Here is a 48,275-nt window from a genome sequence, read left to right as displayed (position 1 = left end):
GGTTAATGCTAAATTTCGGCATTGACTTTCGGCACGCTGTTGAGTTCTCAAGAATCGGACGCACACCGCGCTTCAGACTTTCGTTTGAAGCTCCGGGGCAACTCGCCCAACTTTACTGTTTCGTCCGGGGCCGGTCAAATCGGCCTCTTTCGTCCCAGTCCCCCTGCGCGACTCAGTGACCGAAACCCACCGGGGCGTGTTTCGGTTGCCAAGACCTTCAGGGAGTTTGTTGAAGCTGCCGGCCGCTTTCGCGTCCCGCGCCTCGCTCCAACAAGAAGAACATTACTGACATTCGCGGTGCAGATGCAAATCGGGGTCCCGGACCCTGTCCGGAGTCCCTGACAGCTGCCCTCAGAGCCGATCATCCGGCCCTGACGCAACGCAGTGCTCGTCCCTCTGGTCACATCACTCACTCACGTCTCCGCGAGCGACATCTCCATAGTCCCGCACCGCACAAACGGTTTTGGCGGGCCTACGACGTACTAGAGCTGACGAGGTGGGAGCCGGTCAGCCGACTCCCACCTGTCACGTACCGCGCCGCTCAGCAGACGCCTCTCGGCGAGTGGCCGCTCGTAGCGGCTGAGGTTGAGGCCCGGGGTCATGAAACCGAGCGGCATGTAGTTGTAACCGGGCCGCCCCCACACCTATTCCCGGGTGCAGCCGAACTCGGCGTCGCCCTGGCCGAAGATCAGCCGGCCCTCGCGTACCTCGAACGTGGACACCGTGTTCATCGAGCTGAAGCCGGTGGCCGAGTGCGCCGTGAAGTTCATCGGAGCCTGGCCTTCGAACGTCACCTCGAGCCCACTCCCCCGCCGTTCGACCGAGAACGCGACCCTGTCGTCCAGCCGGTACGCACCGACCAGTCCGTCGAGTACGTCGTCGGCCGGCAACTCCGGGAACGCGACGTCGTCCGGGTACCCATCCCAGCCGTACGTTGACGTGGCCCGGGCGAATGCTCTCGGCAAAACCCAACTGCCGTGCTCGCCGTTCGTCATCATCGCCGCGCCCTGGCCTGTGTCCCGGAACGCCAGGAGATGGCACCGGTAGCCCGTGTTACTCCCGCCGTGGCCGAACCGCAGCCCGGAGTCGCCGAGGAAGACGCCAAGCCCCAGCGCCGTCAGCCCGCCGATGCGGTCTGTGGCGGCTGTCTGGGGAGTCAACATCTCGCGAGCAAGCCCATGGGACAGGATGTCTTCGGCTCCGGCGTACGCACGCTGAACTCCGATGGCGAACCTGGCGAGGTCAGTAGGCGTGGTCCACAATCCCGCCGTGGCCAGCTGCGGGTAGGTGTGCCACCGGCCTTCGAGTGGGTTGCCGAGTTCGTCATGGCCAGTCGCAGTTCGCGCATGTAGGTCTTTCGGCAGCGGCTGGGCGTAGTCACTGTCCGACATCCCGAGCGGTTGCAGCACCAGCTCTTGCGCCAACTCTCGGAACGGCTTGTGTGTCACGTCCTCAAGCAACTGCTGCATGACGAGGGTGCCGCCTCCGGAGTACCTGAACTGCGTCCCTGGAACGAGGTCGACACGAACGCCCGTGTACGCCGGTCGCACGCCGTTGAGGACCTGCACAGTCGTCGGCACGTCCTCGTCGTACGGGTATCCCGGGACGCCGGACACCGTCATACCCGCGGTGTGACTAGCGAGCTGTCGCAGTGTGACCCTCGGCTGCCAGCCGTCCAGCGATGGGACCTGCCAGGACGTGAGCTTCTGATTCACATCCTCGTCGAGGTCGAGCAGACCACGATCGACCAGCCTGAGCATCGCCAGTACGGCAACCGGCTTGCTGATCGAGGCCGCCTGGAACAACGTGTTCGGCGCGACGGCCGTAGTGCCGCCTGCCTCGATCACCCCAGCCGTGCCGGTCTGCGTGATCTCGCCATCCTCGATCACTGCCCAGCTCGCGCCGGGCACGCTGAACCTCTCGAGGTCCTGCTCGATCTCCTCACGCACCACGTCAGCGTTCCTCCCTCGGCTCCGTCGTTCGGAGCCTCGGGAGGAACGGTACGGCGGACCAGGTTCGCCGCTAGGTGCGATTACCTCGACGGCTGCGGTGCTTCGCAGTCGATCTTCGGGTTGGCTCCGAGGTAGTTGAGTGGGCCGGCGATGATCGTGACCAGCGTCGTGCTCACCTTCGCGCAGGTCGCACTGGAACCTGAGAAATAGTTTCGTTGTGCCGCGGCGGCCAAGCCGATGACCAGCCAGATCACAACGATGATCGCTAGGGTGCGGGTTCCGGTCGTAGATGCTCTACGAGTGGGCATATCTATCTCCTGGGTCGGGCGCTTCCCCGTGCGGATCGACGCCTACCGGTGCCCGCCGCGCGCCGGCCGGAAACTCACACCTCACGGAACTCGTAGTACGGCTTGATGTGCTTGTTGATGTACGCGCCGATACTCGGGGCGGCCAGCAGCGCGGCGTACGTCGGCTGCGGGACCTCGAAGTATTGGTACACGGAACCGTTGACGTACTCGAGCTCCAATGTGCCGTCGGACCAGCCGATCGATCGCACACTCGACGAATTCACCGGGCGTCGCCTCATCCGCAGCTCCCTTCGGTACGTCGTGCTGCGCAGCCGCCAGTGTGCACCCGGGCATCAGTGCGCCGCTGATCGCTCCGGCCCTTCGGTTTCCAGCCGTGCGAGCGCGCGGGCCAGATCGCCGAGCGCCGTGTGGAGCTGGACCACCACCGAATCGTCGAGCGGTATGCGGCGCTGGTCCAGGCCGAGGGTGGCCGTGAATCTGACCCGGGCGTCCGGCGACGCCTCGTTGAGTGAGGTGTCGAGGAGGCCCTGAAGATGTTCGCTGGGCACCATCTCCGGTCTCTCGCTCCATTTGGTGACCGTGCGTGGCGAGACGCCGAGGCGCTCCGCGAACGCCTCGTTGGTCAGCCGCAGTGCCGTACGCAAGGCATGCGCGTGCCGGCCGGTCCATTTCTCGATGACTGTCATCGGTTCACTCCTTGCGTGTCGACTACTCCCTGCAATGAGAATATGGCGATTCGGTCACGATCGGCGGGCAGAATTTTTGCCCTGTGGATACCGGTTCAGTTCCTGGTGAGGCCGCCGTGGCGCCGGTTGACTTCTGCCATGGACGAGATCAGTGGTAGAACCGCGACGCTGCTGCGGACCCCGCGACGGCGTCATCTGAAAGTCGCGAACAAGTCCGGGCCACGCTGCTTCCAGCTGGTCCGCCACGTCGACGTCTCCGGCATCAGCGGAACGGGCGTCGTCGCAGAAGGAGTTGAGTGGTCGGACGGGACGATCGCCCTGCACTGGGGCGGGCGATACCCGACCACCACGGTCTGGCCGGACGGTGTCGAGGCGCTCCTCAGCATCCACGGTCATAACGGCGCGAGCACGATCCGATGGCTGGACGAGTGAGCATGCGCACCCGATCACGGTGGGGCGGGCCCACCCTGCAGCCGGCCCGCCTCACCGGCCTACCCGCACTCCTACTCCGAATAGAACTGTTCGCGGTATTCGCCATTCGCGTCTTTCGCCGCGGATCCGTTCAGTTCGGACTTGGCCGCGCCGGCCCTGGCCCGGTCTTTCTGGGCGCCGGCGTGCCGAGGGACGGGCCGCTGCTGCGACTCGTCCGTCGGATCTCCGGCGTCGTCGTCCTCATCGAGCTCGTCGATCGCGGCACTGAAGGCGATCTCGGCGCGCGTCGGTTGAGGTCGCTCGATCGCTTCGGCCGAGGTACGTCGGACCGGGAGATCGTTGGCGGCCGCGGACAGCTCGGTGAGCGTGTCGAGGAGGCCGACGGCGTTCTCGACCTCGCCAGGATGGTTGACCATCCACCAGACCGCGGCCGATCCAGGCGTGGCGAAGACGTCGTCCTTCAGATACGCGCGCTTGTCCTGCTCCATCCGGCGTTCGAGCAGAGTCGCCTGCTCCCGGCGGTGCAGGGCAGCCAGATGCTGAAGGTGCTTCTGATCCGCGTCAGGCAACCGCAACCGCACTTCGGTGGCCCAGCTACGGACCTGTCCCTTCTCATCGAGCGCGGGTTCGCCGAGAAGGGCGGCCAAGCGGTGCTGGTTCAGCGACTCCTCGGTGACCTGCTGCCTCGCGGTCAAGGACCGGGCGCGGTCCAGCAGCGCATCGACCGCAACCGCGCCAAGGTCGGCGTGCCGAGATCCCGACAACACCGTGGACCACTGCACGACCGCCGAGAAGCTGAACTGGAAGTCCGGCGACGCGGACGGCAGCCGTACGTCGGCCACTGTCCGCGACGGTGGCCCGGAGAACACGGGCTCCCGATCCGGCAGTACGACGGACGGGGCCGGCGCTGGCTTGGTCACGACGGGACGGGGTTCGTCGGGCTGCCTCCAGACCACGGCGAGCAGCACGAGCAAGACCACAGTCAGTACGACCGCGGCCCATCCCGGCAGGCCGACGATCAGCGCTACGACGTACAGAACCAGCACAATCGCGGCAGCCGTCAGGAGGGAGTTCCGGTGCAGCTTCATGGTGGCGTTCCTTCACCGCGTCGGGCGGAGGTCAGCAGGTCGGCCAATGCGCACCGGACGGCTTCCCCGTCCTCACACCATCCAGGTCACCGGCAACCCAGACCACGGACTGCGCCCCACGACGAGCCCACAAAAAGTTTCACACAGCTCACCCAAAGTAGTCACCGCACGCGTGTCGGTCAGCCGGTGAGGGAGCGGAGGGCCCGTCGGGAGGGGGTGAGGAGGACGGGTTTGTAGGGGCAGCGGGCGTCGGTGAGGGTTTCGTAGGCGCGGATGGCTCGGTTGGCGGCGTCCCAGCCTTGCTCGGCCGGGCTGCGGCCGAGGCCGCGGTTGCGGACAAGCGCGCCGTAGAAGGCCGAGCAGAAGACGGTCGCCTCATACCAGCCGATGACATTGCTGGTGCCGATGTAGGTGATGTCGTCCTGGAGGCAGTCCCGGATCGCGCGCTGCCACTTGCCGATACCGGTTTTGCAGCCGTCGGCGATGACGACACCGCTGGCGATCCCCCACTGGCGGTCCAGGAACCAGTCGGCGAGCGAGCGCAGGGAGACCTGGGTCTTGCCGTCGGTCGACAGGAAGGAGGGCTCCTCACTGTGGTCACCGTGTGCCATCACATGCAGCACCGTCGAGGGAGTGGTCAGAGCGGAGAAGGCGGTCTCGTGGTCCCGGGTGCGGACGAAGTTCACGTCGATCACCGGCTGGTCCCAGCCCGCGTTGATGTTCCCCGTGATGCCCTGCACGAAGCTCATCGACGCGTCGAACGAGCTGTCCAGACCGAGGTCCACCAGAGTGATCAGCCGATTCTTCATTCGCCCACCCCTCCCACGTGTTTCATGGCCCCGTCGCACCATGATGACCCACGGATCCGACACTTCGCGCCCCTGTCCACCGGTGCTGAGGCCGGCGGTCCGGACCGTACGACGTACGACGGGATCGAGCCGTCCGAGTGGCGGGCGCGGACCGTGATCGACGTACGGTGTCGGGCAGCGGCCGTCGAAGGAGGAGACGCATGAGCCAGGTTCCGACGATCACGTTGAGTCACGGCGCGGAGATGCCACGGGTCGGGTTGGGAACGTCGCCGTTGAACGACGCGGATGCCGAGCGGTCGGTCAGTACGGCGCTCGAACTCGGGTATCGACTGGTGGACACGGCGGAGAACTACCGCAACGAGGTCGGCGTCGGACGTGCCCTGCGGGGTGTGCCTCGCGACGAGGTGTTCCTGACGTCGAAGTTCAACAAGCGGTGGCACAGCGTCGAGGGTGCCCGGACCGCGTTCGAGGCGAGCGCGGAGAAGCTGGGCGTGGAGTATCTCGATCTGCTGCTGATCCACTGGCCGAATCCGGAGCAGGATCGGTACGTCGATGCCTGGCGAGGGCTGCTCGAGCTGCGCGAGGCAGGGCTGGTCCGGGCGATCGGTACATCGAACTTCAAGCCGGCTCACCTGCAGCGGTTGATCGACGAGACCGGAGAGGCGCCGGAGGTGAACCAGGTGCAGCTGAGTCCGGTGTGGGCGAAGGCAGCCGAGCGCGAGTTCCACGCGGCACACGGGATCGTCACCGAGGCCTGGAGTCCGCTCGGGAAGGGCACCGACCTGCTGAGTCACCCGACAGTGCAGGACATCGCCAAGACGCACGGGAAGGCGCCGGGTCAGGTCGTCCTGCGGTGGGAGACGCAACAGGACGTCGTACCCATCCCGAAGTCTGCCGACCGCGGCCGGCTCGCGGAGAACCTGGCCGTCTTCGACTTCGAGCTCAGCCCGGAGGAGCTAGCAAGCCTCACCGCGCTGGACGGCACATCGACCAAGCCTGCCGCCGACTCCGACCGCTCCGGCCACTGAACCCGAGCCGCTGAGGTTAGAGGTTGAGGAGTTCGGCGAGGGTTTCGCCGAGGACCTGGGCTCGTACGGCGGCGGAGGTGGTGACGCGTTCGACGGTCAGGCGGGACAGGTAGGGGTCGCCGTACGGGGCGTCGGAGCCGAAGAGGGTGCGGTCGGGGATCTCCGTGATGGCCAGGCGGACGGCGAAGATGTTCGCGGTGGACAGCTCCAAGTACATGGATGGGGTGTCGCGAACGAGTCCGATCGCGGTGAGCCAATTGAGTCCACCTAGTTGGCTGATCACCAACGGGACGTTCAAAGCGCCTCGAGAGCTGGGCCAAGTCCGCGAGGTCGTCGACAGTTGGTCCGAATCCGTGCACGACGACAGGCAGTCCGCCGTGGTCGGCTGCGGCCTGGAGGACCGGCTCGATGCGGGCAGCCTGTCCAGGCCCCGGAGTCAGCTCACCGATGCCTCGGTAGCCGCGAGCAACAAACTCTTCCCCGACGACCGCGGCAATCTCGTCGGCCGGCAGATCGAGGTCGACCTTGCCGAAGCCCATGAAGCGGTCGGGGTACGCGGCGATCGCGGCATCGAGTTCCTGCCAGGCCGCGACGTACGCCGTACTGCTGCTGGGGCCGCCGCTGACAGTCTCGGACAGGATGCCGAATTCGCGTCGGAGGCCCGCAAGATCGGTGGCGCGCTCGGGATGTGGCCGTGTGCCGAACAGCACAGCCCGGTCCACGTCGGCCTCGTCGAGCAGGGCAATGTGAGTCTCAACTGGATCGTGGACATGGCTGTGGGCGTCGATGATCAACTAATTCTCCTGATCCGAAGGAATGTGACGGTCAGGATCAAGGGTTGAACGTTGACATGGTGGCAAGGTCAAGCTCAGGAGCGGGGATGTTGATCGGGCAGTTGGCGAAGCGGACCGAGACCAGCGAGCGGTTGCTCCGGTACTACGAACGGGTCGGACTGCTCGAGTCGCGACGGCAGGCGAACGGATACCGCGAGTACGACGAAGCCGCCGAGGCCACCGTCCGCCAGATCCGTCTCCTGCTCGCCGCCGGGCTGTCCACGAGCACCATCAAGCAGATCTTGCCGTGCGCACACACGGACGGCTCGCTCACTCCCTGCCCCGGTGTGCTGGACAGACTCCGCACACACCTCGGCCGGCTCGACGACCGCGCTGACGAACTCGCGCGCGCTCGCATCACCCTCCAGAACACCATCGCCACCACCGAAGGCCGCTCCACCACCATCACCATGGCGTAAGACGAGCAACGCCGAGGTGGGCACCCGACGGACGGCGTGAGGCGGGCAGGGCCGAAGGTGGAGGTCCTGAGGCCGCAGGTGGAGGCCGCCCGCACGGGAGGCCCTGGACCCGCACGTGGAGGCCCTGGACCGCCGGTGTCAGGTGAGGGTGCAGGTGGTGTTGTTCTTGCCGTGCATCCAGAGGAGGACGTCGAGGATGCGGAGGGCTGAGAGGTCGAACGGGACCTTGAGGTCGTCGCGCAGGGACAGCAGGTGTGGGTGTAGGCCGGGGTCTTGCTGGAGGTGGGCTCGCAAGGGTTCCCACCACCTGTTGGAGCCGATCACCTCTGCGATAACGGAGTCGTAGATCGGACGCAGGCGAGGTCGCTTGCGGGCGTAGAGCTTGCTGGCGGTGGTCGGGCCGACGGAAGGCAGCGCGTCGAGCATGCCCCACAGGCGCCACCCGACCCAGTCCTCGGCCCACGGCGTCCGTTCCTCAACGAGGTCGCGGTCGGGGCCCAGTTCCTCGAGGAGTTCCGCGAAATCGTCGGCGAGGGTGTCCAACAGCGCCTCCGCGGCCAGCGGCGGAACGCTGACCGAGAGGAAGGACACGGCCACCAGATCGTCCGCGGTGAAGCGGTTATGCGAGCTGCCCCGGGTGCCCGCGCTGTCCCACGTGTCGAAGCGAGCCCCGGCGTACCGATGCGCTTCGTGCCCGTTCAGTCCGTAGTAACAGGACAGGACTCTGACCGCGTCGGCCCGCCGCCCGACATCCACCAACGACGGCAGCTCCATCGAACCTCTCACGTTCCAGACGCACCTCGGCCCCCGGGGAAAGTGGGAAGTTCCCGGGGGCCGTAGTGCTATCAGTTGGTGGGTCAGCTGCAGCCGGAGGTGCTGCCGCAGCCTTCGCAGACGTAGCAGGAACCGCTGGGACGCATCTTCGTACCGCAGGTGAAGCAGAGCGGTGCGTCGACCGAGGTGCCGGTGATGAGTTCGAACATCTCGGCGGTGGTGCGGACCTCGGAAGCGTCGAGCGGCTTGGCCGATGCGGCCTCGGCGATGACCGGCGCCTCGCTGGACTCGACCGCCTCAATCGGCTCGACCGGCTCAACCGACTTCAGCGACTCGGGCTCGGAGATCTCGACCGGAGCCAGCTCGTACGAGCCGGTGTCGAGCTGCCGGGACCGCTCGTCCGCCGAGTAGATGCCGAGGGCGGCCCGCTCGTCGAACGGCAGGTAGTCCAGGGCCAGGCGGCGGAAGATGTAGTCCATGATCGACTGCGCCATCCGGACGTCCGGGTCGTCGGTCAGACCGGCCGGCTCGAACTTCAGGTTGGTGAACTTCTGGACGTAGGTCTCCAGCGGTACGCCGTGCTGCAACGCGATCGAGATCGCGATCGAGAAGGCGTCCATCACCCCGGCCAGGGTCGAACCCTGCTTGCCCATCTTCAGGAAGACCTCGCCCAGACCGTCGTCCGGGTAGGAGCCGGCGGTCATGTAGCCCTCGGCCCCACCGACCGAGAACGACGTGGTCCGCGACGGCCGCGACTTCGGCAGACGCTTGCGGGTCGGCCGGTACTCGATGACCTTCTCGACGATCTTCTCGGCGACCGCAGCCTCGGCGGCCACTGCCTCCGAGGCCTTCTTCGCCTTCGCGTCGGCCAGCGGCTGACCGACCTTGCAGTTGTCGCGGTACACCGCGAGCGCCTTCAGGCCGAGCTTCCAGCCCTGGAAGTAGACGTCGGCGATCTCCTCGACCGTCGCGGTCTCCGGCAGGTTCACCGTCTTCGAGATCGCGCCGGACAGGAACGGCTGGGCCGCCGCCATCATCCGCACGTGGCCCATCGGCTTGATCGCGCGCTCACCCATCGCGGTGTCGAAGATCTCGTAGTGCTCCGGCTTCAGGCCCGGCGCGTCCACCACGTGACCGTTCTCGGCGATGTACTCGACGATCGCCTCGATCGTCTCCTCGGTGTAGCTGTACTGGCGCAGCGCCCGCGGAACCGTCTGGTTCACGATCTGCATCGACCCGCCGCCGACCAGCTTCTTGAACTTGACCAGCGAGAAGTCCGGCTCGATACCAGTGGTGTCGCAGTCCATCATGAAGCCGATGGTTCCGGTCGGTGCGAGCACCGAGGCCTGCGCGTTCCGCCAGCCGTTCTTCGTGCCGATCTTCAGTACGCCGTCCCACGCCGCCGCCGCGTGCTTGTGCACGTCCTTGTCGATCTCGGAGACCGTCCGGATCGCGTCGTTGGCCGCCGCGTGCTTGCGCATCACCCGGGTGTGGGCGTCCTTGTTCCGCTCGAAACCGTCGTACGGACCGACGACGCCGGCCAGCTCGGCCGAGCGCTTGTACGACGTGCCCGTCATCAGCGACGTGATAGCGCCCGCCAGTGCGCGACCGCCGTCGGAGTCGTAGGCGTGACCCGTTGCCATCAGCAACGCACCGAGGTTCGCGTAGCCGATACCGAGCTGCCGGTACGCGCGGGTGGTGTCGCCGATCGCCTCGGTCGGGAAGTCCGCGAAGCAGATCGAGATGTCCATCGCGGTGATGATCAGCTCGACCGCCTTGACGAACTTCTCCGAGTCGAAGAGGTCGTCGTCGCGGAGGAATTTCATCAGGTTCAGCGAGGCCAGGTTGCAGGACGAGTTGTCCAGGTGCATGTACTCCGAGCACGGGTTGGACGCGGTGATCCGGCCCGTCTCCGGCGTGGTGTGCCAGTCGTTGATGGTGTCGTCGTACTGCAGGCCGGGGTCGGCGCAGGCCCACGCGGCCTGGGAGATCTTGTCGAACAGGCTCCGAGCGTCGACGGTCTCGATCACCGAGTTGTCCAGCCGGGCCCGCAGCCCGAACTCGCCCTTGTCCTCGACCGCGCGCATGAACTCGTCGGTCACCCGGACCGAGTTGTTCGCGTTCTGGTACTGCACCGAGGTGATGTCGCGACCGCCGAGGTCCATGTCGAAGCCCGCGTCACGCAGCACGCGGATCTTCTCCTCCTCGCGCATCTTGGTGTCGACGAACTCCTCGATGTCGGGGTGGTCGACGTCGAGCACGACCATCTTGGCCGCGCGCCGGGTGGCGCCACCGGACTTGATCGTCCCGGCGCTCGCGTCCGCACCGCGCATGAAGCTGACCGGGCCGGACGCCGTACCGCCGCTGGACTGCAGCAGCTCCTTGGACGAGCGGATCCGGGACAGGTTCAGGCCGGCACCGGAGCCGCCCTTGAAGATCAGGCCCTCTTCCTTGTACCAGTTCAGGATCGAGTCCATCGAGTCGTCGACGGCGAGGATGAAGCAGGCCGACACCTGCTGCGGCGAGGACGTGCCGACGTTGAACCAGACCGGCGAGTTGAAGCTGAAGTACTGGTGCAGCAGCATCCAGGTGACCTCGTGCTCGAACACCTCGGCGTCGTCCGGGGTGGCGAAGTACCCGTGCTCCTCACCGGCCTTGCGGTAGGTCTTCACGACCCGGTCGAGCAGCTGGCGCAGGCTCCACTCCCGGTTGTCGTGGCCGACCGCACCACGGAAGTACTTGGTGGTGACGATCGTCGAGGCGTTCACGCTCCAGGAGTCGGGGAACTCGACCCCGCGCTGCTCGAAGACGGTCTCGCCGGTCTTCCAGTTCTGCTGTACGACGTCGCGCCGCTCCCAGGTCACCTCGTCGTAGGGGTGGACACCCTCGGTGCTGAAGACGCGCTCGATGGTGAGTCCCGCGGGCGCGTTCTTACGCCCTCGGAACCCGGCCGCCGACCTCTTGGTCGACCCCGAGTGGCCGGTCACCGTCTCTGTCATGGTTGCTCCTCGCCCTGTGTCTGGTACTACCGCGGTCTGTCGGGACCGCCCCGTTGAATAACGCCAGATATTGCGGATGGTGCCGATGGTGCCGATGGTGCTCAATCCCCGATTTATGTCTGCTGGGTCGGCTTCAGCGGGCTCGGCTCGGTGCCCTGGGGCTCCTTCTCGGCCCGGAGCAGCGCGATCTCCGTCTCGAAGTCGTCGGCCGACTCGAACTGCCGGTACACACTGGCGAACCGCAGGTAGGCGACCTCGTCCAGTTCCCGCAGCGGACCGAGGATCGCGAGTCCGACCTCGTGCGCGGGGACCTCCGGCGAGCCGCTCGCCTTGAGCGCGTCCTCGACCTTCTGACCCAGCCGGGCCAGCGCGTCGACGTCCACCGGCCGGCCCTTGCAGGCCTTGCCGACACCGTTGATGACCTTCTCGCGGCTGAACGGCTCGGTCGCGCCGGAGCGCTTCACGACCGTGAGCTGCATCTGCTCGACAGTGGTGAACCGCTTCTCGCAGACCGGGCATTGCCGGCGGCGGCGGATCGCTCCGCCGTCCTCGGCCACCCTGCTGTCGACCACGCGGGAATCGACGTGACGGCAATACGGACAGTGCACGACGAATCACTCCTCCCGTGGGCCCGGCTGTGGATCAGCCTGGGGACAACCTGTGTATGACCTGTGTGCAACTAACCACTACCTGTGGAAAATTACACCCGTGTAACCACTACATCTAGGGATCCTAGATCGCTGCGCCGACAGTTTGCAAGAACGCTCGAATCGCGGGCGCGTCTCCTTGTTTCAACACCCGAGCGGCCTCGTGTACTCCCGCGTGGCGCCATCGGAACCGGCCTCCGGAGGCGCAAACTACGTCCTCCCGGCGGGTCAGGAGGACGGCAGGCAGAAGTCGAAATCGCAGCCGCGATCCGCTCCCAGAACGTGGTCACGGAACAACCGCCGGTAACCGGTCAACGATGGATCGGTGAAGCCTGTCTGCGCGGGCTCGAGAGCGGCTCGCCGACGCTCGAGCTCGTCGGAGTCGACGAGGAGGTCGAGGCGAGCCTCGGAGACGGACAGGCGGATCTGGTCGCCCGTGCGCACGAGAGCCAGCGGTCCGCCGAGGGCCGCTTCCGGCGTCACATGGAGCACGATCGTGCCGTACGCCGTACCGCTCATCCGCGCGTCGGAGATCCGGACCATGTCGCGAACACCCCGCCGGGCCAGCTTGCCCGGTATCGGCAGGTACCCGGCCTCGGGCATGCCCGCTCCGAGCGGACCGGCGTTCTGGAGCACCAGTACGTCGTTCTCCTCGACGTCCAGGTCTGGATCGTCGATCCGCGCCGCCAGGTCCTCCAACGAGCTGAACACGACAGCACGTCCGGTGGTCTCGAACAGCGCCGGGTCAGCCGCGGACCGCTTGATCAGCGCACCGGACGGCGCCAGCGAACCTCGCAACCACACCAGCCCACCCTTGTCCCGGGCCGGCGCAGACAGCGGCCGTACGACGTCCCGATCGACCCAAGGCGGACCGTCGCCCAACCGCTCGCCCAGCGTCTCCCCCGTGACCGTCAGCACGGACAGGTCCAGCAAGTCCCGGAGCTCACGCAGTACGGCGGGCAGTCCGCCGGACGCATGCAGGTCCTCCATGTAGTGCGATCCGGTCGGCTTCAACTCCACCAGCACCGGTGTGGTGTCGCTCAACGCGTTCAGCTCGTCCGGATCGATGGACAGGCCGAGTCGCCCGGCCATGGCGGTCAGGTGGATCAGGGCGTTGGTGGATCCGCCGATGGCGAGGAGAACGCGCAGTGCGTTGCGGATGGAGGCTGCGGTGACGACCTGGTCCGGCGTACGTCCGGCGACGGCGATCGAGACCGCGGCGGCCCCGGTGGCTTCGCCGATCCGGAGGCGGTCCGCGTGCACTGCCGGGGCGGCAGCACTGTCCGGCAGGGACATGCCGAGTGCCTCGACGATGCAGGCCATCGTCGAGGCGGTCCCCATCACCGCACAGGTGCCTGCTGTGGTGGCGAGGTTGCGCTCTACCCGGCCGATCTCGTCGGCCGAGACCTCACCGGCCCGGTAGTGCGCCCAGAAGCGGCGGCAGTCGGTGCACGCGCCCAACCGCTCACCTTGGTACCGCCCGGTCGACATCGGACCGGTGACGAGCTGGATCGCCGGTCGGCCGGCGGAGAACGCGCCCATGAGCTGCGCCGGCACGGTCTTGTCGCAGCCACCGACCAGCACGACGCCGTCCATCGGCTGGGCCCGGACCAGCTCCTCGACGTCCATCGCCATCAGGTTGCGATAGACCATCGCGGTCGGTTCGAGGAAGCTCTCCCCCAGCGAGATGGTCGGGAACTCCATCGGCAGGCCGCCGGCCGCGATGATGCCGCGGGCAACGGACTTGACCAGCTCCGGCTGTTGCCGATGACAAGGATTGAAGTCGCTGGCCGAGGTGGCGATGCCGATCACCGGCCGGTCGAGTGACTCCGGCGATCGTCCGCTCGCGTGCAGGAACGCGCGCCGCAGGTACTTCGAGAACTCCGGGTCCCCGTAGCTGACCAACCCACGGTAGATGCCACTCATGAGACTCCGGGCGTACGACGCAGGTGTTCCTCGAGCAGCTGCAACATGCTCTCCGGAGGTGCAGCGCCGGGCGACCGGACGGCGTCGTACGCGATCAGGCCGCGCCGGACCAGGCTGCGTTTCCGCAGGCCGAGGGCGATGCCGGCCTGGAACTCGAAGTTCACCAGCGGCAGGTAGTCCTTCCACACCTCCCGGGCCGCCTCGAAACCGCCGGTCCGGTACGCCGCCACGCACGCGAGCAGCCCTTCCGGGACGGAGAAGCCGGTCATCGCGCCGGCCGCACCGACGGCCAGTTCGTCGAGCAGGCCGGTGCCGCCGAGCCCACCGAAGATCGGTACGTCGAGACCGGCGACCAACATCGCGACGGCAGGCGGGCTCGGTGCGGACTCGGACTTCACCGCGACGACCGACCGCACGTTCCGAATGGCGGCGATCAGGTCGGCGGAGGCGATCGAGATCCCCGTGATCACTGGGTAATCCTGGACCACCAGCGGGCGTTCGGTGCGGTGGGCAACGTCGTTCAGGTGCTTGCCGAGGGCACCAGGATCGCTGGAGTTCACTTGAACCATAAGTCCGGCGAGACGAGAACCGACCGCCGGCAAGACGTTCGCGGCCTCCGCGGAGACCTCCTCCAGCTCGAGCGCACTCACGCCGATCACGAGCGGCAGGTCGCCCGCGGCTACGACGGTCTCGACCACCGTGCGGCGCTCTGCGGGGGTCAGCCGGGCCGCCTCGCCGAAGACTCCGAGCACGGTCAGCCCGGTCGCACCGATCGACTCGTAGTGCCTGACCTGACGTGCCATCGACTCGGTGTCGACAGCCGAACCGTCCGCCGTCAACGGTGTCGCCAGTACGCCCCACACTCCGGGATCCAGCGTCATGGAGTTCCTCTTTTCGTCGCCGCGGTGGCCTGGGCGAGGCCCTCCTCATCTCATCACGACGAACGACGGACGTTCCTGAGCTCAGCGGGTCGCGGCGCTCCAGCCGGCCAGTTCGGCCGGGCGGTTGGTGATGATGCCGTCGACACCCGCGCGCTCGAGTGCGCGCCAGCTGGTCGGATTGTCGACAGTCCAGATGTTGACCGCGACGCCCGCCGCGTGCAGCTCGGCGACGATCCCCGGACGGGTCTGCAATGCGGCCTCGGACGGGTTGTACGCCAGCACCTCGAGATCCTTCGCGATCGCGACCGGATCCGGGTCGAGGACACCGCGGAGCAGACCCAGCGGCAGTTCGGGAGCGAGCTCGCGGACCCAGCGCAGGTGCTGCGGCTCGAAGCTCTGCACGAACACCCGGCCGCTCATCTCCCTGTCGTACACATCGTCGACAATCCGCCCCACCGAATCGCGCGTGTGCACGTTCTTGATCTCCAGCAGAAGATTCCCGCCGCGCGCCCTCAACCCGTCGAGCTGCTGCACCAAGGTCCGCACCCGCTGACCCGCGAACGCCGGCGCGAACCACGACCCCGCGTCCAGCTCGGCCACCTGCGCCGCGGTCAGCGACCGGATCTCCCCAGTACCGTTCGTGGTCCGATCGACCGTCGCGTCGTGCAGCACCACCGGTACGCCGTCCTTGGTCGACTGCACGTCCGTCTCGATCCAGTCGACCCCCGCCCGGCGAGCGACCTCGTCCGATGCGGCCGTGTTCTCGGGCGCCGAGGAGGAACCACCGCGATGAGCCCAGATCCGAAGCGGCTCCCCCGGCTTGCGAAGGAAGTGCGTACCGGCAGCAGTGTCGACTGGCGTCAGCGTCACAGGCATCGACCGTAGGAAGGCGACGCGAACGGGATCGGATCCGACGATGAACCTACCGGCAACGACGGATGTCACCTGGATACGTGAGGATGGCGGTATGAAGCCGGTGATTCTCGATGTCGACACAGGCCTGGACGACGCCTGTGCCCTGCTGCTCGCCGCTCGGCACCCGGAGCTGGACCTGAAGGCGGTGACCTGCGTCGGCGGCAATGTCGGACTCGACGACGTGGTGATCAACACGCTGACCGTGCTGGAGGCCGCGGGCCGGACCGACGTTCCGGTCGCCCGTGGCGCGGCACTGCCGCTACTCCAGCCGGTACGAGCCGCTCCCCACGTCCATGGCGTCGACGGACTCGGAGATCTCGACTGGCCCCGATCCACTCGTACGACGGACTCGCGGCATGCGGTCGAGCTACTTCGCGACGTACTGCAAGAGGCGGCCGCGTCCAGTGAGTTGGTGACGCTCATCCCGCTGGCGCCGATGACGAACATCGCGTTGCTGCTGCGCACCTACCCCGAGGCGGCCGCAGGGCTGCGCGAGATCGTATTCATGGGCGGCGCCGCCGGGATCGGGAACGCGACCGCATCGGCGGAGTTCAACATCTGGACCGATCCGGAAGCAGCCGCTGTGGTGCTCAGTGCGGCCGGCCAGCTCGGCATCCCGGTCACGATGTACGGCCTGGACGTCTTCTACGACGTGGTCGTGACGCTGGAGCAAGCGCGTGAGCTGGGCGGGTCGCCCTCGGCGGAGCTCGCGCGGAAGCTGATCGAGAAGCGCAGCGAGCTCTACAAGCGCGATGGAGCAAGCATCGGTGACGGCGGTGCGGTGTGTGCCGTGATCGATCCGTCCGGGCTGACCACCGAGCAGTTCCCGCTGCGGGTCGAACTGTCGGGGAGTTGGTCCCGGGGACGCACGATCGTCGACACCCGCGACTGGTCGGCCGATCTCAGCAGCGATCCGTACGGGCCGTCGTCGACCGTGGTCCAGGTGTCGACCGCGGTCGAGGGTGCTCGCTATGCCGCGATGTGGCTGGACACGGTCAAGTAGCCAGCTTGAGCAAGCGGTCGCGCAGGCCGTCCAGGAACAACTCGAGACCGGCGCCAAAAAGGTCGCCGGCACCCGCCGGCTCCGCGACAACTGCGGCGAGGGTCCACCGGGCGGTGACCTCGAAGAGGTAACGCGCCTGCGGCTCGGGTACGCCGAGGTTCACCAACGACTCGATCTGCGCGCGAATCAGCTCGGCCCGTGAACCGTCCCCGCGATCGCGGTCCGGCGTCGCCTTCGCCTGAATCAACCCAGCCAGACCGGGATGCTCGGCGTAGAAGGCTCGCAACTTCTCCGATCCCGACTTCGTGACCGCGATCCAGTCGTCCACACTGCGCACCTCTTCGTACGCCGTCTTGTCCGCAGCGAACTCGTCGAACGCGTTGCGCGCCACCAGGTCGAGCAGGTCGGCCTTGTTGTGGACGTGGTGGTACAGCGATGGAGCGCGGACCTGCAGGCGCTCAGCGACCGCGCGCATGGTGAGCCCGTCAACACCATCGGCGCGGATGATCGCCAGGGCCGCGTCGGTGATCGCGGCGATGGAGATCCCCGCCGCGGCGTGGGAGGACGGATCGCGTCTGGTCACGAAAACCTCGTTGTCGGCTCTGGGGATCAGCGACTACTGTCTAACGACATTAGACAGCCTATCCGAGGACGGCACCGTGTCTGGACTGCATCCCGCCTATCCCCTGCGCACCGAGCGGCTCGAGCTGCGGCCGCATCGGAGGGAGGATCTGGACGACCTCTACGCGTTCCACTCGCGACCTGAGGTGGTGCGATACACGCCGTGGCCGGTGCGGAATCGTGAAGAGACGCGAGCCGCACTCGAGAAGAAGCTGGTCCAGGGTGAGCTGACCGAGCCTGGTCAATGGCTGGTTCTTGCGATCGAACTCCGGGAGACCGGGACCGTAATCGGCGAGGTGTTGCTGAAGTGGGCCAGCGAGGCTGATCGCCAGGGTGAGATCGGGTTCGCGCTACACACCGACTATCAGGGAAAGGGTCTGGCGGCCGAGGCTGCGCGGGAGGTACTGCGGCTCGGATTCGAGGACCTGGAACTGCATCGGATCGTCGCGATCCTCGATGACCGGAACGCTCCGTCGGCTCAACTGCTGGAGCGGCTCGGGATGCGGCGGGAGGGCCATCACATTCACGCGATGCACTTCAAGGGCGAGTGGGCGAACGAGTTCGTCTACGCGCTCTTGAAGGACGAGTGGATCAGCGGGCGACAGGAATCTGCAGAGTCTGACCGGGGACAACGTCGGCCGGCGACGTGAGCTTGTTGAGGTCGGCAATCTTCTCGACGACGGTGGCCGGATCCTGGGTCGGGTTGGTGTCCTGCGCGATGGACCAGAGGGTCTGACCGGGCGCGACCTGGACGGGAACCGTGTGGGAGAAGTCCGGGCCGGGCTCGAGCACACCGGCCACCCGCAGCCCGAGCACGGCGATCGCCGAACCGAACACGATCACGGAGATCGCGGTCAGCAGCATCCGCCCACGTCGGGTCAGTCGCAGCGCCGGCGCCTCGGCGACCGCTTGGTGGCGCACCCTTGCCTCACGGCCGAGCACCTCACCCGAACAGGCGCGGACAGGGAGGGACTCGGTGGTCGTGCCGGCGATCTTGCGGCGGCGCGGAGCCGTCTGCGGGGCCGGCGCAAAGTCGGTCGCCTGACGCCCTGCCAGTGCATCTGCCGCGAGAGCTGCTGTGCTCATCGGATCCTCCAGAACCTCGTTCAGTCCACGTCCTGCGGTGTTGATCCTTGTCTACCGGTCGCCTCCGACAGTTTTTCAAACCGGAAGCTCCCGAACACTTGTTCGATCGAACGTCTGTACGAATGATTAACCGACAAGCACCCATCGCGCAACCACTTCCAACCACGACACGCCCGAGAAATTCCCGCCGACCGAACGGCGCCGCCGGCGCCTTATAACCCGACACACGAACAGATGTGCGAACCGACACGCCTTCGAACAGATGTTTGAAGAATCTCAGAATTCGGTCTACGGTCAAGTCAGTCGAGCAAGCTTCGGCCGGTGTGCGACCGCCGGCCCGACCCGAGGAGTAACCACCGATGGCCAGGACGCCGAGCGGTTCCAGCAAGGACGAGCGCCGTGCCACCGAGGCCGGCCAGCCGGCGGACCGGACCGTGGCCGAGTTACCCGACGGCCCGGCCGACGCGACCGGCCTGACGCCGCGGCAGCGGCGGGTGCTGGACGTCATCCGCGACTCGGTCGACAGCCGGGGCTACCCGCCGTCGATGCGCGAGATCGGCGAGAAGGTCGGCCTGACCAGTTCGTCCTCGGTCTCCCACCAACTGCGCGTGCTGGAGCAGAAGGGCCTGCTCCGCCGCGACCCGAATCGCCCACGTGCGATCGAGGTTCGCTACCCAGGTGAGGTCGACGCGGCGGCCCGGCGCTCGGCGCTCGGCTCGGTGCGACAGACGACGTACGACGAGACCGGTGCCGGCGATGCACACCCGGCCGCGGTCTACGTGCCGGTCGTCGGACAGATCGCCGCCGGTAATCCGATCCTGGCCGAGCAGGAGATCGAAGAGGTCTTCCCGTTGCCCAAGGCAATGGTCGGCGAGGGCACGCTGTTCATGCTGAAGGTCAAGGGTGAGTCGATGATCGACGCGGCCATCTGCGACGGCGACTGGGTGGTCGTGCGGCAGGAGCAGACCGCGGAGAACGGCGACATCGTGGCCGCGATGATCGACGGCGAGGCGACCGTGAAGACATTCAAGAAGACCAAGACCGAGATCCTGCTGCTCCCGCACAACCCCGCCTTCGAGCCGATCGACGGCAAGGACGCGGTCATTCTCGGAAAGGTCGTAACAGTTCTGCGCCGAGTCTGACATCTCAGACGGCGAGCGAAGTCGGGCGTGTCGTGTCAGCATTGAACCATGACGACTGTCTATGACTTCAGTGCGCGCCGGATCGAAGGCAATGAACAGTCTCTTGCCGATTTCCGCGACCAGGTGCTCCTGGTGGTGAACACGGCCTCGCAGTGTGGGCAGACTCCGCAGTACAGCGGATTGCAGAAGCTCTACAAGAACTACCGTAGACAGGGCTTCTCAGTGCTCGGCTTCCCCTGCGACCAGTTCGGCCACCAGGAGCCAGGTGACGAGAACGAGATCGCGAACTTCTGCTCGACGATCTATCACGTCACGTTCCCCATGTTCGCCAAGATCGATGTGAACGGGTCGAAGACGCTTCCGCTGTACAACTGGCTGAAGCGTGAGCAGGGCGGCCTGCTTGGCGGACGGATCAAGTGGAACTTCACGAAGTTCCTGATCGGCCGCGACGGCGGGGTGATCGCGCGGTACGCGCCGACTCACACGCCGGAGAAACTGGCCGACAAGATCGAGACTGCGCTGGCAGTGCCTGCGCCGTCCCGGGAATCGAACGACTGACCCAGCGCGCACGGCTTGAGGGCCGTGCGCAACGAGTTGTGGTTCGACGTGATGAGCACCAAGGCTCGATGCCGGCGTTGGCTGAAACCCCTTGTTTTCTGAGACATCTGAACACCAGCCGTCTCAACGCCGCAGGTTTCTCTCCGGATTCCGAACATTTCCCTTGCCGCCCGCATGTTCTGGACCGGTACGGCGCCGTCAGCGATGCACGTGAACCTTCCCGCGCATCAGCACATCCGTCGCTTCAAACCCTGTCGACCAAAGCCCTGACGACTCAATCCCTGTCGCTCTTGCCGTCGAGCGAGGGGAAGGACGTGGTGGGCTCGACTCAATCTCTGTCGACGAGGACCGATTCGGGGTTGATGTCCAGGCGAAGGCCGCGCCACACCGGGTGCCGGAGCCTGGCGTCGGCAGCCCATCCGGAGAAGGTGACTTCGGCGACGAGCGCCGGGTCCAGCCAGTGCGCGCGGCGACGGTCCGTGGTCGGGATTGTCGACGGATCAAAGGGTGCGGTGTCGACCTCCAGTCCGGCCAGCTCGGCACTCAGCATGTCCAGAGTCGCGAAGTCGAGGCCCGAACCCACCTTGCCGATCAGCACGAGTTCGCCGCCGGGTTCGTCGTACGCGCCGCAGTAGAAGGAGCCGATCTTGCCTTCGCGGTTGCCCTCCCCCGGATGCCAGCCGCAGAGGATCACATCGCGGGTCTGCACCGGCTTGACCTTGATCCAGTCGCTGCTCCGGCGGCCGGCCAGGTAGCGCGATTTCCGCCGCTTCGCGACCACGCCCTCGAGACCTTGGGCCGCTGACATCTGCAGCGCCGCCTCGCCGTCGTCGTAGGCCGGTGGTATCTCCCAGAACGGGTCGCCGACGTCGAGGGAGTCCAGCAGCCCGCGACGATCGTCGTACGTTGCCTCTAGCAACCACTTGCCGTCGAGGCGGAGGACGTCGAAGAGTCGGACCGAGACCGGGACCTCGGTGATCAGGTGCCGGAGCTGGCGTGGATCGCGAACGTGCATCCGTCGTTGCAACAGGCCGAACGAGGGTGCGCCGTTCTCGTCGAGGGTGACGATCTCGCCGTCCAGTACCGCGGGCAGCCGCAGGCCAGGCGCCTCGGCCAGCCCGATCAGCTCGGGGTAACCGCCCGACACATCGCGACTGTTGCGCGACCACAGCCGGCAGACGCCGTCGTCCACTTCCGCGATGACGCGGATGCCGTCCCATTTCATCTCGTACGACCAGCCCGCACCCGAGGGCATCTGCCCCAGCGCCGCCATCATCGGCAGTACGGGCGGACCGGCCGGACTCATGTGGACTGCAATCGTTTCAGGGCCCCGAGCACCTTCTCACGATCGGCGGTCGGCCACATCGGTGGCAAGGAGGCGCGCAGGAAGGACCCGTACCGCTGGGTGACGATACGTGGATCCAGGATCGCGACGACGCCGCGGTCAGAGCTGCGGCGGATCGATCGACCGGTCCCCTGCGCCAGCAGCAATGCGGCGTGAGTCGCGGCGACGGCCATGAACCCGTTCCCGCCGGCCTCGTCGACAGCACGCTGCCGGGCAGCCATCAACGGCTCATCGGGACGTGGGAACGGAACCCGGTCGATGATCACGAGGTTGCAGGTCGAGCCGGGTACGTCGATCCCCTGCCAGAGCGAGAGTGTCCCGAAGAGTGACGTCTCCGGATCGTCGACGAACTCGCGGGCGAGCTCGCCCAGCTGCGCATCCCCTTGACAGAGCACCTTCAGGTCGGTCGCCTCACGGACCGCGGCCGTCGCGGCCTCGGCGGCACGGCGGGACGAGAACAGGCCAAGTGTCCGGCCGCCCGCGGCGGTGATCAGATCGATGATCTCGTCGAACTGCTTCTTGCCCAGTCCGTCCCGATGCGGCGGCGGCAGGTGCTTGGCGACGTACAGAATCGCCTGCTTCTCGTACTCGAACGGCGAGCCCACATCCAGACCGCGCCACGGCAGGGGTGCGGTCTCGGAGTCCTCGACCTCCGGCATCTCGTCGTCGTCCGCGAGCCGGTCGGACGGACGGAGACCGACCTGGCGGGCGATCGCGTCGAAGTCGCCGCCGAGGGTGAGGGTCGCGGAGGTGAGGATGGCGGTGCGGTCCTTGAGGACGAGCTCGCGGAGCAGGCCGGCAACGGTCAGCGGCGCGATCCGGAGCTCGCGGCCGAAGCGCTCGCGGTCGGTCATCCAGACGACGTCGAGGTCGCTGAGCGCGGCGACGCGTTCGGCGACGTCGAAGATCTCCTTGACCGCGCCCTTGGACTGGCGTTTCGCACCGTCGGGGTCGTCGTCCTTGTCGTCGGACTTCTTGTTCAGGTCGGAGTACATCGAGCGGGCGGCGTCGCGGACGAGAGCGGCGGCCTCGAGGACAGGACCGTTCGAGGCTTCGATCCGGCCTTCGCGGGTAGCTTCGAGGGCGGCCCGGAGGGCGTCGGAGGCGTCTATCAGGTCGTCGGCCTTGTCGTCGTCGACGAAGCGGCGGGAGCGCTTGGCGGCGCGTTCGACCATCTGCGGCGACAGTTCGTCACCTGCGGCACCGGTGACTCGGGCAGGGAGCTCGTGGGCCTCGTCGACGATGATCACGTCGTGCTCGGGCAGGACCGTGCGGTTCTCGAAGGCGTCGATCGAGAGCAGCGCGTGGTTGGTGATGACGATGTCGGCCTTGCGGGCCTGCTCCTTGGCCTTCTCCGCGAAACACTCCTCGCCGTACGGGCATTTCTGCGCACCGAGGCACTCGCGGGCGGCGATGGCGACCTGCTGCCAGGCCTGGTACTGATGCGACGGCGCGTGGTCGCGGTCGCCGGCCTCGCCGTCCTGCAGCTGCTGCTCGGCCCAGTCGCGCAGCTCGAGCACCTGCTGGCCGATCTGTCCCGGCGGCGGGACGTCGATGAGCATGCCGTCGTCATCCGGAGCACCCTCGCGGATCCGGTGCAGGCAGGCGTAGTTGTTGCGGCCCTTCTGGATCGCGTACGCCGGTCTGCGCGGGAGAAGCTTCTCCGTAGCGTCGAGAAGTGCTGGTACGTCGCGGTCGACAAGCTGGGACTGGAGCGCGAGGGTCGCGGTGGAAACGACCACGCGGCGGTCCTCGATCGCGTGCAGGAGGGCGGGAACGAGGTACCCGAGCGACTTCCCGGTGCCGGTGCCGGCTTGCACCAGCAGATGGGAGCCGTCATGCATGGCGGTGTCGACGGCTTGCGCCATCTCCACCTGACCGGGCCGGGTCTGCCCGTCGATCCCGGAAACAGCAGCTTCGAGCAATTCGCGTACGTCGACACCCACCGCCACACCCTAGCCCGCGCGACAGACAGATTTCGTCCGCCGGTTGGCGAGTGTGGATAACTCCGGGTGTTAGACGACCGCGCCGCGGTCTGGTTGGGCATCCCGGTCGACCTGGGTGCGCTTGGGGCGGGGTGGTGGGGCGGGGTAGCGGCGTTCCAGCTCAAGGAGGAGGGGTGCAGCGGTGAGGTTGGAGGAGTAGGTGCCGACGAGGATGCCCAACAGCAGCGCGAGGGCGAAGTCGGCCAGGGAGTCGCCCCCGAGGAAGAGCAGGGCGGCGAGGATGAAGAGGGTGGAGATACCGGTGTTGATCGTGCGTGGGAGCACGTTGACGATCGCCGTGTCGATGATCGGGCCGAGGTTCCCGGTCGAGCGGGCGTTGCGGGTCTCGCGGATGCGGTCGAACACGACCACGGAGTCGTTCACCGTGTAGCCGATGATCGTCAGGATCGCGGCCAGGAAGATGCCGTCGATCGGCTTCCCGGTCCACGCGAACACACCGACGACCACAGCAACGTTTTGCAGCAGCGCGAGTACGGCGCCCGCTCCATACGTCCATCGGAAGCGCACAGCCAGATACAGCAACTGCGCGAGTAGAGCGATGCCGAGCGCGATCAGGCCCTTGTTCCGCAGTTCCTCACCCAGCGAAGGGCCGATGCTCTCGTTGCGGACGAGCTCGGTGCCACCGCCGATCCGGGAGATCGACTCGCGGATCTTCTCGGCCTCGTCGTCGCTGATCGTCCCGGTCCGCACGGTGATGTCATCGGTCCCGGACGCCTGCACCACCGCGCTCGGATACCCGGCCTCGGCCACGGCGGCCCGGGCCTGGTCGGGCGTGATCGGCTGCGCCGTACTCACTTCGAGCAAGCGCCCACCGGTGAACTCGATGCCGAGATTCAACCCGCGCACCGCAACACCCGCGATCGCGATCACGATCGCCACCACGGTGATCATCAACCACCGGCGGCTGTGCTGCATCAACGCAGGACGCTTCGCCTCCAGCCAGGTCCGAACCCGGCCATGCCCTGCAATCCCGCTCAGTCCCGGGCGACGCAGTACGAAGCCTCGGGAAACCAGGAACTCCGCGAGCACCCGCGTCACGACCAGCGCGGAGAGCATGGAGGCGAGCACACCGATCGACAGCGTGACACCAAACCCGCGGACCGGACCGGCGGCGAGGAAGAACAGGAGTCCGGCGGCGAGCAGCGTGGTGATGTTCGAGTCGGCGATCGCGGACAGCGCGTTCTGGAAGCCGCTGCGTAGGGAGCGACGGAGTCCGTCGGTGCGGCCGGCGATGTAGTCCTCGCGAGCGCGTTCGAAGACGAGGACGTTCGCATCCACCGCCATACCGATCGCCAGCACGAAGCCGGCCAGGCCGGGCAAGGTGAGCGTCGCTCCGAGTGCGGTCAGGGCCGCGTACGACATACCGGCGTACCCGATCAGACCGAGGACGGCCATCAGGCCGACCAGGCGGTAGACGATCACGATGAACAACGCGGTGAGCGCCAGCCCGATGATCGCCGCCAATGCGCTGGCCTCGATCGCGTCCTGACCCAGCGACGGGCCGACGGTGCGCTGGTCGATCACCTCGACCGGCAGCGGCAGTGCGCCACCGGAGATCAGCGCGGCCAGGTCCTTGGCCTCAGGCTCGGTGAAGCTGCCGGAGATTGTCGTCGTACCGCCGCCGATGCCGACGTTGCAGAGCTGGTTGCCGCCGTTCGGATCGACCTGCGGCGAGCTGATGATCTCGTTGTCGAGCACGATCGCGATCAGCCGCGGCGCGGTGTTGACCGGGTTGCAGGCGGCCTTGCCGGTGATGTTCGCCCAGATCTTGCCGCCGTCGCCTTTGAAGTTCATCTCGACGAACCAGCCCTGCGCGATCTGCTGCGGATCGATCCGGCCCTGCGCGCCGCTGACCAGTTCGCCCGTCATCGCCGGCTTGGCCAGCTTCAAGAACCCCTGACCGCTCTCGCTCGGCAGGTACAGGTCGCCCGCGGCGGGCTTGGCCGGCTTCTCCGCGACCTGCTCCAGCACCTCGTGGAAGGTGAGCTGCGCGGTCTTCCCGATCACCTTCGCCGCCTCGCGCGGGTCCTGGACACCGGGCAGCTCGACGATGATCCGGTTGTCCCCCTGGCGCGTCACGTTCGGCTCGCTGACGCCGAGGGCGTCGATCCGCCGGTGCAGCACCTGGGTGGCCTTGTCGGTCGTCTCCTTGGTCGCCTTGACCGTCGGCGAGTCCTTGGCCTCCAGCACGATCTGCGTCCCGCCGCGCAGGTCCAGGCCGAGCTGCGGCTTGGCCGTCAGCACGACGTACGTCGACGCCGCCAGGATCGCGAACGCGAGCAGTGCACGGATGAGGGACGACCGGTTCACAACAGCCTCCGGAGCTGGGCACCCGCCGTACGGGTGTCGTAACAGAGAGCGTTCACGCGAGCGTGAGCGCACAGTGTATGGAGGCCATTCAAGCGGTACGACGAACAATCGCACAAGCGACTGCGTCGCGATAGGACCTACTCGGGAGCGTCCAGTCCGTGTTCGATCGCATACCGGACCAGCTCGGCCCGGTTGTGTAGTTGCAGCTTCCGCAACGTGTTCTGGACGTGGTTCTCGACAGTTCGGTGGGACAGCACCAGTCGGGTGGCGATCTGGCGGGCGGTCAGGCCGCGCGCGACCAGCCGAAGAACCTCGGTCTCCCGATCGGTCAAATGCGGTACCTCCGGCCCAGCCGCCCCAAGCCGCCGGTACTCCCCCAGCAACAGCCCAGCCAGCCCAGCGCTGAAGATCGCGTCCCCTTCAGCAGTACGCCGTACCGCGTCGTCGAACTCATCCAACGACGCCGACTTCACCAGATACCCCGAAGCCCCGTTCTTGACCGCAGCCAGTACGTCGTCCTGCTCAGCGCTGGCCGACAACACCAGTACGCGCGTATCCGGCAGAGCCGTCGTGATCTCACGCGTCGCGTCGACACCCGAACCGTCGCCCAGTTGCAGATCCATCACCACCACGTCCGGGCGGGTCGCGAGCGCGATCTTCACCGCGCTGGCAACGTCCGACGCCGTCGCGCAGACGTCATACCCACGGCTACCCAGATCCCGGGCGACGCCCTCGCGCCACATCGGATGATCGTCGACAATCATGACTCGTGTCATCGGACCGCCACCTTCAACTCCCACTCGGTTCCTTCGCCTACTGCGGTGCGGACGGTGACGGTGCCACCCAGGTCGACGATCCGGCCGCGGATCGACTGACTCACGCCCAGGTGCCCGTCGACGCGGGCCTGCTCGAGCCGGGCCGGCGTCGTACCGATTCCATCGTCGCGGATCGAGACGACCACCTCGTCGCCCAGGTCCTCGACCGCCACCCAGGACCGCGCCTCGGCGCCGGCATGCTTGACCACGTTGCTCAGCGCTTCCTTGACGGCGGCAACTACCTCGGTCGAGGTGGCCGCCGGCAACAACACTTGTCCGGCCGGGACCACGACATCCACGCGCGTGGTGGCCAACGGCAACAACAGACCGCAGAGATCCAGCCGGTCGCCCTCGGCAACGGTCGGCCGGGCCGACATCAACGTGCGGAGGGCAACCTCCTGCTCGGCGGCCAGCTCAGCCAGTTCGACTGCCTCGCCGCCGATCGCCGTACCCCGGCGTTGCACCTGGGCCAGCACCTGCAGCACGCCGTCGTGGATGCTCCGGCTGAGCCGGAGTCGTTCAGCTGTCGCGCTTTCGGTGGCGATCGCCTCGCGCAGGCGGACGCCCGCTTGACGCATCGTCGAGGCGGCGTACCCAACGACGAGGCCCGCGACCAGCAACAGCTGGACGTTGCTGAGGATCTTTGCCGCATTGTCGACACCGCGCAGCGAGAGCAGCGCCAGACTGATCGTCGCTGCGCCGAGCAGACCACCGTCTCGACCGCGGGAGATCGCCAGCGCAAGCACTGGACCGGCCGCCCAGACCGAGGTCAGCACAGATGCGCCGCCACGGATGTCCAGGAGCGGCTGCGCCCATAGCGTGGCGTACATGCAACCGACAGTGACGATCAGGTCGGCGAACGCGAGCCGGGTGTTGCGTCGCCCCCAGCGTCGGCTGTAGCCGATCGAGGAGATCACGGTCCAGACGGCCATCACCGCGAGCTGGAGGAGCGCCCCGGGTCGACTGGCGATCCCGTCCCACCGGGTCCAGACGCCGAAGCAGGCGAACGCCCAGGTGATGACGCGAAACACGACCAGCGCACGCCACAACGGCTGCAACAGGTCCACGGTCTGAGCTCGCTCCACGCCGACAGTCTGCCAACCACGAGGGCTGCCGTGACTGAGGCGTCGTACCCGGGTAGTTGAGTATTTCCCCGGATGGCGCAGGATTCCCCGCACGTTTCCCACAATTTCCCGGTTCTACTTCAGCTCTGCCGATTTTCCCCGTACTCTCGCGCAAAACACGCTCGGGGGAGCATTGAACACGCCGCGTCACCAAAACCGTCATGGCGCGGCGGGCATCGACCAAGCATGGAGGGGAATCGTGCGCAAGCTACCCGCCGGGCTGTTCAGCCTGGCACTGGCGGCAACGGCCGGGCTCGGATGGGCCACGGCCAGCAACGCCGCCACACCGCCCCGGCAGGGCGCGGCCCCGATCGCAACGGAGGCGGCGCCGGCGCCGGACGAACTGTCCAGCCCGCTCGAAGACAAGCGCCGCGAGCTGCGCCAGGAAGCCCTGACCAAGGTGCTCAACGGCACGGCGAAGGTCGAGCAGCGCGGAGCCAGCACTGTCGTCAACATCGGCAGCAAGCAGGTTGGCGCGAAGGGCCAGAAGAACGCGAAGGGCCGGGTCGACCAGTACGTCGAGCTCGCCCGCGAGAAGACCGACAAGATCTTCGTCGTCCTCGCGGAGTTCGGCAACGAGCGGCACCCGGACTACCCGGACAAGGACCAGAACGCCACCATCCCCGGTCCGGCCACCTTCGAGGGGCCGCTGAACAACAAGATCCCGGAGCCGGACCGCTCGGTCGACAACTCGACCGTCTGGCAGCCGAACTACGACCGCAAGCACTACCAGGACCTCTACTTCGGCACCGGCAACTCGGTCAAGAAGTACTACGAGAAGCAGTCGTCGGGCCGGTACAGCGTCGACGGCATGGTGACCGACTGGGTCAAGGTCAAGTACAACGAGGCCCGCTACGGCCGGTCGAACGGGTACCCGTGTGCGAGCAACGTCTGCGACAACACCTGGTACCTGATCCAGGACGCGGTGAACCAGTGGGTCACCGACCAGAAGGCAGCCGGCCGGACCGACGCCCAGATCAAGGCGGACCTGAAGTCGTTCGACCAGTGGGACCGCTACGACTTCGACGGTGACGGCAACTTCAACGAGCCGGACGGCTACATCGACCACTTCCAGATCGTGCACGCTGGTGGCGACCAGGCCGACGGCGACCCGCAACAGGGCGAGGACGCGATCTGGTCGCACCGCTGGTCGGTCGGCTTCCCCGGCGGCCCGGTGAACAACCCGGCCGCGGGCGCGCAGATCGGCGACACCGGCATGTGGGTCGGCGACTACACGATCCAGCCCGAGAACGGCGGCATCAGCGTCTTCGCGCACGAGTACGGTCACGACCTCGGTCTGCCGGACGAGTACGACACCTCCGGCGCACCGGTCGAGAACGGCGTGAACTGGTGGACGATCATGGCGCAGAGCCGGGTCGGCAAGCCCAGTGACGGCGGTATCGGCGAGCAGGCGGCCGACTTCGGTGCCTGGGACAAGCTGCAGCTGGGTTGGCTGGACTACGAGATCGTCGCGGCCGGCCAGAACCGGACCCTCAACCTCGGCCCGCACGAGTACAACTCGAAGAACGCCCAGGCCCTGGTGGTCACGCTGCCCAAGAAGTCCGTGACGCACGAGCTCGTTCCACCCGCTGTCGGGGCGAAGTCGTGGTGGAGCGGCCAGGGCAACGCCTTCACGCACACGATGAACCGTCAGGTCACCCTGCCGGCCGGTCAGCCCGCCGGCCTCACCTTCCAGGCCAACTGGGACATCGAGGACTGCGGCACGACGGCCTGTGACTACGCGTACGTCGATGTCAACGACGGCACCGGCTACAAGCCGATCCCCGGCAACATCACGAAGGCTGCCGAGGGCAACGGCATCGACGGTGCCAGCGGTGGCTGGAAGCCGGCCACGTTCGACCTGTCGGCGTACGCCGGTAAGACGATCGGCCTGCAGTTCCGCTACGTCACCGACCCGGCGGCGGGCGGCAAGGGCTTCTTCGCCGACGACGTCAAGGTGACCTCGGGTGCGACCACGGTGTTCACCTCGGGTGCCGAGACCACGCCCGACGGCTGGACGCTGAACGGGTACAGCGCGGTCGGCGCGTCGTTCACCAGCCAGCACGACAACTACTACCTGGCGTCGAACATCAACTACATCGACCACGACAAGTACCTGCAGACCGGCCCGTACAACTTCGGTTGGGCGAGCACGCTGCCGGACAAGGTCGAGCACTTCCCGTACCAGGACGGCCTGTTGATCAACTACTGGGACACCTCCCAGGAGGACAACAACACCAACGAGCACCCCGGTGAGGGTCTGGTGCTGCCGGTCGACAGCCACCCGGTTCCGATCAACCGGCTCGACGGTCAGATCTGGCGGCCGCGCGTCGCCGGGTACGACGCCCCGTTCGGCCTGGAGAAGGCTGACTCGTTCACGTTGCACGTGAACGGTCAGGCCAACTACATCCGTGGCCAGAACGCCGTCCCCACCTTCAACGACAGCAAGACGTACTGGTTCGCGGAGCAGCCGCAGAACAGCGTGAAGGTGCCGAACAACGGCGTCAACATCAAGGTCGTCTCGAAGAACGGCACGACCATGAAGGTCCAGGTCTCGAAGCGCAAGTAGCACCACAAGAAATCAGCCCCCGAGGAAATCCTCGGGGGCTGTTTCTTTGTCCGCTGACTAGGCCGTGGTGACCACGTACGGCGTCAGGTCGCCGGCGAGGTCGCGGTTGACGCGGCCGGTGACCCGGGTGCCGTCGGCTGTGTGCTCCAGCTGGTCCACGGAACCCTCGGAGTGGATCCGGGAGACCAGGTCGCCGCGCTCGTACGGCAGGAGCAGGTCGATCGCTACGTCCGGCTGGGGCAGCGACGCCTCGACCAGGGTCTTCAGTTTGTCGATGCCCTCGCCGGTACGGGCCGAGACGATGATCGCCCGCGGCTCGCGGTGCAGGATCGGGGCCAGCGCCATCGGGTCGGCCAGGTCGCCCTTGTTGATCACGATGATCTCCGGGACGTCCGTCGCGCCGATCTCGCCGAGCACCTCACGGACCGCCTGGATCTGCGCCAGCGGGTCGGGGTGCGAACCGTCGACCACGTGCAGCAGCAGATCCGCGTCCGCGACCTCCTCCAGCGTCGAGCGGAACGCCTCGACGATGTCGTGCGGCAGGTGCCGGACGAAACCGACCGTGTCGGTGAACGTGTACACGCGCCCGTCGGAGGTCGTCGTACGCCGGGTGGTCGGGTCGAGGGTCGCGAACAGCGCGTTCTCGACCAGTACCCCGGCGCCGGTGATCTTGTTCAGCAGCGAGGACTTGCCGGCGTTGGTGTAGCCCGCGATCGCGACCGAGGGGATCGCGTGCCGACGCCGCTCCTGGCGCATCGTCGAACGGGTGCCCTTCAGCTCCTTCAGCTCACGGCGGAGCTTGGAGATCTTGGTGTTGATCCGGCGCCGGTCGGTCTCGATCTTGGTTTCACCGGGACCACGGCCACCGATACCGCCACCGGCCGCACCGACGCGTCCACCGGCCTGGCGGGACAGGTTTCCACCCCAACCACGCAGGCGCTGCTTCATGTACTGCAGCTGGGCCAGTTCGACCTGGGCCTTGCCTTCCTTGCTCTTCGCGTGCTGCGCGAAGATGTCCAGGATCAGCGCGGTCCGGTCGACCACCTTGACCTTGAGCTTGTCCTCCAGGTTGCGCAGTTGCGCAGGAGCCAGCTCACCGTCGGCGATCACCGTGTCCGCGCCGAGCGACGCGACCAGGTTGCGCAGGTCGGACACCTTGCCGGAACCGATGAAGGTCGCCGGGTCCGGCTTCTTCCGCCGCTGGATCACGCCGTCCAGGACCTCGGAACCGGCGGTCTCGGCGAGCAGCTTCAGCTCGGCCAGCGAGTTCTCGGCGTCCTCGGCACTGCCTTCGGTCCACACGCCGACCAGGAGCACGCGCTCCAGCAGCAGCTTGCGGTACTCGACCTCGCTGATGTCGGTCAGCTCGGTGGACATGCCGACGATGCGGCGCAGTGCCTGGCGCTCCTCGAGCTCCAGGCCCTCGGTGCTCAGTTCTTGCTCGTAGTCTCTGCCGTCGTGACCCGTCAACGAATCGCCGGAGTCATCGCCCTGCAACAGGTCGAGTTCGACGTCGGTGGTCTCGTCGTCGTGAAAGTTCGAATGGGTCGTCATATACCTTCCATCGTGGCACGGGCCACCAGTACAAGCGACCCGATTAACCTAGTCAACGCCCCACGTGATAGCTGAATTCCCGTTCAGGCAGTCAGCCAGGCCCGATCGAACTCGCCACGGGCGTGAATGACGGCCGGTCCGGTCAGCTCCACATGGTTGTCCGCACGCCACGTCACGCTGACCTCACCACCGGGTACGCCGACCCGATACGTCACCGGAAGCTCGTCCCGGGCCGCCCGCGCCGCTGCCACGGTCACCGCACATGTCCCGGTCCCGCAGGAGCGCGTCTCCCCCGATCCACGCTCGTGGACCCGCATCTGGACGTCGTGCGGACCTCGCCGTACGACGAATTCGAGGTTCACGCCCTCGGGAAACGCCTCCTGGGGCGACCATCCGGGCTGATCGCAGAGGTTTCCGGGCTCGCGGAGGTCGTCGACGAACGCGACCGCGTGCGGGTTGCCCATGTCCACGTGAACAGCGGGCCACTGGTGCCCGTTCGCCTCCACCACGATCCCGGCCGCTGCAGGCAGCGTGGGCTCGCCCATGTCCACGGTCAGCGTGCCGTCATCGTTCAGTACGACGTCCTTCACACCGGCCCGCGAACCCACCCGGACCGGCTTGCCGCCGGTCAGCCCGGCCTCGGTCAGATAGCGCACGAAGACGCGGACGCCGTTTCCGCACATCTCCGCGATCGAACCGTCCGCATTCCGGTAATCCATGAACCAGTCGCCGCCGTCCTCGACGTACGACTGCTTGTCTCCCTCGATCACCCGCAGCACACCGTCCGCGCCAAGGCCGGCGTGGCGGTCGCAGAGGAACCGGACCAGCTCCGCGTCCAACTCTCCGTGCAGCGAACCATCGGGATCAGGCAGGATCACGAAGTCGTTCTCCGTACCATGTCCCTTCAGCCAGGGAAACGTCGTACTCATAAGGGAGATCGTACGGTGCTGATCGCCTACTTCTGGGAGCAGGAGGACGCCGAGGCGGTCGCTTCGGCGCTCGACGGTGAGGTCAGGCGCGGGCGTTTCCACGGTGAGGACGACGACGAGGACCACCCGTGGGTCGTCGTACTGCGCGAGGCCGACGAAGACCTGATCGAGCAGCACGGCGGCTGGCTCGAGCCAACCGCGGACGACTCGGTCGCGGCGCCTCCCCCGTTGCCGAGCGAACCCAAGCGCTTCAAGTAAGCACCCGCCCCGGCCGACGACCGGTCGGAATGCCGTCCGCCAGCACAGGCTGACCAGCGACCAGCAGGTGCTCGACGCCCACCGACAACTGCCAAGGATCGTCGTACGTCGACTTGTCCGCGATCCGATCCGGATCCAGTACGACGAGATCCGCGACCGCACCGGGTTTGATCACCCCGCGATCCGTGAAGCCCAGCCGGGATGCGGGCAGCGACGTCATCCGGCGGATCGCCTCGGGAAGCGTGAGTACGCCGAGCTCCCGCGTGTACCGACCGACGACCCGGGGGAACGTGCCGAAGTTGCGCGGGTGCGGATGACCGTCTCCGGCGGCGTCGAGGATCCAGCCGTCGCTCGCGACGCTCGTACACGGGTGCTGCAGCACGGTCGTGACGTCGTCCTCGCTCATCGCGTGGTTGATGATGCTGACCGCGCCCTGATGGTGTTCGAGCACCCGGAGGACGGCTTCGGCGGCGTCCACATCGTCGCGCTCGGCGATGGCTGCGAGGCTCAAGCCGCGGCAGTCCTCGTAGCGGCCCGGCGGTAGGGATGCGATCACGACGGCGTCGGGGTTGAGGAGCGTGTCCGACCGCAGCGCCTCGGCGATCCGGCGGCGTTCGGTGGGATCCGCGAGGCGGTCGAGGAGGGTGCCGCCGGCAAGCGCCCAGATGGGCAGTCGGGCGGTGAGCGTCGTACTGGAGGCCGTGTAGGGGTAGACGTCCCAGGTGACGTCGAGGCCGTCGGCGCGGGCTTGGTCGAGGCGTTCGAGTGCTGCGGTGACCAGGCCGTAGTTCGGTGCACCAACCGCCTTGAGGTGGGACACCTCCAGCCGCGCGCCGCCGGCTCGGGCTGCAGCCATCGCCTCGTCCAGCGCGGTGAGCAGGCCGGCGCCTTCGTTGCGGATGTGGGTCGAGTAGAGCAGACCGCACTCGGCCGCCGTCGCCACCAGTGCGGCGACCTCCTCCGCCTCTGCGTAGGCACCCGGTGCATAGATCAAGCCGGTCGAGAAGCCGACGGCACCCTGATCGGCGGCGATGCGGAGCAGGTCCTGCATCTGCCGGAGCTCGTCCGATGACGGCGCCCGCTCCGCACTGCCCATCACGGCCAGCCGGAGCGTGCAGTGTCCGACCTGCAGTGCAAGGTTGACCGCTGGTTCCAACGTTGAAGCGAAGCCGGTCAGATCCCGCCAGGACCAGTCGTGCCGCGACCCCAGGAACGCCGTACCGGCACGTAAGGCCTCCAGGTCGGTGATCGGGAACGGTGACCAGCCGCAGTTCCCGGCGACCAGTGTGGTGACGCCCTGGTGGAGCTGCGTCGATGCATCGGGAGTTGATTGAAGACTGAAATCCGCGTGTGAGTGAAGATCGATGAATCCGGGTGCCACAATGTTGCCCGTGGCATCGATTACCTCGGCACCGGAGGGCGCGTCGCCGGGTGGCAGTACAGCGACGATCAGCTCGCCGTCGATCAGCACGGTCGCGGCGATCGGTGCTGCGCCGGTCCCGTCCACGACGTGGCCACCGGTCAGTGCGATGGTCATGAAACCCCACCTGGTCTGGTCAGAGGGACAGGGTGGCCACGGTGTTCGCCGCGATCAGCTCGATGTCGACCTTATGCCCCAGGCCAGTTGCCTCGGGCACCTGGACGACGCCTTCGACGGCGACGACGGCGGGTTCGACGATGTCCCGGGCGTAGTACTTCTCCGAGGCGGACACGTCCGATGGGAGGGTGAACCCGGGGAGGCTGGAGACGGCGACGTTGACGGCCCGGCCGATGCCGAACTCGTGCATACCGCCGCACCAGACCGGGATCCCCACCTGCTGGGCCCGATCGTGGGCCGCCCGTGCCGCGGTCAGGCCGCCCATCCGCGACACCTTGATATTCAGTACTTCTAGCGCTCCGAGCGACACGGCGGTGTCCAGGTCGGCCACCGTCTCGATGCTCTCGTCCAGGCAGATCGGGGTCGAGATCGCCTGCTGCAACCGTGCGTGCGCCAGCAGATCGCGCGGCGCGAACGGCTGCTCGATCATCGTCAGTCCGAACTCGTCCAGCGCACGCAGCGCATCGTCCTCGGTATAGATGCCGTTGGCATCGACATGAAGATCGAGATCCGGGTACGCCGATCGCACGGCGCGCACCGGTTCGACGTCCCAGCCCGGCGCGATCTTCAGCTTGACCCGCGGATAACCGGCCGCAGTCTGACGCTCGACCTCGGCCAGCAGATCGTCGATCGTCGGCTCGATCCCCAGCGAGACGCCGGCCGTCACCTCGGTCCGCGTCCCGCCGAGTGCATCTGCGAGTGAAACGCCTTGGATCGTTGACCACAGCACCCAGGCGGCAACATCCACGCCCGCTTTGGCGAACTGGTTGCCGCGCACCTTGGCCCAGAGCTGCGACACCTGCTCGGGCCGATCCCACCCCTGGCCGATGACGGCCGGGAGGAGGTAGCGCTCGGCGATGTTCCAGCAGGTCTCGACGGTCTCGGGCGCGTAGTACGGATCCGACGGCGAAGCGATCTCGCCCCAGCCGACTGCCCCGCACGCATCCTCGAGCTCAACCAGGATGTGGTCGAGGAACTTCTTGCGGTGCGAACTGGTCTGGAACTCGTGCACCAACGGCATCCGAACCCGGTGCATCCGAGCCGCGGTGATCTTTACTTCAGTTGACATACAGTCCCAGCTCCGTGTTCAACCGATCCCGTTCGCCGAGCCGCCGGCGGGCACCCTTCGCACTCGCCGTGGTCAGCGTCGCCAGCACGTGCAAGACGGACGCGACGACGGTCGGAGAATCGACGTACGACGCACTCCCGGTGGCGACGTAGATGCTTTGGGCGGCGAGCTTGGCCAGCGGTGCGTCCTCGAAGTCCGTCACGGCGACGAGTTCACCGCCGGCCTCGACGAACCGGCGCGCGATCTCGACCGTGTCGCGGCGATAGCGACGGAACGAGAACGCGACCATCAGATCGTTCGAACGGACGTCGGCCAGTACGTCGATGCCGCGCACGACGGTGCCGTCGATCAGCGTGACCTGGGACAGGCCGGCACCGAGGTCGAAGGCCAGCAGGGATGCGTACGAGAAGGACTTCGCCGAGCCGATGATGAAGCGCCGGCGGGCGGCCACGATCCGGGCCGCGGCCTCGGCGATCGCACCGTCGGTGAGGATCTCGTCGAGCGCTTCCTCGATCGAGGCACGCTCCTGCTCGACCACACGCCGTTGCAGCACCGTCGACGATCGCCGTTGCAGACGGGCGTCGTACCGCTCGTGCGGGCTGGTGAGCTCGCGGTTGCGCGGATCGTCAGGCATCGTCCACCGGGCCGAAGTAGTAGACCGCGGTCCCGTCTTGCAACTGGCGGCAGGACACCGCAGCGAGGCCGTTGTCGAGCAACTTCATGAAGCCACTTCGGATCTGGTCGGACACCTCGATCTCGGCGACCTCTTGGCGCGGAGTCGGCGCCCGGGCCAGGTCCCACTCGACGATCACGCGGTCGATGCCGGGGCCGTACATGTCCGGGGCGTACCAGCGGCCGCGAGCGCCGAGGACGTCGAGGTTGAAGTGCGCGTTGCGAGTCTGGAGCGGATCGTAGGTCCAGCGCATCCGGGTCATTCCGTGGCTGAGGGCAACATCGCGCTGGGCGTACTTGAGCATCCGCCCAAGCCCTTGGCCCTGCCGGTTGGCGGCGACCACGGCCGACTGCGAGTAGTGGTAGTACCCGCGCCGATCGGTGCCGCAGAACCCGTAGGCGAAGGCAACCAGCCGATCGTCCTCATCCAGTACGCCGACGACCGAGCCGCCGTTGCTCGTCAAGGCGCCGAGCAGTCGCGGGTTCAGCGCGTAGTCGGGGTCCTGGTAGTCGAACACCTCGCGGTACAGCACGGCGGCCTCGGCGTACCGGGCCGGCGTGGTCAGCGAGACGGCCCTGAACTGCTCACTGGCCGGCTCGGGGATACGATTCATATCCTGAGTACATCCCCTTGATCTTGAGCTAGTCAACCGGTGATCGGATGATGATACGTTGACTATCATGATCGACCGCTTGCGCGAGTACGTCGAGCACGAGACACCGACCGGCGACGTCGACGCCCTGAACTCCTTCGCCGACCGGCTCCTCGCACGGTACGGCGAACTCGGCGGAACCGCGAGACGCGAGCCCGCACCAACCGGTGATCACGTGGTCGCCGACTTCCCCGGCCGGGACGAGGCGCCCCTGCTGTTCCTGGCCCACCACGACACGGTGTGGCCGGTCGGGCAGCTGACCTGGCGTTCGGACGACGGGGTGATCCACGGTCCCGGCGTGTTCGACATGAAGGGCGGACTCGTCGTCCTGGAGACCGCGCTCGCGCAAGTCCGCGACGTAGATCATCGGCCGGTGCGCATCGTCGTGGTCGCAGATGAAGAGATCGGTTCGCCGTCGGCCCGTGAGCTCGTCACCGCTGAGTCGGCCGGTGTGTTCGCCGCGTTCGGATTCGAACCACCGCATCCGAACGGCGACCTCAAGACGTCTCGCTGGGGCAGCACGCGGGTCCGGATCGAGGTCACCGGTCGCGAAGCCCACGCGGCTCTCGACCCGGAGAGCGGAGTCTCGGCGATCGACGAACTCGTCGACCAGTTGATCCTCGTCCGTGCCTTGGTCGCCAGGTACGACAGCGTGTTGTGCAACGTCGGCACGATCACGGGCGGCGGCCGGACGAACGTCGTACCGGGGTCTGCGGCGGCGGACATCGGGTTCCGCTTCGTCGACCCACAGACCGAGCGTGAGGTGCTTGATGCGGTGACCGGTCTCGGGCCGGTACGTGAGGGGGCTGAGCTGTCGGTGCGAGTGATGTCGAGTCGACCGGCTTGGGAGCCGTCATCGGGAACGGATGAGCTCCTGCAGAAGGTTGTTGCGGCCGCGAAGTCCGTCGGTCAGGAGATCGGCGGCGCCGCGGCGTCTGGGGCCGCCGACACCAACCTGACGGGCTGGCTCGGCGTACCGACCCTCGACGGCCTCGGCCCTGTCGGTAAAGGCGCTCACGCCGTCCACGAACAGATAATCGCGGCGACCCTGGCCGAACGAGCCGACCTGGTCGCCGCGATCATCAAATCACTGTGACTACGGCCAGAGCTGTCTGACCGTTCCGGCTGATCCGCCGCCGCGGCGGGTTGGTTCCGCAGCGGCAAGGATCGCGCCGCCAGGAAGGAACTCGAGCCCCTCGAGCGCACCGATCTCGGCCGCCGAGGTGCCCGGAGCGCCGGCCGGCGTGAAGGTGTGGCCGTACGGCGACAGCGCGGCGCCGTACTTGTCGATGAAGGACTGCTCGGCCGTCACGGACGCGGTGTTGCGCTGCGACGCCCGCGGTGCGGCGATCGCCTCGGGCAAGGTCATGCCGCGGTCGAGCCGGTTCGTCAGCGTCTGCAGGACGGTCGTGATGATGGTCGAGCCACCCGGCGAACCGAGCGCGAGGTACGGCTTGCCACCCCGCAGCACGATCGTCGGCGAGATCGACGACCGCGGCCGCTTCCCCGGCTGGATCCGGTTCGGGTCGGCGGGGTCGTAGACCGCGGAGAAGTCGGTCAGCTCGTTGTTCAGGATGAAGCCGCGGTCGGGAACGGTGATGCCACTGCCACCGGTCTGCTCGATGGTCAACGTGTACGAGACCACGTTGCCCCACTTGTCCGCCGCGACCAGGTGCGTGGTCGACAGACCCTCGGTGTCCGGTCGTTGCGTCGTCGCGGCACCCTTCGCGCACCGCTGGTACTTGCCGTCCGGCGATCCGGCCGGCACCGGCTTCACGGCCGCCTTGTCCGGGTCGATCTGGCACGACCGCTCGGCACCGAATCCACGGGAGGTGAGCTCCTTGGTCGGCACGTTCACGAACGCGGGATCACCGACGTACGCCGCTCTGTCCGCGAACGCCAGCGCGGATGCCTCGAGGTAGTTGTGCAGGTAGTCCGGCGTGCTCAGCCGCTTGACGTGCTGTGGCTGAAGGATGTTGAGCGCCTCGCCGACGGTGGTGCCGCCGGATGACGACGGAGCCATTCCGTAGACGTCCAGGCCGTCGTACTGAACCTTCGTCGGGACGCGGTCCAACGGCTTGTAGGCCTTCAGGTCGCGGGTGGTTAGGTAGCCCGGCATCACCGGCAGCGTGGTGGTCGCGGTCTTCGGTGGGTTCTTCACGACCGCCGCGATCTCGTTGCCGAGCTCGCCGCCGTAGAAGGTCGAGAGCCCCTTCTTGCCGAGCAGCCGATAGGTGTCGGCGAGCTCAGGGTTCTTGAAGACCGAGCCGACCTTCGGCGCGTCACCACCGGGCAGGTACAGCTTCGCGGTCGGCACGATCGCCGAGAAGCGCGCCTTGTTCTCCTGCGTCTGCAGGTTGAACGTCGTGTCGACCACGAACCCGCGATCGGCGAGGTCGGCGGCCGGTGCAAGCGCCTTGCCCAGCGAGAGCGAACCCCATTGGCGCAGGGCCGAGTCCCAGGTCGCGAGCGTGCCCGGGATACCCACCGAGACACCGGACGTGACGAGCTCGGGAGTGAAGTTGTACGGCTTGCCGGTCGCCGGGTCGATGAACGCGTCCGACGGCATCGTCGCGGGTGCGGTCTCGCGACCGTCGATCGTGTAGACCTTGTGCTTCTTGGCGTTGTAGTAGACGAAGTACCCGCCTCCGCCGATACCCGCCGAGTACGGCTCGGTCACGCCGAGAGCGGCCGCGGTTGCGACGGCCGCGTCGACCGCGTTGCCGCCGCGCCGCAGGACGCCGAGACCGGCGTTCGTCGCATCAGCATCGACCGAGGAGACCGCTCCCCCGAACCCGATCGCGGTCGGGTTCTTGACCGGTGGTTTCGGTGGGCTCGCGGCTGCGCTCGTACTCAGACCGGCCAGAACAAGGGCACCTGCAGACAGCGAAGCGACGAGCTTCTTCACCAGTTCTCCCGCGGGGCGTCGGCGACAGGGACATCCCCCTTGCTATCCCACCGACGGGCTTCGCGCCAGTACCAATTGCGCGCGGCTGCTGTGTCTCGGGGCCTAGTTCACCGTGCAGGAGTCCATGAAGCGGCGGAGGATGTCGTCGGACCAGTCGACGGTGCCGGTCGGGAGCTCCACCAGAAGCCATTGGTCGGCGAGCTTCACCTGCCCGGCGAGGCGGCCGTTCAGCGTGCCGATGTGGAAGGTCTTGCCGGCCCCTTCGGTGACCCGGACCGCCGACAGGCTCTTCGCCTGCGGAGCGGCCTGCAGCACCACCTTCGCGGCAGTGTCCGCGGTCCGCATCTCGGGCTGCGACAGTACGACGTGGCCGGTCGTCATCGGCGTCTCCGCGGACCAGCCCTTCGGCGCGAGGCTGCAGCTGATCGTGGTCCAGGGCTGCTTGTTCGACACCAGCTCGATCACGGACGCGCCGAACATCGACATCGTCTCGCCGGCCTTCGGCGGGGCCGGTGAGGACGAGGCCGGCGTCCTGGGCGCCGACGTCGAGTCGCTGTCCGTGCCGCCACCGGCGACCTCGGTGTTACCTGTCCCCCACCACTTCACCTGATTGCCGACCGCGAGGACGGCAGCCGAGACCGCGGCCACGCACAGTACGCCGGTGACCCGGCGCCGCCGCTTGATCCGGCGCAGCGCGCGCCGGCCCCGAGCGACGTCCGCTTCCACGTCGACCTCCGGAAGCCCGCCGGCCGCCCGGTCGGCGAACCCCTCCAACAGTTTCTTCACGTCATCCACGGTGTTCTCAACTGCTCCCCGTCGTACGATCCGTTCCCTCGGTCATCAGTTCCTTCAGACGCTTCAGCGCCTTCGCCGTCTGGCTCTTCACAGTCCCCTCGGTGCAGTCCAGGATCCGCGCGCAGGACGCAACATCGAGATCCTGGAAGTAACGCAGTACGAGCACAGCCCGCTGCCGGGGCGCGAGATCCAGCAACGCCCCGCGCACAGCCAGGGTGTCGGCCGGATCCACCTCGTCGCTCAGCCGCGGTTCGAGCGTTTCGGCGGTCACCACCTCGGGGTGGCGGCCGGCCCGGCGGCGCTCGTCCAGGAACGCGTTCACGAGGATGCGATGCGCGTACGGTCCGGCACCTTCGTGCTTGATCCGGTGCCAGTGCACGTACACACGGGTGCAGGCGGTCTGGACCAGATCTTCGGCTGTATGCACATCACCCGCGGTCAGCAGTAACGCCGTCCGCATCAGTCGGGTGCGGTCCGCGAGCAGGTACTCGCGGAACTCGGCCTCACGGTCACCCCCTCGCATCGACGGCCCCTGTGGAACTGCTCGGGCCTCTTTCCACCCCGACTACGTCACCGCTCCCCCCGCGGTTGCCTTGGGCTATCACTTCTTGCGCCTTCTCCAGCAGATCGGGGTCGTCGTACGGCAGCCAACTGATCCTTGGGTCCTTACGGAACCACGAGTCCTGCCGGCGCGCGAACCGGCGCGTGGCCTGCGCGGTCCGCTCCCGCGCCTCCACCTCGTCGATCTCACCGTTCAGCAACGCGATCACCTGCGAGTACCCGAGCGCCCGGTTGGCTGTCTTCCCCTCAATCAAACCCTTGTTCAGCAGACCTCGCACCTCGTCCACGAAATCCGCGTCGAACATCCGGTCCACCCGGCGCCCGATCCGTTCGTCCAGCTCCGGTCGCGGTACGTCGAGGCCGAGCTGCACCGCGCCCGGATAGACATAGTGGTGTTCCGGCAGGGTGGCGACGTACGGACCGCCGGTGATCTCGATGACCTCGAGCGCCCGGACGATCCGGCGGCCGTTGCTGGCCAGGATCTGTTCGGCGGCTTTCGGGTCTATGGCCTTGAGCTTCTCGTGCAGTGCACCCGGGCCCTCGGCGTGCAGCTCGGCTTCGAGTCTGGCCCGGACTGTCGCGTCGGTGCCCGGGAAGACGAAGTCGTCGAGGATCGCTCGGATGTACAGCGCGGATCCGCCGGCGAGGACCGGTACCGCGGTCCGGGTGACGCAGTCGTCGATCGCGGCGCGGGCGAGTTGCTGGAACTCGGCGACGGTCGCGGTCTCGGTGACGTCGAGGATGTCGAGCAGGTGATGCGGTACGCCGTCCTGCTCCGCCGTACTGATCTTCGCCGTACCGATGTCCATGCCGCGGTACACCTGCATTGCGTCCGCGTTCACCACCTCGCCGCCCAGGCTCTTGCACAGGGCAACGGACAGGTCGGACTTGCCGGCCGCGGTGGGACCGACGACCGCGACGACGAGTGGTTCGGCCATCGCTCCAGTCTGGCAGCCGTTCGGCCAAGACTGCGCCAAGAGGGCCTGACCGGCCTTGTGGATGACCCGGAAAGTTGTGTAGACACGCTGCGTTAGCAACATGTCTACGGGAGGAAAGCTGTGACGAATTCGTTCGAGGAAGAGTCCGACAAGCTCGACGCGGCCAAGAGCGGCGGTGACGTCGAGTTCAAGAGCGGTGGCGACGTCGAATCGCGTAGTGGTGGCGATGTCGAGTCCCGCAGCGGTGGTGACGTGGAGTCCCGCAGCGGTGGCGATGTCGAGTCCCGCAGTGGCGGCGATGTCGAGTCGCGTAGCGGTGGGGACGTCGAGTCCAGGGGTGATGTCGACTCTTTGAGTGGGGGCGATGTCGAGCTCAAGCGCAGCGGCGGTGACGTCGAGTTCAGTGGTGGCGACGTCGAGTTCGACGGCGAAGAGGGCGAAGACGGCAGCGGCGGTGACGTAGAGTCTGAGCCGTCGGGCGACGACGTCTGAGCCCGTCCGCATGGCGCTCGCGGAGATCCCACAGTTCCAGCGTTGCAGGTGCAAAGATCACCGCTAGCTGTCTGTAAGCACTCAACTACGCAAGAACGGGAGCCCCGCGATGGGCATCTTCGACAAGTTCAAGGACAAGGCCGAGGACCTCAAAGAGAAGGCCGGTGACCTGGTCGACTCGCACGGTGACAAGGTCGGCGACGGTCTCGACAAGGCCGGCGACTTCGTCGACGACAAGACCGGCGGCAAGTACGGCGACAAGATCGACCAGGGGGTCGACAAGGCCAAGGACGGCCTCGACGGCCTGGACGGCCAGAACGACGACATCCCCGACTCGAACCGCCCCGCCTGAGCACCACCGAAGGGCCGCGAGACAAGTTCTCGCGGCCCTTCGTCATGCAAAGGCCACGCCTGCGGCGCGACAGTTCTTCTGGCCGCCTTCGGCGGCGCGCGTAACGCTGCCACCCGCGACTGCACTCTGCGGAATGACTGCCGGCCAACGACCGTAGGGCGTCCGCCTCCTGTGGTCGGCGGTTTGATGCATCTGCAGGCTGGGCAGCTCACGGGTTGCAGAAGGGGCGGGCTTGGGCGAGGTCTGCGTCTACTCGGCGGAGGCCTTCGATGCCCCAGGTGTTGATGCCGTCCTGGTCTACCTGGTTGCAGACGCGGACTGCCAGGTCGCGGAGGGAGCGGGCCAGGCGGGCGTATTCGAGGTGGATGGAGTTGAGGCCCTCGGCTTTGTAGGCGGTCAGGAAGCGGACGGGGTCGGGGCCGCAGAGAGCGGTGAAGAGGTCGTGTTCGCGTGGGGCGAGTGTTGTGTGGCCCCAGTCGAGTAGGGCCGTGACACTGCCGGTGCGGTCGATGAGGACGTTGTGCGGGAACAGGTCGCGGTGGCAGACGACGTTCGGTACGTCGCTTGCGCGGGCCTGCTCGATCACTGCTTCCAGGCGGTCGACGTTGGCCAGGATCTCTTCGCTGCGATCTGCGATCCATGGGTGCCCGTGCTGGTCGCGCAGCGCCTCGATGCACCACTCGTTGATTGGGGCACGGGGCAGGTCCAGGTCGGTGATCTCGTGTACGGCGCGCATCGCCCGCGCCATCTCGTCGATGTCGTCCCACGTTGCTTGGCGGCCTTCGACGTACGGGAAGAGCGCGTAGCGCCGGCCGAGGTGTTCGGAGGTGTACGAGCCGTCGAGCGCTTGCTGCGCAGCGGGAACGGGGATACCGCGAGTTGCCAGCTCGGCGGTGAGCGCCAGTGCGGCGTCGCTGTCGGGCTGCTCCCGCCACAGCTTCACGAACCAGCGTCCGTCGGTGAATGCATCGGCTTCGAACCCACCCGGGTGGCGCTGCAGCTCACCGACGTCGACACCGAAGGCGGCGCTGACGTCGGCCGTCGACGGCGGCCGTACCTCACTCCACAGCGCCTGGTGGGACATGGTCAGTAGTCAAGTCGCGGGGCTGTGGCAGTGCAACGGAATTCCGGTCAATGGGGCTTTGAGGCCGATTGGGCGGCTTGTTCGATGGTGGCTCGGAGGGTTGTCCAGTAGGCCGGGGGTTGGCCGTGTAGGGGTTTGGGGTCCAGGCCGGCGCCTACGGTGCCGTCCAGGTGTTCTCGGAGGATGTCGGCGTGGCCTGCGTGGCGGTTGGTCTCGGTGAGGACGTGGACCATGATGTTGAAGAGTTTCACGTTGGGGCGCGGCCACCAGGGGACGTGGCCGGGGGCATCGATCGGGAGCGCGTTGACGGTCGCGTCGGTGAACTCGCCGGCGAGCCGGTAGCGGTCGATGATCGCCGTACGGGTCTCGTGCTCGGCTGCCCACATGGCGTCGCTGCTCCAGGCCTCGTCGCTGTCCCAGCGCGGGAGCGGCCAGGGTGACGGGCGGTCGAAGATCTCGCTGAAGTAGCGCGCCTCGGTGGCTGCGAGATGCTTGACCAGGCCAAGGAGGTTGGTGCCGGTGGTGGTCAGCGGACGGCGTACGTCGTACTCCGACAGACCGTCGAGCTTCGACAGCATCACCTTGCGGATCCACTGCAGGTCGTTGTGCAGATAGCTCTTCGCGAAGTCATCGATCACCCTGGCAGCGTGCCATGAATGGGGTCGCGCCGATGGATGGATCGACTGGTTCGCCGATGAGGGGGTGGGCCGACACCCCGGTCTGGCGGCGCGTGGTGGGGAAGTCTGGCATTGTGAGGCGCCGCTGGGTGGAGCTGGGTTGGTGGGGGTGGGGGCGTGGCTGAGGGACCGGCGCGGGCGGTTTACTTCTCGCAGGTGGAGCCGCATGATCCGGGGTCGTTGAAGCGTGCCGTGGATCTGCGGGCGAGCTTGCTGCTGCATCTGATCTTCACGCCGCGGATCGTCATCGGCGACGCGCAGGTTCTCAACAATCCGGTGTTCCGTTCGCTGCTCTCGGGGCCTACCGGCGAACCGGCTCAGGACAGTGAGGTCGCCTCCTTGCTGGCCGGCGGAGAGCTGGTCATCGCCAAGCGTGCAGGCCTTACGCTGGAGCAGATCCAGACTGATCACGAGGCGCGCCGGGTGCACGGCGTACCGCCGCGTGAGTACGCCCGCTTCCTCGACAGCGTCGCCACTCCGCACTTGTGGGAATGGGACGAAGACGATGTCGCCGAGCAGTTCAAGAGCAACGCCGTACGCCGTCTGGACGAGGCGCTGGCCGAGGACGCGAGTGGGGATCTCCGGGCTGCGCGCGATTGGGTGGCGTCGCGGGAGCAGTTGAGGTATCACGATCTGCGGCAGCACTTGACGTCGTACGACGAACGCACGGCTGCCGTGGTCGACCAGCTGGTCGGGATCGAGTACAGCCTGAGTTTGCCGTCCGCCTTGCAGACTCCGATGGCGGACTCGTCGACCAGTCGGTGCAGCCCGTTCACCTACCTGTCGCTGGATGATCAGCTCGAGCAGTCGCAGGTCCGCGAGCTGCCGTGCTGGATCCTGCGACCCGAGGCCCTGGCAAAGTTGCCGGTCGCCGCGGTCCGCGAGGCTGCGCAGCTTCAGGCGAGCCGGGAGGTCAAGGCGCAGCTCGGCCGGATCGAGGTCGGGCTCGAGCCGGACGTGGCCAAGTTCCAGGCGGGGCTGGTCGAGCTCGTCGAACGTCTCGAGGCATCCGCACTGGACTTCGCCGTCGGCCGGGATGCCGAGGCGCTGGCGGAGTTGCGGGATCGGCCCGCGAAACTGCGCCTGTGGAAGTCCGCCCGGAACACTGCGGCCATCACGCTCACCTGCCTCGGGATCGACGTCTTCACGGGTGGCATCCCGTCCTCGCTGTCACTGCTCGCCCAGCTGGTGACGTTCGGTGCCTCGGTCAAGCAGGAGATCACCGACGACCGGGCCCGGGAGCGCGCCGCCGACAACCGCAGACGTGAGCTGAGGATCAACTCCGACCGCTCAGCGGAGGGGATCGTGAAGCGGATCGTGCTTCCCATCTCTCGTCAGTGAGGCGATCGTGTACGCCGAGATGCTGATGGCGCACTGGATCGATCCATCGGCGATTCGCCGCAGTACATCGTCATCGCTGAGCCAGACCGCATGCTCCACGGACTCCATCGCGTCGGCCGCGGGACGCACATCGGCTCGATCCGGGTCCTCGACGTACGCGCGTACGACGGTGACCGCGTTCTCGATCAGCCCGGTCTCGGGGTAGATCGTCCCGCATTCCGTCAGGTCGTCGGCGGCGTACCCGGACTCCTCCAGAAGCTCCCGGGCCGCGGCCTGCTGGACTGTCTCGTGTACGCCGCGCCCGCCTCTGGGGAGCTCGAGTGCGGACAGGTTCGGGGAGTACCGGTGGGTCGAGATGAAGAGTGTGCCCCTGGAGCTCCGGGCCGCGATCACCACGCCGGCGCTGGCCCATCGCCAGCGCAGGTAGTTGCCGATCCGCCCCGACGGAGCCTCGACCTCGTCGTTGAACAGGTCGCCGTACTCGTTGGAGAAGACCGCGTGCTCGTGCTTGCGAACGATCGGCGAAGGTCCCGAACCCATTCGCGGATCGTAACGCGTCGACCAGTCCGAAAGTCGGCTGCCAATCCGGACGAGGAATGTCCGGATGTGGTTCTACTGTGTGGGGATGGTCAGGCTTGAGGAGCTCACGGTGCGGCCGCTGAGTGTTGAGACGTGGGATGCGTTCGCGGATCTCGCGGAGCGGCACAACGGGGTGTGGGGCGGGTGCTGGTGCACGTTCTTCCACACGATGAAGGAAGAAAAGACGTTCGACGCCGACGACAACCGGCGGCTGAAGCAACGGTTGGTGGCCGAAGGGCGTGCTCATGCGGCGCTGGTCTTTGACGGAGAGGAGGCGGTTGGGTGGCTCGAATACGGCGTACCTGCGGAGTTGCCGAACATCAACCACCGCAAGCAGTACGAGGCGGAGATGGAGAGTCCGCCCGATTACCGCATGACCTGCTTCTTCGTCGACCGTCGATATCGTCGGCAGGGCGTGTCCGGGGTTGCTCTGCGCGGCGCGCTGGAGCTGGTCGCTGACGCGGGTGGCGGGGTGGTCGAGGCGTATCCCCAAGACACCGCCGGCAAGAAGATCACCGCCTCCTTCCTCTACAACGGCACCCGATCGCTGTTCGAACAGGCCGGCTTCACCTACCAACGCCCCAAGGGCAAAATCCACTGCGTGATGTCAAAGACCATCCCAGCCCGATAGCAGGCATGGCAGGGTGGGGTTGTGGAGACTCGGGTTGCGGTTGTTACCGGTGGTGGGTCGGGGATCGGGGCTGGGGTTGCTCTGGCGTTGGCGGGTGCGGGGTGCCGGGTCGGCGTACTCGATCGGAACGAGGACGGGGCGCGGTCGGTCGTTGAGGAGATCCGCGCTGCTGGTGGGTCGGCGGTCGCGGTGGGTGCGGATGTCGGCGTACCCGAAAGTGTCGAGCGTGCTGTCGACGAGGTGACTGCTGCGCTTGGACCGGTGGGGATCTTGGTCAACAACGCCGGATTCGCTCGGGACAGCATGGTTCTGGACATGCCGCTCGAGGACTGGGATGCGGTCGTCGCGACGCACCTGCGCGGCAGCTTCCTGATGCTGCAGGCAACGGCTCCGGCGATGCGGTCGGCCGGGTGGGGGCGCATCGTCAACATTTCGAGCATCTCCGCGCTCGGCGACAACAACCGCGCGAACTATGTCGCAGCCAAGGCCGGGGTGGAGGGTCTGACGCGTGCGGCGGCCCTCGAGCTAGCGCCGTACGGAATCACGGTGAACGCGATCGGGCCGGGTGTGGTCAACACCGCGATGACCAAGGTCAGTGCGGCTCGCGCCGGGCGTACGTTGGACGAGCATCTCGAGGCGATGCGGAAGTCGATCCCGGTCGGTCGCGTCGGTACGCCGTACGACATCGCGCGGGCCGTTCTGTTCTTCGCTGCCGAGGACGCTGATTACGTGACGGGCCAGGTCCTCTATGTGAGTGGCGGACCGCACGGTTGACCCTGTAGTTGGGTCCGGGGTTCACGATGGAGTCATGCGAACTGGTGAACTCGCGGGCCGGGCTGGGGTCAACACGGAGACACTGCGGTACTACGAACGCCGCGGGCTGCTCGAACGGCCGCCGCGGACGAACGG

The 48,275-nt window shown here is 67.0% G+C and carries 49 protein-coding genes (1 of these 49 cut by a window edge); 17 read left to right on the top strand and 32 right to left on the bottom strand.

The window, feature by feature from the left end; genetic code table 11:
* Positions 1–644: 644 nt before the first annotated feature.
* The 3 genes from AB0L70_RS11495 to AB0L70_RS11485 all read right to left on the bottom strand — a co-directional run bounded on the left by AB0L70_RS11495 (position 645) and on the right by AB0L70_RS11485 (position 2,946).
* Complete coding sequence (locus tag AB0L70_RS11495) at positions 645–1,949, bottom strand: serine hydrolase domain-containing protein (protein WP_363682666.1); 1,305 nt, start codon at positions 1,947–1,949, stop codon at positions 645–647.
* A gap of 385 nt (positions 1,950–2,334) precedes the next feature.
* Positions 2,335–2,538 carry a KTSC domain-containing protein gene (locus tag AB0L70_RS11490; RefSeq protein ID WP_363682664.1) on the bottom strand — a complete coding sequence of 68 codons (204 nt, stop codon included), beginning with the start codon at positions 2,536–2,538 and terminating at the stop codon, positions 2,335–2,337.
* A 54-nt stretch (positions 2,539–2,592) separates the two neighbouring features.
* Complete coding sequence (locus AB0L70_RS11485) at positions 2,593–2,946, bottom strand: XRE family transcriptional regulator (RefSeq protein WP_363682662.1); 354 nt, start codon at positions 2,944–2,946, stop codon at positions 2,593–2,595.
* A 138-nt stretch (positions 2,947–3,084) separates the two neighbouring features.
* On the opposite strand from AB0L70_RS11485, the gene AB0L70_RS11480 reads away from it, so the two are divergent.
* Complete coding sequence (locus AB0L70_RS11480; RefSeq protein ID WP_363682660.1) at positions 3,085–3,378, top strand: hypothetical protein; 294 nt, start codon at positions 3,085–3,087, stop codon at positions 3,376–3,378.
* A 71-nt stretch (positions 3,379–3,449) separates the two neighbouring features.
* On the opposite strand, the gene AB0L70_RS11475 is transcribed toward AB0L70_RS11480, so the two are convergent.
* Together AB0L70_RS11475 and AB0L70_RS11470 are read right to left on the bottom strand one after the other, a co-directional pair.
* Entirely contained in the window at positions 3,450–4,466 is a 1,017-nt protein-coding gene (locus AB0L70_RS11475) for a hypothetical protein (RefSeq protein WP_363682658.1), read from the bottom strand.
* A 179-nt stretch (positions 4,467–4,645) separates the two neighbouring features.
* Positions 4,646–5,275: a hypothetical protein gene (locus AB0L70_RS11470; RefSeq protein WP_363682656.1), complete on the bottom strand. Its 630-nt coding sequence runs from the start codon at positions 5,273–5,275 to the stop codon at positions 4,646–4,648.
* 200 nt (positions 5,276–5,475) lie between these two features.
* On the opposite strand from AB0L70_RS11470, the gene AB0L70_RS11465 reads away from it, so the two are divergent.
* A complete protein-coding gene (locus AB0L70_RS11465) occupies positions 5,476–6,303 on the top strand; it encodes an aldo/keto reductase (protein ID WP_363682654.1) in 828 nt (275 codons plus the stop codon).
* Positions 6,304–6,319: 16 nt separating this feature from the next.
* Here the strand turns inward: AB0L70_RS11465 and AB0L70_RS11460 are convergent, their stop codons facing one another.
* Positions 6,320–6,586: a hypothetical protein gene (locus AB0L70_RS11460; RefSeq protein WP_363682652.1), complete on the bottom strand. Its 267-nt coding sequence runs from the start codon at positions 6,584–6,586 to the stop codon at positions 6,320–6,322.
* Between the two features lie 70 nt (positions 6,587–6,656).
* Between AB0L70_RS11460 and AB0L70_RS11455 the strand changes: the two genes are divergently transcribed.
* Positions 6,657–7,145, top strand: a complete 489-nt coding sequence (locus tag AB0L70_RS11455) for a hypothetical protein (protein WP_363682650.1) — start codon at positions 6,657–6,659, stop codon at positions 7,143–7,145.
* Positions 7,146–7,183: 38 nt separating this feature from the next.
* Positions 7,184–7,555 carry a MerR family transcriptional regulator gene (locus AB0L70_RS11450; RefSeq protein WP_363682648.1) on the top strand — a complete coding sequence of 124 codons (372 nt, stop codon included), beginning with the start codon at positions 7,184–7,186 and terminating at the stop codon, positions 7,553–7,555.
* 138 nt (positions 7,556–7,693) lie between these two features.
* Here AB0L70_RS11450 and AB0L70_RS11445 read toward each other — a convergent pair whose 3' ends face one another.
* From AB0L70_RS11445 to AB0L70_RS11420, 6 genes are all read right to left on the bottom strand, one after another.
* On the bottom strand, positions 7,694–8,341 hold the full coding sequence (locus AB0L70_RS11445) for a DUF6308 family protein (RefSeq protein WP_363682646.1): 648 nt from the start codon (positions 8,339–8,341) through the stop codon (positions 7,694–7,696).
* Between the two features lie 71 nt (positions 8,342–8,412).
* Positions 8,413–11,328 carry a vitamin B12-dependent ribonucleotide reductase gene (locus AB0L70_RS11440; RefSeq protein ID WP_363682644.1) on the bottom strand — a complete coding sequence of 972 codons (2,916 nt, stop codon included), beginning with the start codon at positions 11,326–11,328 and terminating at the stop codon, positions 8,413–8,415.
* A 113-nt stretch (positions 11,329–11,441) separates the two neighbouring features.
* Complete coding sequence (gene nrdR / locus AB0L70_RS11435; RefSeq protein WP_363682642.1) at positions 11,442–11,936, bottom strand: transcriptional regulator NrdR; 495 nt, start codon at positions 11,934–11,936, stop codon at positions 11,442–11,444.
* Between the two features lie 267 nt (positions 11,937–12,203).
* Positions 12,204–13,901, bottom strand: a complete 1,698-nt coding sequence (locus AB0L70_RS11430; protein WP_363682640.1) for a dihydroxy-acid dehydratase — start codon at positions 13,899–13,901, stop codon at positions 12,204–12,206.
* Positions 13,898–14,782 (bottom strand): dihydrodipicolinate synthase family protein, encoded by an 885-nt coding sequence (locus tag AB0L70_RS11425; protein WP_363682638.1) that lies wholly within the window; start codon positions 14,780–14,782, stop codon positions 13,898–13,900. Before AB0L70_RS11425 ends, AB0L70_RS11430 begins: the two co-directional genes overlap by 4 nt.
* A gap of 81 nt (positions 14,783–14,863) precedes the next feature.
* Entirely contained in the window at positions 14,864–15,652 is a 789-nt protein-coding gene (locus AB0L70_RS11420; RefSeq protein WP_363682636.1) for a glycerophosphodiester phosphodiesterase family protein, read from the bottom strand.
* A 97-nt stretch (positions 15,653–15,749) separates the two neighbouring features.
* On the opposite strand from AB0L70_RS11420, the gene AB0L70_RS11415 reads away from it, so the two are divergent.
* Positions 15,750–16,700: a nucleoside hydrolase gene (locus AB0L70_RS11415; RefSeq protein ID WP_363682634.1), complete on the top strand. Its 951-nt coding sequence runs from the start codon at positions 15,750–15,752 to the stop codon at positions 16,698–16,700.
* On the opposite strand, the gene AB0L70_RS11410 is transcribed toward AB0L70_RS11415, so the two are convergent.
* Entirely contained in the window at positions 16,693–17,283 is a 591-nt protein-coding gene (locus tag AB0L70_RS11410) for a TetR/AcrR family transcriptional regulator (protein WP_363682632.1), read from the bottom strand. The genes AB0L70_RS11415 and AB0L70_RS11410 overlap by 8 nt on opposite strands.
* Positions 17,284–17,359: 76 nt before the next feature.
* Here AB0L70_RS11410 and AB0L70_RS11405 point away from each other — a divergent pair, with 76 nt between their 5' ends.
* Complete coding sequence (locus tag AB0L70_RS11405) at positions 17,360–17,971, top strand: GNAT family N-acetyltransferase (protein ID WP_363682630.1); 612 nt, start codon at positions 17,360–17,362, stop codon at positions 17,969–17,971.
* Here AB0L70_RS11405 and AB0L70_RS11400 read toward each other — a convergent pair.
* Entirely contained in the window at positions 17,913–18,407 is a 495-nt protein-coding gene (locus tag AB0L70_RS11400; protein WP_363682628.1) for a LysM domain-containing protein, read from the bottom strand. The two genes, AB0L70_RS11405 and AB0L70_RS11400, sit on opposite strands and share 59 nt — an antisense overlap.
* Before the next feature lie 359 nt (positions 18,408–18,766).
* Here AB0L70_RS11400 and lexA point away from each other — a divergent pair, with 359 nt between their 5' ends.
* Entirely contained in the window at positions 18,767–19,549 is a 783-nt protein-coding gene (lexA, locus tag AB0L70_RS11395) for a transcriptional repressor LexA (protein WP_363682626.1), read from the top strand.
* 48 nt (positions 19,550–19,597) lie between these two features.
* Positions 19,598–20,107 (top strand): glutathione peroxidase, encoded by a 510-nt coding sequence (locus AB0L70_RS11390; protein WP_363682624.1) that lies wholly within the window; start codon positions 19,598–19,600, stop codon positions 20,105–20,107.
* Positions 20,108–20,435: 328 nt separating this feature from the next.
* On the opposite strand, the gene ligD is transcribed toward AB0L70_RS11390, so the two are convergent.
* From ligD to AB0L70_RS11365, 5 genes are all read right to left on the bottom strand, one after another.
* Positions 20,436–21,413 (bottom strand): non-homologous end-joining DNA ligase, encoded by a 978-nt coding sequence (gene ligD / locus AB0L70_RS11385; protein ID WP_363682622.1) that lies wholly within the window; start codon positions 21,411–21,413, stop codon positions 20,436–20,438.
* Positions 21,410–23,404: an ATP-dependent DNA helicase gene (locus AB0L70_RS11380; protein WP_363682620.1), complete on the bottom strand. Its 1,995-nt coding sequence runs from the start codon at positions 23,402–23,404 to the stop codon at positions 21,410–21,412. Before AB0L70_RS11380 ends, ligD begins: the two co-directional genes overlap by 4 nt.
* Before the next feature lie 63 nt (positions 23,405–23,467).
* Positions 23,468–25,768, bottom strand: coding sequence for a protein translocase subunit SecD (gene secD / locus AB0L70_RS11375; protein ID WP_363682618.1), 2,301 nt, complete (start codon positions 25,766–25,768; stop codon positions 23,468–23,470).
* Positions 25,769–25,905: 137 nt separating this feature from the next.
* Positions 25,906–26,544, bottom strand: coding sequence for a response regulator transcription factor (locus AB0L70_RS11370; protein ID WP_363682616.1), 639 nt, complete (start codon positions 26,542–26,544; stop codon positions 25,906–25,908).
* Complete coding sequence (locus tag AB0L70_RS11365; protein WP_363682614.1) at positions 26,541–27,668, bottom strand: DUF5931 domain-containing protein; 1,128 nt, start codon at positions 27,666–27,668, stop codon at positions 26,541–26,543. Before AB0L70_RS11365 ends, AB0L70_RS11370 begins: the two co-directional genes overlap by 4 nt.
* 238 nt (positions 27,669–27,906) lie before the next feature.
* On the opposite strand from AB0L70_RS11365, the gene AB0L70_RS11360 reads away from it, so the two are divergent.
* Positions 27,907–30,276 (top strand): immune inhibitor A domain-containing protein, encoded by a 2,370-nt coding sequence (locus tag AB0L70_RS11360; RefSeq protein ID WP_363682612.1) that lies wholly within the window; start codon positions 27,907–27,909, stop codon positions 30,274–30,276.
* Between the two features lie 57 nt (positions 30,277–30,333).
* On the opposite strand, the gene hflX is transcribed toward AB0L70_RS11360, so the two are convergent.
* Positions 30,334–31,830, bottom strand: coding sequence for a GTPase HflX (gene hflX, locus AB0L70_RS11355; RefSeq protein ID WP_363682610.1), 1,497 nt, complete (start codon positions 31,828–31,830; stop codon positions 30,334–30,336).
* Positions 31,831–31,913: 83 nt separating this feature from the next.
* Positions 31,914–32,759, bottom strand: coding sequence for a diaminopimelate epimerase (dapF, locus tag AB0L70_RS11350; protein ID WP_363682608.1), 846 nt, complete (start codon positions 32,757–32,759; stop codon positions 31,914–31,916).
* Between the two features lie 15 nt (positions 32,760–32,774).
* Between dapF and AB0L70_RS11345 the strand changes: the two genes are divergently transcribed.
* A complete protein-coding gene (locus tag AB0L70_RS11345; RefSeq protein WP_363682606.1) occupies positions 32,775–33,017 on the top strand; it encodes a hypothetical protein in 243 nt (80 codons plus the stop codon).
* Here AB0L70_RS11345 and AB0L70_RS11340 read toward each other — a convergent pair.
* Genes AB0L70_RS11340 through AB0L70_RS11325 form a run of 4 tightly spaced genes read right to left on the bottom strand, consistent with a single transcriptional unit; the run spans position 33,010 to position 36,969 of the window.
* On the bottom strand, positions 33,010–34,554 hold the full coding sequence (locus AB0L70_RS11340; RefSeq protein ID WP_363682604.1) for a D-aminoacylase: 1,545 nt from the start codon (positions 34,552–34,554) through the stop codon (positions 33,010–33,012). The two genes, AB0L70_RS11345 and AB0L70_RS11340, sit on opposite strands and share 8 nt — an antisense overlap.
* Before the next feature lie 19 nt (positions 34,555–34,573).
* Entirely contained in the window at positions 34,574–35,683 is a 1,110-nt protein-coding gene (gene menC, locus AB0L70_RS11335; RefSeq protein ID WP_363682602.1) for an o-succinylbenzoate synthase, read from the bottom strand.
* Entirely contained in the window at positions 35,673–36,317 is a 645-nt protein-coding gene (locus tag AB0L70_RS11330) for an SIS domain-containing protein (protein WP_363682600.1), read from the bottom strand. Before AB0L70_RS11330 ends, menC begins: the two co-directional genes overlap by 11 nt.
* A complete protein-coding gene (locus AB0L70_RS11325) occupies positions 36,310–36,969 on the bottom strand; it encodes a GNAT family N-acetyltransferase (protein ID WP_363682598.1) in 660 nt (219 codons plus the stop codon). The genes AB0L70_RS11330 and AB0L70_RS11325 overlap by 8 nt, the downstream gene beginning before the upstream one ends.
* 67 nt (positions 36,970–37,036) lie before the next feature.
* Here AB0L70_RS11325 and AB0L70_RS11320 point away from each other — a divergent pair, with 67 nt between their 5' ends.
* Positions 37,037–38,104: a M20/M25/M40 family metallo-hydrolase gene (locus AB0L70_RS11320; protein WP_363682596.1), complete on the top strand. Its 1,068-nt coding sequence runs from the start codon at positions 37,037–37,039 to the stop codon at positions 38,102–38,104.
* Here the strand turns inward: AB0L70_RS11320 and ggt are convergent, their stop codons facing one another.
* From ggt to miaA, 4 genes are all read right to left on the bottom strand, one after another.
* Positions 38,105–39,916 (bottom strand): gamma-glutamyltransferase, encoded by a 1,812-nt coding sequence (gene ggt, locus AB0L70_RS11315; protein ID WP_363682594.1) that lies wholly within the window; start codon positions 39,914–39,916, stop codon positions 38,105–38,107.
* Between the two features lie 102 nt (positions 39,917–40,018).
* Positions 40,019–40,702 (bottom strand): hypothetical protein, encoded by a 684-nt coding sequence (locus AB0L70_RS11310; RefSeq protein ID WP_363682592.1) that lies wholly within the window; start codon positions 40,700–40,702, stop codon positions 40,019–40,021.
* Positions 40,703–40,718: 16 nt separating this feature from the next.
* Entirely contained in the window at positions 40,719–41,234 is a 516-nt protein-coding gene (locus AB0L70_RS11305) for a SigE family RNA polymerase sigma factor (protein ID WP_363682590.1), read from the bottom strand.
* Positions 41,221–42,210 carry a tRNA (adenosine(37)-N6)-dimethylallyltransferase MiaA gene (gene miaA, locus AB0L70_RS11300; protein ID WP_363682588.1) on the bottom strand — a complete coding sequence of 330 codons (990 nt, stop codon included), beginning with the start codon at positions 42,208–42,210 and terminating at the stop codon, positions 41,221–41,223. Before miaA ends, AB0L70_RS11305 begins: the two co-directional genes overlap by 14 nt.
* Before the next feature lie 120 nt (positions 42,211–42,330).
* Between miaA and AB0L70_RS11295 the strand changes: the two genes are divergently transcribed.
* Both AB0L70_RS11295 and AB0L70_RS11290 read left to right on the top strand, forming a co-directional pair.
* Positions 42,331–42,702: a hypothetical protein gene (locus tag AB0L70_RS11295; protein ID WP_363682586.1), complete on the top strand. Its 372-nt coding sequence runs from the start codon at positions 42,331–42,333 to the stop codon at positions 42,700–42,702.
* 109 nt (positions 42,703–42,811) lie between these two features.
* Positions 42,812–43,054, top strand: a complete 243-nt coding sequence (locus AB0L70_RS11290; RefSeq protein ID WP_363682584.1) for an antitoxin — start codon at positions 42,812–42,814, stop codon at positions 43,052–43,054.
* A 208-nt stretch (positions 43,055–43,262) separates the two neighbouring features.
* On the opposite strand, the gene AB0L70_RS11285 is transcribed toward AB0L70_RS11290, so the two are convergent.
* The gene (locus AB0L70_RS11285; RefSeq protein WP_363682582.1) at positions 43,263–44,138 is read right to left on the bottom strand and encodes an aminoglycoside phosphotransferase family protein; all 876 of its coding nucleotides are present in this window, start codon (positions 44,136–44,138) and stop codon (positions 43,263–43,265) included.
* A gap of 47 nt (positions 44,139–44,185) precedes the next feature.
* Positions 44,186–44,776: a DinB family protein gene (locus tag AB0L70_RS11280; protein ID WP_363682580.1), complete on the bottom strand. Its 591-nt coding sequence runs from the start codon at positions 44,774–44,776 to the stop codon at positions 44,186–44,188.
* Positions 44,777–44,932: 156 nt separating this feature from the next.
* On the opposite strand from AB0L70_RS11280, the gene AB0L70_RS11275 reads away from it, so the two are divergent.
* A complete protein-coding gene (locus AB0L70_RS11275; protein WP_363682578.1) occupies positions 44,933–46,156 on the top strand; it encodes a hypothetical protein in 1,224 nt (407 codons plus the stop codon).
* On the opposite strand, the gene AB0L70_RS11270 is transcribed toward AB0L70_RS11275, so the two are convergent.
* Positions 46,106–46,696: an NUDIX hydrolase gene (locus tag AB0L70_RS11270; protein WP_363682576.1), complete on the bottom strand. Its 591-nt coding sequence runs from the start codon at positions 46,694–46,696 to the stop codon at positions 46,106–46,108. The genes AB0L70_RS11275 and AB0L70_RS11270 overlap by 51 nt on opposite strands.
* An 85-nt stretch (positions 46,697–46,781) precedes the next feature.
* Here AB0L70_RS11270 and AB0L70_RS11265 point away from each other — a divergent pair, with 85 nt between their 5' ends.
* The 3 genes in view from AB0L70_RS11265 to AB0L70_RS11255 are tightly spaced (at most 34 nt apart) and all read left to right on the top strand, a layout consistent with a single transcriptional unit that may run on beyond the window.
* A complete protein-coding gene (locus AB0L70_RS11265) occupies positions 46,782–47,366 on the top strand; it encodes a GNAT family N-acetyltransferase (protein WP_363682574.1) in 585 nt (194 codons plus the stop codon).
* A 21-nt stretch (positions 47,367–47,387) separates the two neighbouring features.
* Positions 47,388–48,140, top strand: coding sequence for a 3-oxoacyl-ACP reductase FabG (fabG, locus tag AB0L70_RS11260; RefSeq protein WP_363682572.1), 753 nt, complete (start codon positions 47,388–47,390; stop codon positions 48,138–48,140).
* Between the two features lie 34 nt (positions 48,141–48,174).
* Positions 48,175–48,275, top strand: partial view of a MerR family DNA-binding protein gene (locus AB0L70_RS11255; protein ID WP_363682570.1) — the 5' end (the start) only. Its footprint extends 286 nt past the window's final position; 101 of the gene's 387 nt are visible here — the first part of the coding sequence; the start codon lies at positions 48,175–48,177; its stop codon lies beyond the right edge, outside the window.

This window comes from Kribbella sp. NPDC051952, assembly GCF_040680855.1.
In the GTDB taxonomy this organism is placed as follows: Bacteria; Actinomycetota; Actinomycetes; order Propionibacteriales; family Kribbellaceae; genus Kribbella.
This window is presented reverse-complemented; position numbering and strand designations above follow the sequence as displayed.

Bases quoted from the DNA above. Each gene is read 5' to 3' on its own strand.
- AB0L70_RS11490 (WP_363682664.1), bottom strand. From the start codon at position 2,538: ATGAGGCGACGCCCGGTGAATTCGTCGAGTGTGCGATCGATCGGCTGG.
- AB0L70_RS11485 (WP_363682662.1), bottom strand. From the start codon at position 2,946: ATGACAGTCATCGAGAAATGGACCGGCCGGCACGCGCATGCCTTGCGT.
- AB0L70_RS11480 (WP_363682660.1), top strand. From the start codon at position 3,085: ATGGACGAGATCAGTGGTAGAACCGCGACGCTGCTGCGGACCCCGCGA.
- AB0L70_RS11475 (WP_363682658.1), bottom strand. From the start codon at position 4,466: ATGAAGCTGCACCGGAACTCCCTCCTGACGGCTGCCGCGATTGTGCTG.
- AB0L70_RS11470 (WP_363682656.1), bottom strand. From the start codon at position 5,275: ATGAAGAATCGGCTGATCACTCTGGTGGACCTCGGTCTGGACAGCTCG.
- AB0L70_RS11465 (WP_363682654.1), top strand. From the start codon at position 5,476: ATGAGCCAGGTTCCGACGATCACGTTGAGTCACGGCGCGGAGATGCCA.
- AB0L70_RS11450 (WP_363682648.1), top strand. From the start codon at position 7,184: ATGTTGATCGGGCAGTTGGCGAAGCGGACCGAGACCAGCGAGCGGTTG.
- AB0L70_RS11440 (WP_363682644.1), bottom strand. From the start codon at position 11,328: ATGACAGAGACGGTGACCGGCCACTCGGGGTCGACCAAGAGGTCGGCG.
- AB0L70_RS11430 (WP_363682640.1), bottom strand. From the start codon at position 13,901: ATGAGTGGCATCTACCGTGGGTTGGTCAGCTACGGGGACCCGGAGTTC.
- AB0L70_RS11425 (WP_363682638.1), bottom strand. From the start codon at position 14,782: ATGACGCTGGATCCCGGAGTGTGGGGCGTACTGGCGACACCGTTGACG.
- AB0L70_RS11415 (WP_363682634.1), top strand. From the start codon at position 15,750: ATGAAGCCGGTGATTCTCGATGTCGACACAGGCCTGGACGACGCCTGT.
- AB0L70_RS11400 (WP_363682628.1), bottom strand. From the start codon at position 18,407: ATGAGCACAGCAGCTCTCGCGGCAGATGCACTGGCAGGGCGTCAGGCG.
- lexA (WP_363682626.1), top strand. From the start codon at position 18,767: ATGGCCAGGACGCCGAGCGGTTCCAGCAAGGACGAGCGCCGTGCCACC.
- AB0L70_RS11390 (WP_363682624.1), top strand. From the start codon at position 19,598: ATGACGACTGTCTATGACTTCAGTGCGCGCCGGATCGAAGGCAATGAA.
- ligD (WP_363682622.1), bottom strand. From the start codon at position 21,413: ATGAGTCCGGCCGGTCCGCCCGTACTGCCGATGATGGCGGCGCTGGGG.
- AB0L70_RS11370 (WP_363682616.1), bottom strand. From the start codon at position 26,544: ATGACACGAGTCATGATTGTCGACGATCATCCGATGTGGCGCGAGGGC.
- hflX (WP_363682610.1), bottom strand. From the start codon at position 31,830: ATGACGACCCATTCGAACTTTCACGACGACGAGACCACCGACGTCGAA.
- dapF (WP_363682608.1), bottom strand. From the start codon at position 32,759: ATGAGTACGACGTTTCCCTGGCTGAAGGGACATGGTACGGAGAACGAC.
- AB0L70_RS11340 (WP_363682604.1), bottom strand. From the start codon at position 34,554: ATGACCATCGCACTGACCGGTGGCCACGTCGTGGACGGGACCGGCGCA.
- menC (WP_363682602.1), bottom strand. From the start codon at position 35,683: ATGTCAACTGAAGTAAAGATCACCGCGGCTCGGATGCACCGGGTTCGG.
- AB0L70_RS11330 (WP_363682600.1), bottom strand. From the start codon at position 36,317: ATGCCTGACGATCCGCGCAACCGCGAGCTCACCAGCCCGCACGAGCGG.
- AB0L70_RS11325 (WP_363682598.1), bottom strand. From the start codon at position 36,969: ATGAATCGTATCCCCGAGCCGGCCAGTGAGCAGTTCAGGGCCGTCTCG.
- AB0L70_RS11320 (WP_363682596.1), top strand. From the start codon at position 37,037: ATGATCGACCGCTTGCGCGAGTACGTCGAGCACGAGACACCGACCGGC.
- AB0L70_RS11305 (WP_363682590.1), bottom strand. From the start codon at position 41,234: ATGCGAGGGGGTGACCGTGAGGCCGAGTTCCGCGAGTACCTGCTCGCG.
- miaA (WP_363682588.1), bottom strand. From the start codon at position 42,210: ATGGCCGAACCACTCGTCGTCGCGGTCGTCGGTCCCACCGCGGCCGGC.
- AB0L70_RS11290 (WP_363682584.1), top strand. From the start codon at position 42,812: ATGGGCATCTTCGACAAGTTCAAGGACAAGGCCGAGGACCTCAAAGAG.
- AB0L70_RS11285 (WP_363682582.1), bottom strand. From the start codon at position 44,138: ATGTCCCACCAGGCGCTGTGGAGTGAGGTACGGCCGCCGTCGACGGCC.
- AB0L70_RS11270 (WP_363682576.1), bottom strand. From the start codon at position 46,696: ATGGGTTCGGGACCTTCGCCGATCGTTCGCAAGCACGAGCACGCGGTC.
- AB0L70_RS11265 (WP_363682574.1), top strand. From the start codon at position 46,782: ATGGTCAGGCTTGAGGAGCTCACGGTGCGGCCGCTGAGTGTTGAGACG.